General features: G+C 35.9%; 50 protein-coding genes, 2 pseudogenes and 1 other annotated feature (2 of these 53 cut by a window edge). Of the genes and pseudogenes, 12 read left to right on the top strand and 40 right to left on the bottom strand.

Features of this window, described 5'->3' with window-relative positions:
- The 3 genes in view from FOT98_RS05455 to FOT98_RS05465 are tightly spaced (at most 7 nt apart) and all read left to right on the top strand, a layout consistent with a single transcriptional unit that may run on beyond the window.
- Positions 1 to 793 carry the 3' end of a hypothetical protein gene (locus tag FOT98_RS05455; protein WP_063260753.1) on the top strand. Its footprint begins 2,009 nt before the window's first position, so only the last 793 of its 2,802 coding nucleotides appear in the window; the start codon falls outside the window, past its left edge; it ends in the stop codon at positions 791 to 793.
- On the top strand, positions 794 to 2,485 hold the full coding sequence (locus FOT98_RS05460; RefSeq protein ID WP_063260752.1) for a site-specific integrase: 1,692 nt from the start codon (positions 794 to 796) through the stop codon (positions 2,483 to 2,485). It begins immediately after the preceding gene.
- A gap of 7 nt (positions 2,486 to 2,492) precedes the next feature.
- Positions 2,493 to 3,236, top strand: coding sequence for a hypothetical protein (locus FOT98_RS05465; RefSeq protein WP_063260751.1), 744 nt, complete (start codon positions 2,493 to 2,495; stop codon positions 3,234 to 3,236).
- 42 nt (positions 3,237 to 3,278) lie between these two features.
- On the opposite strand, the gene FOT98_RS05470 is transcribed toward FOT98_RS05465, so the two are convergent.
- From FOT98_RS05470 to FOT98_RS05500, 7 genes are all read right to left on the bottom strand, one after another.
- Positions 3,279 to 4,577: a replication-associated recombination protein A gene (locus FOT98_RS05470; protein WP_063260750.1), complete on the bottom strand. Its 1,299-nt coding sequence runs from the start codon at positions 4,575 to 4,577 to the stop codon at positions 3,279 to 3,281.
- A 242-nt stretch (positions 4,578 to 4,819) separates the two neighbouring features.
- The gene (locus tag FOT98_RS05475) at positions 4,820 to 5,335 is read right to left on the bottom strand and encodes a hypothetical protein (protein WP_063260749.1); all 516 of its coding nucleotides are present in this window, start codon (positions 5,333 to 5,335) and stop codon (positions 4,820 to 4,822) included.
- A 381-nt stretch (positions 5,336 to 5,716) separates the two neighbouring features.
- On the bottom strand, positions 5,717 to 6,907 hold the full coding sequence (locus FOT98_RS05480) for an AAA family ATPase (RefSeq protein ID WP_080467565.1): 1,191 nt from the start codon (positions 6,905 to 6,907) through the stop codon (positions 5,717 to 5,719).
- 35 nt (positions 6,908 to 6,942) lie between these two features.
- Positions 6,943 to 7,818 carry a hypothetical protein gene (locus FOT98_RS05485; RefSeq protein WP_063260747.1) on the bottom strand — a complete coding sequence of 292 codons (876 nt, stop codon included), beginning with the start codon at positions 7,816 to 7,818 and terminating at the stop codon, positions 6,943 to 6,945.
- A gap of 135 nt (positions 7,819 to 7,953) precedes the next feature.
- Positions 7,954 to 8,679, bottom strand: coding sequence for a HEAT repeat domain-containing protein (locus FOT98_RS05490; protein ID WP_063260746.1), 726 nt, complete (start codon positions 8,677 to 8,679; stop codon positions 7,954 to 7,956).
- A gap of 1 nt (position 8,680) precedes the next feature.
- Positions 8,681 to 9,739, bottom strand: coding sequence for an IS1595-like element ISBce20 family transposase (locus FOT98_RS05495; protein WP_063260745.1), 1,059 nt, complete (start codon positions 9,737 to 9,739; stop codon positions 8,681 to 8,683).
- Positions 9,740 to 10,158: 419 nt separating this feature from the next.
- A complete protein-coding gene (locus tag FOT98_RS05500) occupies positions 10,159 to 11,061 on the bottom strand; it encodes a hypothetical protein (RefSeq protein ID WP_063260744.1) in 903 nt (300 codons plus the stop codon).
- Positions 11,062 to 11,437: 376 nt separating this feature from the next.
- Here FOT98_RS05500 and FOT98_RS05505 point away from each other — a divergent pair.
- Positions 11,438 to 12,430, top strand: a pseudogene (locus tag FOT98_RS05505) (replication-associated recombination protein A); the annotation flags it as partial.
- A 37-nt stretch (positions 12,431 to 12,467) separates the two neighbouring features.
- A complete protein-coding gene (locus FOT98_RS05510) occupies positions 12,468 to 13,109 on the top strand; it encodes an RsfA family transcriptional regulator (protein WP_063260742.1) in 642 nt (213 codons plus the stop codon).
- A gap of 475 nt (positions 13,110 to 13,584) precedes the next feature.
- On the opposite strand, the gene FOT98_RS05520 is transcribed toward FOT98_RS05510, so the two are convergent.
- From FOT98_RS05520 to FOT98_RS05565, 11 genes are all read right to left on the bottom strand, one after another.
- Entirely contained in the window at positions 13,585 to 14,352 is a 768-nt protein-coding gene (locus tag FOT98_RS05520) for a tRNA threonylcarbamoyladenosine dehydratase (RefSeq protein WP_000903182.1), read from the bottom strand.
- A gap of 477 nt (positions 14,353 to 14,829) precedes the next feature.
- Positions 14,830 to 16,605, bottom strand: a complete 1,776-nt coding sequence (aspS, locus tag FOT98_RS05525; RefSeq protein ID WP_000840887.1) for an aspartate--tRNA ligase — start codon at positions 16,603 to 16,605, stop codon at positions 14,830 to 14,832.
- A gap of 12 nt (positions 16,606 to 16,617) precedes the next feature.
- Entirely contained in the window at positions 16,618 to 17,889 is a 1,272-nt protein-coding gene (gene hisS, locus FOT98_RS05530) for a histidine--tRNA ligase (protein ID WP_033656406.1), read from the bottom strand.
- Between the two features lie 69 nt (positions 17,890 to 17,958).
- Positions 17,959 to 18,189 (bottom strand) — a binding site (T-box leader).
- Positions 18,190 to 18,243: 54 nt separating this feature from the next.
- The gene (locus FOT98_RS32245) at positions 18,244 to 18,420 is read right to left on the bottom strand and encodes a hypothetical protein (RefSeq protein WP_001242605.1); all 177 of its coding nucleotides are present in this window, start codon (positions 18,418 to 18,420) and stop codon (positions 18,244 to 18,246) included.
- 214 nt (positions 18,421 to 18,634) lie between these two features.
- The gene (locus tag FOT98_RS05535) at positions 18,635 to 19,075 is read right to left on the bottom strand and encodes a D-tyrosyl-tRNA(Tyr) deacylase (RefSeq protein ID WP_063260741.1); all 441 of its coding nucleotides are present in this window, start codon (positions 19,073 to 19,075) and stop codon (positions 18,635 to 18,637) included.
- Between the two features lie 17 nt (positions 19,076 to 19,092).
- Positions 19,093 to 21,276, bottom strand: a complete 2,184-nt coding sequence (gene relA / locus FOT98_RS05540) for a GTP diphosphokinase (protein ID WP_001262800.1) — start codon at positions 21,274 to 21,276, stop codon at positions 19,093 to 19,095.
- 210 nt (positions 21,277 to 21,486) lie between these two features.
- Positions 21,487 to 21,999: an adenine phosphoribosyltransferase gene (locus tag FOT98_RS05545; protein ID WP_000346221.1), complete on the bottom strand. Its 513-nt coding sequence runs from the start codon at positions 21,997 to 21,999 to the stop codon at positions 21,487 to 21,489.
- A 47-nt stretch (positions 22,000 to 22,046) separates the two neighbouring features.
- On the bottom strand, positions 22,047 to 24,386 hold the full coding sequence (gene recJ, locus FOT98_RS05550) for a single-stranded-DNA-specific exonuclease RecJ (RefSeq protein WP_063260740.1): 2,340 nt from the start codon (positions 24,384 to 24,386) through the stop codon (positions 22,047 to 22,049).
- Between the two features lie 101 nt (positions 24,387 to 24,487).
- The gene (locus FOT98_RS05555; RefSeq protein WP_061677200.1) at positions 24,488 to 25,381 is read right to left on the bottom strand and encodes a cation diffusion facilitator family transporter; all 894 of its coding nucleotides are present in this window, start codon (positions 25,379 to 25,381) and stop codon (positions 24,488 to 24,490) included.
- 306 nt (positions 25,382 to 25,687) lie between these two features.
- Entirely contained in the window at positions 25,688 to 27,952 is a 2,265-nt protein-coding gene (secDF, locus tag FOT98_RS05560; RefSeq protein WP_063260738.1) for a protein translocase subunit SecDF, read from the bottom strand.
- Between the two features lie 270 nt (positions 27,953 to 28,222).
- Positions 28,223 to 28,507 carry a post-transcriptional regulator gene (locus FOT98_RS05565; protein ID WP_000890213.1) on the bottom strand — a complete coding sequence of 95 codons (285 nt, stop codon included), beginning with the start codon at positions 28,505 to 28,507 and terminating at the stop codon, positions 28,223 to 28,225.
- Between the two features lie 185 nt (positions 28,508 to 28,692).
- On the opposite strand from FOT98_RS05565, the gene spoVB reads away from it, so the two are divergent.
- Positions 28,693 to 30,252 (top strand): stage V sporulation protein B, encoded by a 1,560-nt coding sequence (spoVB, locus tag FOT98_RS05570; protein ID WP_063260737.1) that lies wholly within the window; start codon positions 28,693 to 28,695, stop codon positions 30,250 to 30,252.
- 29 nt (positions 30,253 to 30,281) lie between these two features.
- Here the strand turns inward: spoVB and FOT98_RS05575 are convergent, their stop codons facing one another.
- Positions 30,282 to 30,938 carry a DUF421 domain-containing protein gene (locus tag FOT98_RS05575; protein WP_061677196.1) on the bottom strand — a complete coding sequence of 219 codons (657 nt, stop codon included), beginning with the start codon at positions 30,936 to 30,938 and terminating at the stop codon, positions 30,282 to 30,284.
- A 103-nt stretch (positions 30,939 to 31,041) separates the two neighbouring features.
- Between FOT98_RS05575 and FOT98_RS05580 the strand changes: the two genes are divergently transcribed.
- A complete protein-coding gene (locus FOT98_RS05580) occupies positions 31,042 to 31,425 on the top strand; it encodes a TIGR04086 family membrane protein (protein WP_000349143.1) in 384 nt (127 codons plus the stop codon).
- Positions 31,426 to 31,461: 36 nt separating this feature from the next.
- Here the strand turns inward: FOT98_RS05580 and yajC are convergent, their stop codons facing one another.
- The 6 genes from yajC to ruvA are packed head-to-tail and all read right to left on the bottom strand — an operon-like array spanning position 31,462 to position 35,795.
- Positions 31,462 to 31,722, bottom strand: coding sequence for a preprotein translocase subunit YajC (gene yajC, locus FOT98_RS05585; protein ID WP_001068068.1), 261 nt, complete (start codon positions 31,720 to 31,722; stop codon positions 31,462 to 31,464).
- A gap of 27 nt (positions 31,723 to 31,749) precedes the next feature.
- Complete coding sequence (gene tgt, locus FOT98_RS05590; protein ID WP_000125362.1) at positions 31,750 to 32,889, bottom strand: tRNA guanosine(34) transglycosylase Tgt; 1,140 nt, start codon at positions 32,887 to 32,889, stop codon at positions 31,750 to 31,752.
- Positions 32,890 to 32,901: 12 nt separating this feature from the next.
- Entirely contained in the window at positions 32,902 to 33,954 is a 1,053-nt protein-coding gene (gene queA, locus FOT98_RS05595; protein WP_000354021.1) for a tRNA preQ1(34) S-adenosylmethionine ribosyltransferase-isomerase QueA, read from the bottom strand.
- A gap of 19 nt (positions 33,955 to 33,973) precedes the next feature.
- A complete protein-coding gene (locus FOT98_RS05600) occupies positions 33,974 to 34,174 on the bottom strand; it encodes a DUF2905 domain-containing protein (protein WP_000138162.1) in 201 nt (66 codons plus the stop codon).
- On the bottom strand, positions 34,171 to 35,172 hold the full coding sequence (gene ruvB / locus FOT98_RS05605) for a Holliday junction branch migration DNA helicase RuvB (RefSeq protein ID WP_000344467.1): 1,002 nt from the start codon (positions 35,170 to 35,172) through the stop codon (positions 34,171 to 34,173). Before ruvB ends, FOT98_RS05600 begins: the two co-directional genes overlap by 4 nt.
- Positions 35,173 to 35,177: 5 nt before the next feature.
- A complete protein-coding gene (gene ruvA / locus FOT98_RS05610; protein ID WP_061677193.1) occupies positions 35,178 to 35,795 on the bottom strand; it encodes a Holliday junction DNA helicase RuvA in 618 nt (205 codons plus the stop codon).
- A 188-nt stretch (positions 35,796 to 35,983) separates the two neighbouring features.
- Here ruvA and FOT98_RS05615 point away from each other — a divergent pair, with 188 nt between their 5' ends.
- A complete protein-coding gene (locus FOT98_RS05615; RefSeq protein ID WP_063260736.1) occupies positions 35,984 to 36,928 on the top strand; it encodes an iron-hydroxamate ABC transporter substrate-binding protein in 945 nt (314 codons plus the stop codon).
- 12 nt (positions 36,929 to 36,940) lie between these two features.
- On the opposite strand, the gene FOT98_RS05620 is transcribed toward FOT98_RS05615, so the two are convergent.
- The 3 genes from FOT98_RS05620 to FOT98_RS05630 all read right to left on the bottom strand — a co-directional run bounded on the left by FOT98_RS05620 (position 36,941) and on the right by FOT98_RS05630 (position 38,908).
- A complete protein-coding gene (locus tag FOT98_RS05620; protein ID WP_063260735.1) occupies positions 36,941 to 37,471 on the bottom strand; it encodes a BofC C-terminal domain-containing protein in 531 nt (176 codons plus the stop codon).
- 120 nt (positions 37,472 to 37,591) lie between these two features.
- Positions 37,592 to 38,521: a DMT family transporter gene (locus FOT98_RS05625; RefSeq protein WP_063260734.1), complete on the bottom strand. Its 930-nt coding sequence runs from the start codon at positions 38,519 to 38,521 to the stop codon at positions 37,592 to 37,594.
- Between the two features lie 66 nt (positions 38,522 to 38,587).
- The gene (locus FOT98_RS05630; RefSeq protein WP_061677185.1) at positions 38,588 to 38,908 is read right to left on the bottom strand and encodes an ArsR/SmtB family transcription factor; all 321 of its coding nucleotides are present in this window, start codon (positions 38,906 to 38,908) and stop codon (positions 38,588 to 38,590) included.
- A gap of 447 nt (positions 38,909 to 39,355) precedes the next feature.
- On the opposite strand from FOT98_RS05630, the gene FOT98_RS05635 reads away from it, so the two are divergent.
- Positions 39,356 to 39,790: a hypothetical protein gene (locus tag FOT98_RS05635; RefSeq protein ID WP_063260733.1), complete on the top strand. Its 435-nt coding sequence runs from the start codon at positions 39,356 to 39,358 to the stop codon at positions 39,788 to 39,790.
- Positions 39,791 to 39,823: 33 nt separating this feature from the next.
- On the opposite strand, the gene FOT98_RS05640 is transcribed toward FOT98_RS05635, so the two are convergent.
- The 5 genes and pseudogenes from FOT98_RS05640 to nadB form a co-directional block, all read right to left on the bottom strand.
- A complete protein-coding gene (locus FOT98_RS05640) occupies positions 39,824 to 40,471 on the bottom strand; it encodes a YhcN/YlaJ family sporulation lipoprotein (RefSeq protein ID WP_063260732.1) in 648 nt (215 codons plus the stop codon).
- A gap of 1,933 nt (positions 40,472 to 42,404) precedes the next feature.
- A pseudogene (gene safA / locus FOT98_RS33395) lies at positions 42,405 to 42,561 on the bottom strand (SafA/ExsA family spore coat assembly protein); the annotation flags it as partial.
- A 226-nt stretch (positions 42,562 to 42,787) separates the two neighbouring features.
- Entirely contained in the window at positions 42,788 to 43,894 is a 1,107-nt protein-coding gene (gene nadA / locus FOT98_RS05650; protein ID WP_061677180.1) for a quinolinate synthase NadA, read from the bottom strand.
- Between the two features lie 30 nt (positions 43,895 to 43,924).
- Positions 43,925 to 44,758 carry a carboxylating nicotinate-nucleotide diphosphorylase gene (gene nadC, locus FOT98_RS05655; protein ID WP_001092213.1) on the bottom strand — a complete coding sequence of 278 codons (834 nt, stop codon included), beginning with the start codon at positions 44,756 to 44,758 and terminating at the stop codon, positions 43,925 to 43,927.
- 19 nt (positions 44,759 to 44,777) lie between these two features.
- Entirely contained in the window at positions 44,778 to 46,307 is a 1,530-nt protein-coding gene (gene nadB, locus FOT98_RS05660) for an L-aspartate oxidase (protein WP_061677179.1), read from the bottom strand.
- A 151-nt stretch (positions 46,308 to 46,458) separates the two neighbouring features.
- Here nadB and FOT98_RS05665 point away from each other — a divergent pair, with 151 nt between their 5' ends.
- The 3 genes from FOT98_RS05665 (at position 46,459) to FOT98_RS05675 (ending at position 48,874) form a co-directional block, all read left to right on the top strand.
- On the top strand, positions 46,459 to 47,601 hold the full coding sequence (locus FOT98_RS05665; protein WP_063261266.1) for an IscS subfamily cysteine desulfurase: 1,143 nt from the start codon (positions 46,459 to 46,461) through the stop codon (positions 47,599 to 47,601).
- A complete protein-coding gene (locus FOT98_RS05670; protein ID WP_000812272.1) occupies positions 47,601 to 48,143 on the top strand; it encodes a transcription repressor NadR in 543 nt (180 codons plus the stop codon). The genes FOT98_RS05665 and FOT98_RS05670 overlap by 1 nt, the downstream gene beginning before the upstream one ends.
- 83 nt (positions 48,144 to 48,226) lie before the next feature.
- Positions 48,227 to 48,874: an MOSC domain-containing protein gene (locus FOT98_RS05675; RefSeq protein WP_063261267.1), complete on the top strand. Its 648-nt coding sequence runs from the start codon at positions 48,227 to 48,229 to the stop codon at positions 48,872 to 48,874.
- A 63-nt stretch (positions 48,875 to 48,937) separates the two neighbouring features.
- Here the strand turns inward: FOT98_RS05675 and pheA are convergent, their stop codons facing one another.
- From pheA to obgE, 7 genes are all read right to left on the bottom strand, one after another.
- Positions 48,938 to 49,789: a prephenate dehydratase gene (pheA, locus tag FOT98_RS05680; protein WP_063261268.1), complete on the bottom strand. Its 852-nt coding sequence runs from the start codon at positions 49,787 to 49,789 to the stop codon at positions 48,938 to 48,940.
- A gap of 96 nt (positions 49,790 to 49,885) precedes the next feature.
- Positions 49,886 to 51,799 carry an ABC transporter permease gene (locus tag FOT98_RS05685; RefSeq protein ID WP_063261269.1) on the bottom strand — a complete coding sequence of 638 codons (1,914 nt, stop codon included), beginning with the start codon at positions 51,797 to 51,799 and terminating at the stop codon, positions 49,886 to 49,888.
- 49 nt (positions 51,800 to 51,848) lie between these two features.
- Positions 51,849 to 53,771, bottom strand: a complete 1,923-nt coding sequence (locus FOT98_RS05690) for an ABC transporter permease (protein ID WP_063261270.1) — start codon at positions 53,769 to 53,771, stop codon at positions 51,849 to 51,851.
- Positions 53,746 to 54,522 carry an ABC transporter ATP-binding protein gene (locus FOT98_RS05695; protein ID WP_000114530.1) on the bottom strand — a complete coding sequence of 259 codons (777 nt, stop codon included), beginning with the start codon at positions 54,520 to 54,522 and terminating at the stop codon, positions 53,746 to 53,748. The genes FOT98_RS05690 and FOT98_RS05695 overlap by 26 nt, the downstream gene beginning before the upstream one ends.
- Positions 54,523 to 54,615: 93 nt before the next feature.
- A complete protein-coding gene (locus tag FOT98_RS05700; RefSeq protein WP_063261271.1) occupies positions 54,616 to 55,698 on the bottom strand; it encodes a HAMP domain-containing histidine kinase in 1,083 nt (360 codons plus the stop codon).
- Entirely contained in the window at positions 55,688 to 56,395 is a 708-nt protein-coding gene (locus FOT98_RS05705; protein ID WP_063261314.1) for a response regulator transcription factor, read from the bottom strand. Before FOT98_RS05705 ends, FOT98_RS05700 begins: the two co-directional genes overlap by 11 nt.
- A 139-nt stretch (positions 56,396 to 56,534) precedes the next feature.
- A protein-coding gene (obgE, locus tag FOT98_RS05710) for a GTPase ObgE (protein WP_000497121.1) crosses the window boundary here: on the bottom strand, positions 56,535 to 57,671 show its 3' portion. The gene runs 150 nt beyond the window's last position; only the last 1,137 of its 1,287 coding nucleotides appear in the window; the start codon falls outside the window, past its right edge; it ends in the stop codon at positions 56,535 to 56,537.

The raw sequence follows: 57,671 nt of genomic DNA on the forward strand, positions 1-57,671 counted from the left end.
AATGAATCGAACTCTTATTAGTTATATTTACAGTGTTATCAAAAAAATGACCAACCGAAATCCACTAGAAGTTACAAAATATATAAGAGGTCATATTAATGAAGAAACAACTCATATATACGTCGACATTCCTCAGGAACAAATGGACTTTATCACACATCAACTCTTTAATATGGGACATTTCGGCTATGCATACGACGCCTTAAATCAACTCCTTACTAACAATTCTTCTGATACCAGAGAAGAAAGAACTGCCCAAGCTATGATGGTTAAAGAAGTTTTTGGAGATATTCATCAAATCGAGCAACTTGCTACATATTTAACAAACTTGATAGAAGATCAAAAATCTGTAAGAAAAGTGCTAATGGGATACTCTCTAAAAGAAAAAGAAGAACTTTTTAACCTTATAAGATATAATCAACAACCAGCAAAAAAAGAGGGGTTTCAATGTATCTATAATGAATGTCCTTTCCCATCTAAAGACTGCGAAAGATGTCCATTTGCTATTATACATTTCTATGCACTCTCTCAATTAAGTGAAGATTTATTTGTTCACTTAAACGAATTTAAAATAAAGTTCCCCGTAACAAAGAAAAAGGGGGAAAAAATACGTTTAGCAAACAACTTATACACTTATTTACATTTGGTTTCTTCTGCTATAAAGCAATTTGGGGCGCCTACCGTTGCTACGTTTCTCAATAAAAGTCTTGATGATGTAAAAATAGAATTGGCTAGTATCCCTAGCGCAAAGGAATTAGTAACCATACCATACTTAAAAGGAGGTAATAGTTAATTGACATCCACATTCAATTATACATTGGAAGCACTCGATGAATTTAATGATTATACTTTTAACCTTGAAAATATAGTTGAGCAAGCCAAAGTTATTATTTCTGAAGAAGTCCGAGCGGGTAGAATGATTGAAGGTGAATTCAATAGTGATAAATGGAGATTTATCTCTATCACTCGCCATAATACCCTTCATATAAATTTTGGAGAATCCCCCAAAATTCCCTCTTTACAGAATGGGATCACAAAAAAAATTACTGCTATAAAATGTTGGATCGCAACCTTAATTCCTAATTATTCTATCGAAACAATAAAAAGTTATTATGAATACCTTAAAGAATTTTTACTTTTATCTCATAATCTCGATGAAACGTTTCAAGAACAAGTTCAACTCTATTTACTCCATAAATGTGATGACAGAAAAAGGTGGAATCTTTGTATACCAACTCTAAATTTTTTGGATTTTTACGAGGAGTTCGATAAAAATCAATTATATACGAACTTGCTATTAAGTATAAAAAAAGATATCAATATAAATAACGTTATGGGACTAGTGAGAAGTTTACCTTCTGCCCAAGATATCTTGGCTTTTTCTTGGGTGCTTGAAGATTTTTTCTTAAGTATTCAAAAAGAGGACAAGAATTACTTAAGATACGCTCCCATAGCTATCTGGTGGGAAATAAGTAACTTAATTCCAATGAGGCCCTCGGAATTCTGCGGAATTGAAAGAAATTGTTTGGTTGAAGAAAACAATAGGTTCTATATCCGATTACCTAGACTTAAGCAAAAAGAAAACACTCGTAAAATTCAAGTTATAGACAAAATTTCTATCCCCTTTTCCGTTTTTTCTAAGTTGAAAAATTATATTTCTTTAACCGATCCCTTTGGAGAGTCAGAAACATTAATTTCCTCATCCTCTATTAGATTACGTAAACTCGGTTCTAGAATAAATTATTTTGAAAACCGATTTACTTATAATAACCTTTGCGTACTACTTGATGAGTTTTACAAGAATATAGTGGAAGAAATTTATAAAATATCTTATAAAAACAGAATTCGACTAGGTGACACTAGACATTTTGCATTTTTAAATCTTATGCGACAAGGTTATCACCCAGTTGAAATCGCTAGATTGGGTGGACATACCTCGCTACAAGCTCAATATCACTATCAACAGCATTTAACATACTGGGTAGACGTAGAAATCGTCCAATTAATGCAACGTTTCAATTTTTTCCGTGAAAATGATGCTCGTCCCCCAAAAAATATCAACAACTATTCTAAGAATCACTCATTTTATTACTTAGATGATGAATTTATCCAAGAAAAAGTATTAAAGAGAAATAGCACTGGATTTAAGACTGAAGTTGAAATCGGATTTTGTACAGATCCAAATATGTATTGTCAAGTTGATAAGTGTTTTTACTGTGAGCATTGGCAAATTGATTCAGACGAATATTTACAAAAACAGAAAGAAATCGAAGCTGAATTGCAATCTTGTAAAAATGAAATCCAAAGATTAATAAAAACTATGAATGATTTATATCGTATTGCCTTAAATGAAAGCTTTGAAAATGACTTGTCTGAATTCAGCCAGGAATATAACAAAGACCTTTTTTATACCAAAAGTCAATTAGATCATATAGTAAATAAAACAATTCATTTTTCAAATAGGTTAGTACAGAAAGGAAAATAAATATACTATGACAAAAAAAAGAGGTAGACCAAAAAAAGAAATTCCTGCCGAGCTTATTCAAGATATAATATATAATTATTCAAAGAGCCAAAAAACATCTGGAAAAATATCTTATATGGATATTTTCCGCTATTCACAAGAATTATTTGTAAAAGGGGAAATTCCGTATTCACTCGGTGAGTTCTTCTGGCGAAAAGGAGAAGGAAGGAACGCAGTAGATACAGCCAACCAGGTTATTTTACATTCTTTTACTGACCCCTTTGATCAAGATGAAGTATATGTAGATACAGAAGATGCAATAAATAAGTTTTTTCCTAACAATGAAAAAAACAAACAAAAACTTATCCAAACTCTAAAAATGAACGAAATAAAATTAAAAAAATATATACATATTACCCAAAGACTTAATAAGGAATTATATCAAACTAAGAAACAACTATCTGATATCAAAAAAGAAACTCAATCGTGGAAAGAAACTGCTACAAAATATCAAGAAACAATGTTCCAATGGATGGAACTTAGTATAAACAATGATGTACCATTATCAAATTTAATAACAACTGGAACGACAAGAACAAAAGAAACCACTGAATTATTAAAATCAGCCTTATCTAACGATCCTTTAGAAATATTTCATAAAATGTATCAAACACGCCTGGATTTACTTAATAAAGTTACTTCAAACAAAGATATACCACCATCGCCAGTAAAGCATACTCGTAAAAGCATATTAGATGACATCGATTTCTAAAATAGAAACCACCTTTACTATATAGTAAAGGTGGTTTCTATTTTAATTATTACTACTATGTTTATTATTAATCCTTAGAAGTTCTAATTTCTCGTGTATTCTAGCATACCGTTTTTCTTCTCCAGATTCTTTTGGCTTATAATAGGTTGTTTCACGTAACTCTTTAGGCAAGTACTCCTGATAAACCCAACTATTAGGATAGTTATGTGGATATTTGTACTCTGTACCGTGTCCCAACTTTATAGCTCCTTGGTAATGACTATCACGCAAATGTATAGGTATCTCAAAAGTCTTTCCATTTCTAACGTCTTCAATTGCTTTATCTAATGATTTATATGCAGAATTTGATTTCGCCGACAAACATAACTCAATCGTTATAACCGACAAAGGTATCCTTCCCTCTGGCAATCCTAGTTTATTTACTGCCTCTATTGCCGGTAGTACCCTTGCACATAATTCAGGATTAGCTAATCCAATATCTTCGTAGGCTATGACAAGAAGCCTCCTACTGATTGATACTAAATCCCCTCCCTCAATCAACCTCGCTAGATAATACAGCGCCGCATCCACATCACTTCCTCGGATACTCTTCTGAAGGCTAGACAGCAGATCGTAATAGATATCCCCTTTTTTATCGTGAATAAAACCTTTATTCTGAACACACTGTTTAACAGTATCTTCTGTTACTATAATATTGTTTTTTTCATCTTTTTCTGAGGCCCAAACTATATCTTCAAGTAAGTTAAGAGCAGTTCTTCCATCACCAGTAACCTGAGCAATGGTTGTTAATAATTCATCGTTCATCATAATGTTCATCTTCCCAAGACCGTTCACTTTATCTTCTAATGCGTTTTTCAACAAAGTAGTAATTGCTGAAGGAGATAAAGGTTTTAAGCGCTTGATTTGCCCACATCTTGAAAGTATAGCATTATTAACACTATGGTATGGATTTTCTGTTGTTGCACCAATAAATGTAAATACCCCTTCCTCCATTGCTTTAAGAAGAGAATCCTGCTGACTACGATTAAACCTATGGATCTCATCAATAAAAATAAGAGCATTTCTTGTCAACCTTGCCTCTTCTATTATTGATTCAATATCTTTCTTTCCTGCAACTGTTGCATTTAAAGCATAAAAATCTTTTTTCATTGTGCCCGCAATAGCAAACGCAAGAGACGTCTTACCTGTACCAGGTGGGCCATATAAAATTAAAGAAGGTAAATGTCCATTTTTTATCATCTTATATAAAGCTGTATCTGATCCAATAATCTCCTCTTGTCCTACTATTTGTTCAATAGTAGTAGGCCTCATTTGATATGACAAAGGTTCAGAATTTAACATACTACACGCCCTTTCCCCAAAACACTGCCATAATCTATTTATAATTCGTCTTGATTATAGCTCAAAGAAATTCTTCACAACACCAAAAACGTTTCCTCAAAATTTAGGAACATCGCTAATAGGTTATAATGTATTCAATTTATTATTTAGTTAACTTTTCAATGTTGCATTGTTTTTTCACTTTAATTAATATTGTTCTGCCATCACTCTTTACTGACTAGATTGAATACAATTCAAAACTTTTAAATCCTATTCTTTATAAAAACAGTTATCTCTTCCAGGATAGAATCAAACCGCTTAAAAGGAACCAAATACTCATTACCAGAAACTTCTGTTAAAAAAGTTATCATAAATTTTTTAATTCTTGTGATTCCATCATTTAAACTATGTGCGGCTTGCAAAACGGTAATAGAATCTTTTGTTTGACCAGTTTGATCATTACTTTGAATAATATCTTGTATATGCGCTATAAAAATAGACGGCTTCATTTCTTGGTATGCATATTGATAAACTATATCGGTTTGGTGTAAGGTATTATAATGTCCTTTATGTCCACCTAATTCACATACCACTGCAAATAACATTTTTTCATATGCAGCCTCAAAAGGCTTATTAAATTCAAAAATGTCTATACCTAACATTTCTTCGAATTGTCTTTTTAATGATTCTTCTATTACAGAGCATCTTTTGTAAATATCCAAGCACCACATCGAATTTTCGCCAAAGATTATTTGATGATTCATTTCACTGGATTTCATATGAATATACACCTCAAGCTAATATAAAGTAAATTCAAAAGTATGCCAAATCAACATAATATCATTATGAATTATAAATTAAAACAATCTCTCCTGTGTTACTTTCCAAAGCATTACAAATAACTCCACCAAAATCTTTCTAATACAATTTATCATTTAAATTGAAAACATATTCAAAATTGTTTCACTCGTAAACAATCCTATTGTATGTTATATTCAATGCTATTTTTTGTATTATATAAGAGTTTTATTTATGGAAAAATATCTTTGTGCACCACAAGGAGAAAAAATTATTTAGAAATCCATATAACCATCCAGTTTTCTAAATCAATCAGTATAATACTTTATCGTTTAAAACCAAGGGGAATTCACCAAATAGTATTAAGGCAACCAGCTAAACATCCTTCGAGTAATTGCATCGCGTAATATCCTATTAATTTCTCTAAGATTATTTTGCGTATATACTATATCTTTTATTTCTTGCTCGATTTCTTCTCTGAATGCTTCTTTATCCTCTATATTTAATTTCGAAATTAACTTTTCAAGCTTCAAGCTCAAATATGTGTTTTTATCCTCTACACTTAGTGGAAAGAACTCACTCTTAATATCAAAACGGGATCTTAATTCAGGTGGTAATTTTGTAGTAAACGACTTCTTATCTAGATTAGAAGTAAAAATAATTACATATCCATTTAAATCAAAGACTTCCCCCAAAGAATTAGTAAAACTCCCCTCTTCCAATAGTTCTAGAAAAAAGTTAAACACTTTCTTATCTGCTTTCTCAAATTCATCTATTAGTATAATACCTACATCACTCTTTAAAAGCTTTCTTGGCAATTCACCATCATCACTACCAATAAACCCCCTAGGACTCCCTATTAAACTATTCAGTGAATCCTGACTACTATAATTACCAAAATTTATCTTTATTAATGAGGTATCAACATTAAAAAAGTTATGAATCTCTTTTGCAAACTCTGTTTTCCCGATTCCTGAAGGGCCCAGCAAAAATACTGATAAGACTTTATGTTCACCTATACTATTAAAAACACTAAAACTTTTTAGCTTTTCTATAAATGCATTCTTAAAATCATTATGCCCAATGATATTGGTGTTTAAATGATTATCTAAACGATCAATTCCATCATTTTTTAGATTGGTCACCTTTTTTATTAAAGCCTCTTCAACAGTTTCGCCGTTGAGATTTCCATCTTCTTTTTCACTTTTATTTATAGTATATAGAGGAAGTTTTTCAGATTCATCAAAAATAAATTTAAAAAGATCTAATGCCTTTTCTGCATACTTTTCTTCAATAATAAATCTTATTTCTACCTCTACAATTGTATTTAAATAGAGTTCAAATTGATATAATGATTCCTGATTTATCATTAGTAAAGAAATTGCGGATGTAAGATCAACTTCTACATCCAATCCTCTGTCTATATAATTATCAAGATGAGTTTTATTAGGAACTTGCGATATACTAAGAACAATGGCTCCCTGCTCATCCCTATCTTCATACAACTTATTAAAATACTCTTTTGAATACGTATAAATAGTATGTCGCATCATATTTCCACCTCAAATACTTTTCTTAGTATATATATCTACTTCCAAAACTGCATTCTCTGTATCCATTTTTTTATCCTACCCTCTTCTTGAACCACTTGCACTTCTTCATTAAAGTTGATTTCTTGAACAATAGCGATAATATCTATAAAGTACAATTTTCTTCCTTCCTCTGCCGTGTCAGCTTGCTCGGTTGGAATTTGACTTTGATCAGAGGGAATAAACTCTTCTTCCTCCGTATCTTGTTGCTCAGTCGCTTGATTAGTTAAATAATTGAATGTATTTTTTATAGATTCTAAACCAACTTCACCTTTATATATCCCTACTATACTAACATCTCCAATAAGGATATCATCAATGTTATATTCATTTTCAAATTCATTATCTACATTCATTGGTATTTTTAAGACAATCTCTTTATCCTCTACCTGTCCTCGTAATAAGTACGCATAATCTTTTAATACCGAATCAATTAGATTATTAACATCATACTCATCAACTGTTACTCCTTTTAACAGACCATTATTTAAGATTTTCAACTGCCTGATTTCTTCCTCATTATGTAAAGATAATTTTGATTTATTTAATTTGACTAAATCTCCCTCTTTAAGCTCTTCTATGGCATTTACTTGTTTACTTTTTTCGATTACTTTAGATAAATATAAGGATTTAGTTGTCTTAACTTCAATTATCTCTCTAAGGATATCACTATTAATATCTTTACCAGCTAAATTCGTTTTCAAAGCCGCTTTATTCTTCCAAGGAAGTGATAATGATACCTCTGCATTTCCCCCTCTATTCTTCTCTCTACTGTGTGTTTTTTCACGTTCTATTTTGGTTGTTATCGTATTATCAATCATCATTGAAATTTCATATGCCTTAGACAAGTTTAAGTAATAAATATTAAATTTCATACAGTTACTTCACTCCATTATACAGATTATTATTCAGCAGAATTTATTGCTCCTTCATTTTTAACATTTAGGCTTTGTTAAATTATAATGTTGATATTTTCGATAAAAATGACTTATTCTCTTAATAAGTCATTTTTAACTATTAGTACGGTTATTAATAATTTTCAGTGACCTCTTGGCTTCATTTCTTATAACCAATTGACTATCGTTTTGTTCTATTTCCACAAGAGTTTTAATGACATTGATGTCGTTAAAACTTTCAAATGCTCTGACCAATTTCCATCGGATAATGTTATCGTTGAAATTGTTCCCTAAACACAGAATAAGTGCATCAATAATTTGAGTATTAGAATGTATTTTGTTATAGAAACAAATGAAACCTATTGCATCAATAGCTTCCCTAATTGCAGGAATGTTATTTGTCTTTAGTACATCCATTAAAACTGGTATAATCTCTTCTTTCATATGAGCTAAAGTTCGAGCAATAATATCCCTCGGTAGAGGATAACTTTTCTTATTGAAACCATTAGTAGGTAATACTATATGTTGATTATTGCCTATCTGTCCTAAATATTCGACCATAATCTTTGCAGACTGGACATTGCCTTTTGAAAGTGCGTCACATAATTCAATCTTTGTATAGAGTTTTTTCTCTTGTTTAAGAGTATGAAGAAACAAACGAATCAAGTCATCGGTCAAATCATATTTCTCTGATAATATATTCACAGCGATAGTTCTTTTAAATGCTTCTTTGGATTTAAGCATTTCAAATAGTTCAATTTGTGTATGATTGCTATATTGTTGTAAATCTTTGCTTGTAATCTTCCCACGACTTTTTAACTGAGAATCAGAACTTTTCATTTTATTCCCCCTCATAACAATCGGTATAAAGTGATGTTCTAAGACTATCGTAGGTTGTATTAATTGAGAATAAGCAACTTTCGACAATCATTTTGCTAATAGATACATTGTCACTTTGGTGTTTAACAATATCTAAGAATTGAAACCAACTCAAATAATGGTCGAGGTATTTTGTAGCCACGCCATTAAATCGTTGCATCCAGCCTTTTAGACGGCTGTGATAGTTATTTACATTTTGGATATGATAAAGCCCTTTTACTCGTTCTGTTCCATCTGACTTAAAACGGTAATGCTCCAATCCTTTGCTTTTTGCATACGTAGAAAAAGCCCTCCAAGCATCGGTACATAGGATATTACCTAATGATAATTTAGAACCGATAGCCTTATCTAATTGAGTTTTCACAATTCGACCTCTACCAAGTACACCTGAAAACGTTGCTTTTTGGCGATCTCTTGCGATTAAAACACAAATTTGTTCGTGACTAATGCCCCGAAACTTTGAAGAACCCCCACGTTTTCGAGGTTTACGACCTTCAATGTTTCTTTTCCCCTTTTCAGAGTACAAAAAATATGTTTCATCCATCTCTACAATCCCTGAAATTGCGTTGAAATCCATTTGTTTTAGGGCGGACAATACTTTGTGTCTCCAATAGAACAAAGTAACATAATGAACTTCACCAATAAGGTCTGCTGATTTACGAAGAGAATAGCCTTCCAACATACATTTAATAAAATCCAACCATTTATCAGGTTTATGAGTACGGTAAAGGGGTGTCGAGGTTACATCTGTAAAAGTTTTTCGGCAATATTTACAGCGGTATCGTTGGCGTTCAATCTCCTTAAGACCGAGTTTTACCATATACTTACCGAAACGCACAACTTGTTTAGAGCCACAACTCACACAAGTATAGCCATCTTTATTTTTTCGTTCAGTTACTTCTTGAAATACAGGTTCACTTGCTGAAAATGACGCAAGTGAACTGATAAAAAATTCTTTTAATCTATGTTGTTCTGCTGAATTTAATTTTTTTATCTCTGCTATTAATTCCCTTAACGTCATTTAAAGCCCTCAAAACTAATGTTCGTCCATTTATTGTAGAACATTAGTTTGGTTTAATCAAATATCAACAGAGTTATTTAACATAGCCAACATTTAAAATAACATAGTCCTTTTCATTTATGTTATAAAATCAAATTCTGATAAAAAAACACTTCTAATTAATAAGGACTTCCAACATAAAGTCCTTATATATAAATATTAAAATAAAAAAAGCTATTTCATTACGCCAATAAGTCACTATTTCTACCTTATTTTCTTTCTTTTTAACTTTTAATAAGCTGTTTCCCCTTTATCCCTTACGGATACAAAATAACCCCTATTTTTATCATTTTTTGCAATCATAGTTAAAACTCATATTCCCCATAAATTCTCTAACTTCATAAAAATCACTTAATACTTAAACACATTAAATCTCACACTTATAAAGGCGATAATAATAATCCCCAATTATCATCTGGATCGAAGTAATCTTCAGCTCTATCTTCTTCATCTAAGGACCAGGCTCCAAAGAAATCCTCAACTAGCCCTTCCCTTGCAATCCAATATATATTAACTGGATCTAATTTTTTACGAATAAAATAGCCTAATCTGTAATAATCCTCTTGATCAAATACACAATCAGCCTCTTCTTTATGTTCGGATTTCATATATCCTTTATAAACATAACCATCATTTAAATCAGATGTTACTATCTCAATCATTTCTGTAATGTTTTTCTCCCTAGAAACCTGAAAAATTTCACTATTAAATTGAGCAACTTCAGTTAATAAACGACATACCTTGATTACTTCCGCATATTCTATATTTGTACTTTGATTTGTAACTTCTGAGATTCCCCTTGCAGGAAATCTATAAGAAAATAATTCTCGTAATCCCTTAGCTTCCTCAAGAATAAATTTCACCTTATCTGCTTCTTCTGAAGAAATAGCCCTTAATGATTCATAAGTTTGAGCAATTATTCTGTGATGAGTAAGCCTTATTAATTTACCGTCCCTCCATTCTATCGATGGATCAGCGAAAAGCAGCGCCCTACTAGTATTTAATACCGAATAATATAATAGGTACGGTTCAACTATTCTTAAATTTCTTTCTGCGGCAAATTCTAGTGAATTTAATAATAAAGTAGAAGATAAAATCATCTTCGTTGATAGATAATTTCGTAAAATCCATTCCGTTTTATATTCTTTTGACCAAGATTTTGTGTATTTAGCCGCAAATTTCTTTTGTCTTTCAGCATATTTTTTTAACTTTTCGACTGAAAAACAATTAATTTCTTCATATTCTACACCTGACTCTAAATTTGTTATATCACTAATTCTCATTTTTAACCCCTCGTTTTATTTTTTGTAATTCTATAACAATAAATAGGGATATTTTCCATATTCATCACTTTTCTCCCGATAATTTCTTAACTAAATTTTAATATGTAAACAACAACCTCAACATTATAATTAATTGAATTAAGTTCCCCTTTTATTTTATAACACTTTTGGTTAATAGCATAAAAATTTTAATAAAAAATTAAAATTCTGTCGCCTCTAAAAATAATCCTCCAATTTTTAAAAATCATTATATAAATATGTTTTTGTATTAAGATTAAGTTGTATGATTTTTATCCATTTTATAATGGATAAAAATCATACAACCCTTATAAATACAGAGCATAATAATTATAACCACTAGTTTAATACTTATACAAAAATTCACCGTCTAGATAAAGCAAAACAGGATTTTCTATTACCTCATTTAGAAAGTGGACTCCTTACCTTAATTGGTGCAACGACGAGTAATCCGTTCCATGCTATTAATTCTGCTATTCGAAGTCGTTGTCAAATCTTCGAATTACACGCATTAACAGAAGATGATCTTTTAATTGGCTTAAAACGAGCACTTGAAGATACAGAAAAAGGTCTTGGAGAATATGATGTAACTGTTACGCCTGAAGCATTACATCACTTTGCAAATGCATCAGGCGGAGATATGCGTTCCGCTTATAATGCACTTGAACTAGCTGTTTTATCTAGCTTTACAACAGATGACAAAGCTGCGGAAATTACGCTAGAAGTCGCAGAAGAATGCTTACAAAAAAAGAGCTTCGTTCACGACAAAGGTGGAGATGCTCATTATGACGTATTATCGGCATTTCAAAAATCGGTGCGCGGAAGTGATGTAAATGCAGCACTTCATTATTTAGCACGCCTTATTGAAGCTGGTGATTTACAGAGCATTGGTAGACGGCTTCTTATTATGGCATATGAAGATATCGGACTTGCTAGCCCACAAGCCGGACCGCGTACACTAGCAGCCATAGAATCGGCTGAACGAGTTGGGTTCCCAGAGGCACGTATACCACTTGCAAATGCTGTTATCGAGCTTTGCCTATCACCAAAATCAAACTCAGCTTATAAAGCACTTGATGCTGCACTACACGATTTACGTAACGGTCAAACAGGCGACATCCCAAGTCATTTAAAAGATAGTCATTACAAAGGCGCAGAATCACTTGGCAGAGGCATTGGATACTTATATCCACACGACAATCCAAATGGCTGGGTACAACAACAATACTTACCTGATAAAATTAAAAACAAACAATATTATAAACCGAAAACGACAGGGAAATTTGAGCAAGCACTTTCTACTGTATATGAAAGATTACAAAGTTCGAATAAAACGAAAAATAAAGGGTAACATAAGCGAAAACGTCACCATTATGGAGGCTTCGCTTATGAAAACACGTCAAGATGCATGGACAAAAGAAGACGATCTCCTTTTAGCAGAAACTGTTTTACGACACATTCGTAGCGGCAGTACACAAATAAAAGCATTCGATGAAGTCGGCGATACATTGAACCGCACTTCAGCAGCTTGCGGCTTTAGATGGAATGCTGAAGTACGACCGCATTACGAAGATGCGGTGCAACTTGCAAAAAAACAACGTAAAGAATTAAAACGCTCTGAAGCTAAAATAGAAAAAGAGCATTTCACGCAAACGAAACAACTCGTAATCGATGCCGAGTTTTCAGAAGATATTACGCCAAATAAACAAGAACTTACAATGCAAAGTGTCATTTCATTTTTGCAAAACTTAGAGCACAATAACCCTTCACTCGCAAAGTTACAAACTGAAAATGAAGTATTACAAGCTCAGCTCACGACTTTGAAAAAAACGAATCATGAACTGGAAGCAAAATTAGCGGTACTCTCAAAAAAACAACAAGCAATCGAAGAAGATTATGCAATGCTTGTTAGAATTATGGACCGTGCTCGAAAACTCGTTTCAGTTGAAGAACAAGAAGAACAGATCGCTCCAATTTTCAAGACAGATCAAAATGGAAATTTAGATATTATATATTCTGCTGAGAATTAGAAAAAGGATGTCACTTTTTTGACTAAGTGACATCCCTTTTTTTGGTGGAGAGTATATATGTATGTGTGTGTCGGTAAATGAAATTATATCAACGATTTTTCAAATATATCGACGATTCGACAAAGAATATCGACTTACCGACAAAAGTTGACAATAAAAACCCTTAAGTTCACACAAGGAAACACCAGGAAATAATTGGATATTTTCCACTTAAATGTTATTATAAACATATACTTTTAAAGGGAGCTGGTTACTATTTCTTTAATAGTTTTCAAAATAACACTCGGTGTTCTCGTCCTAACTTTGGCTCTTTTCACCATTAACAGTTTAAAAAAGACGTCCGCCTATACATCAGATAAATATGATCATTACTTACTAGCCTTACTTACATTTGAACTAGTAATAATGCAAATATCCCTATTTCTTTAATACATACAAAAAAAGCATATATCCGAAATGGATATATGCTTTTACTTTATTCTTGCCCTACACGTTTCACTTCTACGTTTTTAATGCGTTCACGTACAACGTGACTTGCCATAATTAAGCCTGCCACAGATGGTACGAATGCATTTGATGAAGGTGGTAATTTCGCTTTACGAATTTTTGCATTTTCGTCTGGTACGATTTCTTTACGTACTTCTTCACGAATTACGATTGGGTTTTCGTCAGAGAAGACAACTTTTACACCTTTTTTAATACCCTCTTTACGAAGTTTCGTACGAATTACTTTCGCAATTGGATCTGTATGTGTTTTAGAGATGTCTGCAATACGGAAACGAGTTGGGTCCATTTTATTTGCTGCACCCATACATGAGATAATTTTAATTTTACGACGTAAACATTGTTTAATTAAATGAATTTTGAACGTGATCGTGTCCGATGCATCCACTACGAAGTCTAAACCGTGTTTAAAGAACTCTTCATATGTTTCATCAGTATAAAACATTTCTAGTCCAATTACTTCGCACTCTGGGTTAATGTCTGCGATACGCTCTTTCATTAACTCTACTTTTGAACGTCCTACAGTAGATACTAAAGCGTGAATTTGACGGTTTACGTTTGTAATATCTACAACGTCTTTATCAACTAATACAAGACGTCCTACGCCAGAACGCGCTAACGCTTCAGCCGAAAAAGAACCTACGCCGCCAATTCCTAAAATACCGACTGTACTATTTTTTAATATTTCAAGTCCTTCTTTACCGAAGGCTAATTCATTACGTGAAAATTGATGTAACATTCAGCTCTACACTCCTATTACAAAAATGGTCTACCATGTATTCTAGCGTTTTTCCGACTATTTGTATAGAAAAAGTTATAGAATTCCTAAAAATACATATTTCAAGCATAAAAACATAGTATAAACCGGATTTTATTCCTTCCTAAATACACGTTTTAAAAAGAGAATCCAGAGAACTGAGCAGATCGAGGTAGAAGTACTACTCGAGCACCGGACTAGCATACGTAACGATGAGATGCGACAGTTATCTAAACCGGACTTTTTAAACTTCCCTTCCAATATACGTTTAAAAAGGAGGATTCAGAGGGCCAAGCTGCTCGAGGCGCTGAAGCCAGGAGGAGCACAGTGTAGCGTTACTACTCGAGCACCGGACTGGCGAAGCAACGACGAGATGCGACTGCCATCTAAACCGGACTTTTTAAACAACCTCTCAAAAAAAGTCTAGATGGCTATAGTATAACCATCTAGACTTTATTCTTACTTCTCTTCTTTTAAGCTTAATTTTAAGTTCAACTCTTCAAGCTGTGCTTCTGCAACTGGGCTTGGAGCTTCTGTTAATAAGCAGCTTGCGCTTGCTGTTTTCGGGAATGCAATTGTATCACGAAGGTTCGTACGGCCTGCAAGTAACATAACAAGACGGTCTAAACCTAATGCGATACCGCCGTGTGGTGGCGTACCGTATTCAAATGCTTCTAATAAGAATCCGAATTGCTCTTGTGCTTCTTCTTGTGAGAATCCAAGTGCTTTGAACATTTTTTCTTGTACGTCACGCTCGTAAATACGAAGTGATCCACCACCAAGCTCATAACCGTTTAATACAAGGTCATATGCTTGTGCACGCGCTTTTTCTGGTGCTGTTTCTAATAGCTCAACATCTTCACGGAATGGCATTGTGAATGGGTGGTGAGCTGCGAAGTAACGATCTGCATCTTCATCGTACTCAAGAAGTGGCCAATCAGTTACCCATAGGAAGTTAAATTTACTTTCGTCAATTAACTCAAGCTCTTTACCTAGACGTAAACGAAGTGCACCTAAGCTATCTGCAACAACGCTTTTCTTATCTGCTACGAATAGTAATAAATCGCCAGCAGTAGCTTCTAATGTAGCCATTAACGCGTTTGCTTCTTCTTCACCGAAGAATTTCGCAATCGGTCCTTTTAAGCCGTCTTCTTCAACTTTAAGCCAAGCTAGACCTTTTGCACCGTATACTTTTACGAATTCAGTTAATGCATCAATATCTTTACGAGAGTATTTGCTCGCAGCACCTTTTGCATTAATTGCTTTTACTTGTCCGCCGCTTTCTACAGCACTTGTAAATACTTTAAAGCCACAACCTGCTGCAAATTCAGATAGGTCTGTTAGTTCCATCTCAAAGCGTGTATCTGGCTTATCAGAACCGTAACGAGCCATTGCATCAGCGTATTTCATACGAGGGAATGGTGCACTCACTTCTACACCTTTTGCATCCTTCATAACTTTCGTCATCATGCGCTCCATCATATCTAAAATTTCATCTTGTGTTAAGAATGAAGCTTCGATATCGATTTGCGTGAATTCTGGTTGACGGTCTGCACGTAAATCTTCGTCACGGAAACAACGTGCTACTTGATAGTAACGCTCAAATCCGCCGACCATAAGAAGCTGTTTAAATAACTGTGGAGACTGTGGTAATGCATAGAATTCACCATCATGTACACGACTTGGTACTAAATAGTCACGTGCTCCTTCTGGTGTGCTCTTCGTTAAAATTGGTGTTTCCACTTCTAAGAAATCTTCTGTGTCTAAGAAGTTACGAATTGTTTTCGTTACGTCGTGACGCATTTTGAATGTGTTGAACATTACAGGACGGCGTAAGTCTAAATAACGATATTTTAAACGCACATCTTCTGATGCATCTGTATCATCCGCAATAATGATTGGCGTTGTTTTCGCTGCATTTAATACGTTTACTTTCGTTGCTTGTACTTCAATACGACCAGTTGCCATATTGTCATTAATTGCGCCTTCACCACGCTCAACAACTGTACCTTCTACGTGTAATACGTACTCGCTACGAATTGTTTCTGCTACTTCTAGCGCTTCTTTTGATGTTTCTGGGTTAAATACAACTTGTACGATACCTGTACGGTCACGTAAGTCGATAAAGATTAATCCACCTAAATCACGGCGTTTTTGTACCCAACCTTTTAATTGAACTGTTTGTCCAACTGCTTCTACTGTTACTTTTCCACATGCATGTGTTCTTTCAGCCACTGTAAGTTCCCCCTATATTAATTTCTCTGCTACGTATGAAGCAAATACATCTAATGCTACTTCTTCTTGTTCGCCTGTTGCCATATCTTTTAAGTTAATGATGCCTTTATCTAGCTCATCTTCCCCTAATACAGCTACAAATTTCGCTTTTAGACGATCTGCTGATTTAAATTGTGCTTTCATTTTGCGATCTAAATAATCTTTTTCAACTGATAACCCAGCTTTACGAAGATCAAACGCAACTTTCGCAGCATGGTCTTTTGCTTTTTCACCAAGAGCTACAACGTAACAATCGATACTATGTTCAATTGGTAATTCGATGTTTTCAGCTTTTAGTGCCATAATTAAACGTTCAATACTCATTGCAAAACCGATACCTGGCATTTCTGGTCCACCGATTTCTTGTACAAGTCCGTTATAACGTCCACCACCGCTTAATGTAGTGATAGCACCGAATCCTTCTGCTTCACTCATAATTTCAAAAACAGTATGTTGGTAGTAGTCTAAACCACGTACTAAGTTCGGATCTTTTTCAAATGGAACATCCATCATCGTTAATAGCTCTTGAACTTTGTCGTAGTATACTGCTGAATCTTCGTTTAAGTATTCTGTAATAGATGGTGCTGTTCCCATTAATTCATGGTTACGGTCCTTCTTACAATCTAAAATACGAAGAGGGTTCTTTTCTAAACGAGATTGACAGTCAGAACAGAACTCGCCAATACGTGGCTCGAAGTGTGCGATTAACGCATCACGGTGCGCTTGACGGCTCGCCGCATCACCTAAGCTGTTTAATACAACTTTAATATTTTTTAAGCCCATGCCGCGGTAAAACTCTACAGCAAGTGCAATTACTTCTGCATCAATTGCAGGATCGTTACTACCGATTGCTTCAATACCGAATTGTACGAATTGACGATAGCGACCTGCTTGTGGTCTTTCGTAACGGAACATTTGGCCGATATAGTATAATTTCGTTGGTTGTGTTGCGTCACCGAACATTTTGTTTTCAACGTAAGAACGTACAACAGGTGCAGTACCTTCTGGACGTAATGTTAAACTACGCTCTCCACGATCTTGGAATGAGTACATTTCTTTTTGTACGATATCTGTCGTATCACCAACACCACGTAAAAATAGCTCAGTGTGTTCAAAAATTGGTGTACGAATTTCTTTATAATTGTAACGACGGCAAATTTCGCGTGCTTGCCCTTCGATATACTGCCATAACTCAACAGTGCCTGGAAGAATATCTTGCGTTCCGCGTGGGATTTGAATAGACATATTCAGTTCCTCCTCAAATTGTTTTAATCTTAATAAAAATAAAAAAACTCCCGCCTCTACTGTTTGAACAGTAGGGACGAGAGTATTATACCCGTGGTGCCACCCTAATTGAAGCACGTATGCTTCCACTTTTTTAATAACGCTTAAATGTGCGTTCATCTCTACTAAGCATATACGCCGTTCAAGTTGAAACCTCTAGAGTGTCATTCAATCAGTCATCATGTAGAAATGTTTTCAGCCTAAGACATTTCTTCTCTTGCCATGTGTGTCTCATTTACTCTTCTCTATCAACGGTTATATTCATATGTAAATATAAAATTACTATACGTTTGTTGAGTAGGATTGTCAAGTACTCTAAGAGCGTTCAATCTGCTTCTTTAGACGCTTTACATCTTGAAGAGAAATTCCAAACTCAGAAGCGAGCTCCATTGAAGTATTGTTTTGCTCTTTTGAAATAAAATCATGAAAATTCACGTTAAACAATTGATTTGCACCATTTGTAACAGAATGCCCTTTTTCATTCATACGCATACGTATATCCCTCACATTCAATATGGATGTTTTACTCTTTATTGTTCCATATTGATTAGAGAGTTATACATAAACGAAAACGCTATTAATTCCAAAGTAAGTGAACCTTTCATCCGTGGGAGTTCACTTTCCACAAATAGCGTGATAAATGAACAAAACATACAACAATGTATAAAAAAGAGAGGATGATACCACCCTCTCTTCTTAAATAACACTATTTACTATCCACAATTAAGGTCACCGGACCATCATTGATTAAAGAAACATCCATCATTGCTCCGAACGTCCCTGTTTCTACATGCAATCCTTGTTTACGAACTTCCTCATTAAAGAAATCGTATAAATGCTCTGCATAGTCAGGTTTTGCAGCATCCATAAAGTTTGGACGTCTTCCCTTGCGGCAATCTCCGTATAATGTGAACTGCGAAATTGATAGAACTTGTCCTTCTACATCAAGTACAGAATGGTTCATCTTTCCGCTCTCATCTTCAAAAATACGTAAGTTCGCAATTTTTTCTGCAATGTAAGTTGCATCTTTTTCTGTATCTTCATGCGTAATGCCAACTAGTAATGTTAAACCGAACGGAATTTGTCCTACGATCTCACCGTCTACTGTGACAGACGCTTCTTTTGATCGTTGTAAAACAACTCTCATCTTTTCTACACTCCCTATTAATGCATCATGCGTCGTACTGCATAAATTTCTGGAACACGTTTAATGCGTTCTACTACTTTTTTCAAATGCTGTAAGTTACGAATAGAGATTGACATATTAATTGTCGCCATCTTATTACGGTCACTTCTACCAGAAACTGCCGAAATGTACGTTTTCGTCTCTGTAACAGCTTGTAATACTTCATTTAATAAGCCACGGCGATCGTAACCTGAAATTTCGATATCAACGTTATACTCAATTTCTTTTTCAGGGCTACCTTCCCACTCTACTTCTAATAAACGTTCTATAGCTTCTTCTGTATGAACATTTACACAATCACGGCGGTGAATCGATACACCTCGGCCTTTCGTAATATACCCAACGATATCATCACCTGGAACCGGGTTACAGCATTTTGATAAACGAATTAATAAATTATCCGCACCACTTACTTTAACGCCAGAATCCCATTTTCGAATTTTCATCGGTTTACGAACTTCTTTAACTTCAACAATCTCTTCTTCTTCACGTTGCTTACGGAATTTGTCCGTTAGTCGCGTAACAATTTGCGACGCTGTAATCCCGCTATATCCAACTGCTGCAAACATATCTTCTTCATTTGCAAAATTGAACTTCTCAGCAACACGTTTTAAATTGTCAGGAGCTAGCACTTCTTTCATCTCATACTCTAAGCCACGTACTTCTTTTTCAACAAGTTCACGGCCTTTTTCAATATTTTCATCTCTACGTTGCTTCTTAAAGAATTGACGTATTTTGTTTTTCGCATGAGATGTTTGGGCAAGTTTCACCCAATCTTGACTTGGTCCATACGAATGTTTCGATGTTAAAATTTCAATGATGTCACCAGTTTTTAATTTATAATCAAGTGTCACCATTTTCCCATTTACTTTTGCACCAATTGTTTTATTTCCAATCTCTGAATGCACGCGATACGAAAAGTCAATCGGAACAGATCCAAGTGGCAATTCCATTACATCGCCTTTCGGTGTAAAGACGAATACCATGTCAGAGAATAAATCAATTTTTAATGACTCCATAAACTCTTCTGCATTAGAAGCTTCATTTTGCCATTCTAATATTTGACGGAACCAAGTAAGTTTCTTCTCTAATGTACCTGTTGTTTCTGCTGTTTTTCCTTCTTTATACGCCCAGTGCGCCGCGATCCCGAATTCTGCAATCTCATGCATTTCTTTCGTACGAATTTGCACTTCAAGCGGATCACCTTTCGGCCCAATTACAGTCGTATGAAGAGATTGATATAGATTTGCTTTCGGCATCGCAATATAATCTTTAAAACGACCTGGCATCGGCTTCCAGCACGTATGAATAATTCCAAGCACTGCATAACAATCTTTAATACTATTGACAACGACACGTACAGCTAATAAATCGTAAATTTCATTGAACTGTTTATTTTGCAGTGCCATCTTACGATAAATGCTGTAAATATGCTTTGGTCTTCCAGAAATCTCAGGTTGAATTGAAACCTCTTTTAATTTCTCACGAATACCAGTCATTACTTCGTCTAAATATTCTTCACGCTCTGCACGTTTACGCTTCATTAAATTTACAATACGATAGTATTGCTGTGGATTTAAATAGCGAAGTGACGTATCCTCTAACTCCCATTTAATAGTACTAATTCCGAGTCTATGTGCTAAAGGTGCAAAGATTTCTAACGTTTCATTCGCAATGCGACGCTGCTTCTCTTGAGGCAAATGTTTCAATGTACGCATATTATGAAGACGATCAGCTAGTTTAATTAAAATAACTCGAATATCTTGAGCCATTGCAATAAACATTTTGCGATGGTTTTCTGCTTGTTGTTGCTCATGAGATTTATATTTAATCTTTCCGAGCTTTGTTACACCATCGACAAGCATAGCAATTTCTTTATTAAATTCCCGTTCAATATCTTCTAATGTAATTTCTGTATCTTCCACTACATCATGTAAGAAACCTGCTGATACTGTAGCTGGATCCATGTGTAAATCAACTAAAATACCTGCAACTTGAATTGGATGAATAATGTACGGTTCACCCGATTTTCTGTATTGTTCGCTATGCGCATCACGTGCATATTCATAGGCACGTGCCACTAGCTCAATATCTTCATCTGCTAAATATTGACTTGCTTTCTCGAGTACCTGTTCAGCTGTTAGTACCTGCTCATTTGCCATCGAATCACCTTTTATTGAAAATTGACTTTATCTTAATTAAGTAGAATAAATTATATTCTATCATTATAACCTAATGATTGTGAATTGTGAAAAGGAAAAGATTTTACTGACATTTCACCTTATTTTTTTGTGCAATTATACAAAAGTACCCGCTCCTCTCCAAGAGATTCACGGGTACTTCTTATCACCGTAGTTTTACCTATATAGTGATTAGTATTTTTCTAATACTAATACATCGTAACCATCTAACATTTTACGACCATCTAAGTAAGTAAGCTCTACTAAGAATGCAATTCCAGCTACAACTCCGCCAAGTTCTTCAACTAGCTTAATTGTCGCTTCAATTGTTCCACCTGTAGCTAATAGATCATCTGTAATCAATACGCGTTGACCTGGCTTAATTGCATCTTTATGGATTGTTAAAACATCTTTACCATATTCTTTACCGTAGTCAACTGTAATTACTTCACGTGGTAATTTTCCTAATTTACGAACTGGTGCAAAACCTACTTCTAACGCATAAGAAACTGGGCAACCAATAATAAAGCCACGTGCTTCTGGCCCTACTACAACGTCAATGTCTCTTTTCTTTGCATACTCAACGATTGCATCTGTTGCTGCTTTGTATGCTTTACCGTCGTTCATTAACGGTGTAATGTCTTTAAATACAATACCTTCTTTTGGATAATCCGGTACAATTGCGATATGTTGCTTGAAATCCATATTTCTGAATCCTCCTCAGATCTAAAAGGTTTGTAAATACAAATCCTTTACCCTAGCTGTTCTACTTCTTTATGATTACGAATCGTTTCAAACCATGTATATAGTTGCTGATATGTGCTATAAACCAATTCTTTTTCTAATTGTAAGTGGTTCATTTTCTCACGATATGTGTTCGATTCAATTAAATCACGCTTTTGTTTTTTGTCTGCCATAAAAATGACGCCATCTTTTATTGTAACAAATTCTAACTCAAAAAACACCTGTGTCATGAAATTTACTGTATCTTTTGACCAACCTTTATGTTGACAGAGTTGTGCTCCGTATTGTCTTAAAGAAAATGGTGCTTTTTGGCTCAAGAACGAATAGTACCATTTAAAGTGTTCTCTCGTTGGAACAGTACTAAATAAATGATTATTCTCTTGATAAAATAGCGTATAAATTCGTGACGGGAACCCCACTTTAAATAAATCTCGTAATTCATCTGTTCCTTTTGGTAAATCAAGTAACACGATGTATTGATCATCTAATTGGGTGACTTCGGATGCATGCATCATATGCTCTTTATAGTCTTCTAAAGAAAATTTATTCAATACTTCTTCAGAAAAATACACCATCGTTATTTTTTCTTTCGGAAGTTCTGCTACATTCGCTTCTACGTTACGCATACTACGCCAATCAAATAATTGCCACGCCTCTACAGCAATATCTTGTACCATTAATTGCGGCTTCTTAAAATTATTCCATTCATTGATAGATGCTTCCCCTATTACAGATACCTTTGCAACTGGAGAAATTTCTTTCGCATACGCACCAAAACCAAATCCGATTGTATCCAGTGTCGCTTGTCCATCGCGAAGAGCCATTTTCAAATGTGAACCATCTGATCCGATTGCACGAATACTTTCTAGCTCTGCGTCCTTCACTGCAATACGTGGTTTTGGATTTCCAACACCAAATGGCGCCAACTTTTGCATATCTTCAATTGCTGCAAGTGTTACATCCTCCACTTTACAAAAGACATCAACAGCTGTAATTGGAATAAAATCTTCTTCCGTTAAAATTACCTCTGCTTGTTCATTTAAGCGGCGGCGCAATTCATCTACATCATTCATATGTAGCGTCATTCCCGCTGCCATTGGATGTCCTCCGAAGTGTGGCAATAACTCTCTACAATCTGACAAGTTTGCAAATAAATCAAATCCTGCAATACTACGTGCTGAACCTTTTGCTGTTTCTTTTACAGGATCAATGCATAATACAATCGTTGGACGATAAAAACGTTCAACTAATTTAGATGCGACAATTCCAATTACACCTGGATTCCAGCCTTCTTTTGCCAGTACTAGTACTTTATTGTCTTCTGGCGGGAAATTATTTTCCACTTCAGCGATAGCTTCTTCTGTAATTTGCTTTACAATATCTTTTCGCAGTTTGTTCAGCTCATCAATTTCTTCAGCTAGCTCTTTCGCTTCTTCTGGATCATCTGATAATAAGAGATGTACAGCCGGCGTAGCATCTTCTAAACGTCCAACTGCATTAATACGCGGTGCGATCGCGAAGCCAATGCTCTCTTCTGTAATTTCACTTTGCGAAACGTTAGCAACTTTAAACAGCGCCTTTAGTCCGATATTTTTCGTCATGCGCATATGTTTTAAACCGCGCTTCACTAACAATCTATTCTCACCATGAAGTGATACTAAATCGGCTACTGTACCAATCACTGCAATTTCTAATAAATGTTCTGGTACACGGCCTAATAGTGCATGCGCAACTTTAAACGCAACACCTACACCAGCTAAATAGTGGAACGGATACACACCGCCATCTAATTTCGGATGAATAATCGCAAGTGCTTCTGGCAATTCCGGTGGTGGCTCATGGTGATCTGTAATAATCAGATCTACTCCAAGCTCCTTCGCTACCTTCGCTTCATGCACTGCTGCGATACCAGTATCAACAGTAATAATTAACGAGAACCCTGCGCTATGTGCCCAACGAAACGCTTCTTCGTTTGGTCCATACCCTTCTGTAAAACGGTTTGGGATATAAAATTCTACGTCTGCACCTAATTCTTGCAAGGCAAGATATAACACAGTCGTACTACTTACTCCGTCCGCATCGTAGTCACCAAATATTAATATTTGCTCTCCATTTTGAACCGCCTTATTTACACGTTCTACCGTTCTATCCATTCCTTCTAATAAAAATGGATCATGAAATTCTTGATTTTCTGTATTTAAAAAATCTAAAATCTTATCTTCTGTATCTAGTCCTCTACCGAGGAATAACGAAACGACAAGTGGTGATAATTGTAATTTACTTGCTAATTCACTCACTCGCTCATTATTATATTCTTTTTCTTTCCAACGCGTCTTCGGTTGTAACACGAAATCACCCCTTAACCTGTTTATTATACAAGACAGATTAAGGGGTGACAATATAATGCAAACTAGGATGCAATATCTATATACTAAAATGTTAATGATGTTTAATTTGGAGAATACGGATTTATATGTACAAACACATTTTGTACGTTATCTTGTTCCATCAGCGTTTCTTTCACATGCTTTCCAATGCGGTGCCCTTCTTCTACAGTAATGTATGGGTCTACAGAAACTTTAATATCAACAATAACGTAATGGCCATGCTCCCTTGCATATAAAGAACCGATTTTTTTCACACCATCTATTTGAAGTACTGCTTCTCTAAGCGGAACAACATCTTCCTCATGCAGAACATGATCAAGCGTTGCATGAATTGCTTCTGCCCCAATACTCCATGCCATTTTAGCAACAAGAAGTGAAACAAATAATCCTGCAATTGGATCGGCATATACAAGCCAATCTATCCCAAACTTACCACCAATAATCGCTGCACAAATACCGATTAAAGCTGCAATTGAAGAAAATACATCCGAACGGTGCTCATATGCATTTGCAATAATTGCATCACTATTTACTCTCTTCCCTAATCGGAATTTATATTGAAACATTCCTTCTTTCACGACAATCGAAAGAACAACAGCAAAAATCGTAATTCCTTTCGGTGGTTCTAGTTCTTGCGAAAAAGCTTTTATAGACGAAATTGCTATCTCGATTCCCACAATAAATAATAATACTGCAACAATAATAGCTGAAATCGATTCCGCTTTACCATGACCATACGGATGATCTTCATCAGGCGGCTGCTTTGCTGCTCGCAATCCAAACAGTACAGCTAGCGAACCAATTACATCTGATGCAGAATGCACGGCATCCGCTAATAGCGCTTTACTGTTCCCAATATAACCAATTACCGCCTTTACAATCGCTAATATAATATTACCAACGATCCCGACAATAGCACCAAACTCGGCCTGTTTAAAACGTTCATCTTTTTCCATAATTAAAATCCCTTCTTTTCTTAACCTATCTTTTTATCCCACTTTAATGGGCAGTAAGACCCCCACCTCAAAATTCAGCGCAAGCGAAGAAGTTAGGTGGGGGATCAACTGCCCCTAAAAGTCCGATTGGTTCAACTAATAATCAGTGGGGGATGCAGAAAACCCCCACTGATTAAAGTTTCACTTTATTGTAGCAAAAATAGCGATAACATCACCAGTTTCTTCCATTTTCCCATTTCAAAGTTGCTATCTTATTGTATCCACAAACGAAAAAAGAGATGCCTCATAAAGAGACATCATCTTTTTTTATACTTGCGGTTCAGATTCTACTTTCTCAACCTTTTTCTTGTTTTTGCCCTTTTTCAAACGACGGTTTTCAAGCATTAACCAAATTTGAGAAGCGACGAAAACAGAAGAGTACGTACCTACAACTAATCCGACAAGTAAAGCAAACGAGAAGTTACGTAATGACTCACTACCGAAGATAAGTAACGCAATTACCGGGAATAACACTGTTAATACGGTGTTAATCGAACGACCAAGCGTTTGGCGAATACTTGCATTTACGATTTCTTCTAAGTCTTTTATATCGCGAACTCGTTTTTTCTGTTTGTATAACTCACGGTTTCTATCAAATGTAACAATCGAGTCATTAATAGAATAACCGATGATCGTTAACACTGCAGCGATAAACGTTAAGTCTACCTCTAATTGGAAAATACTAAACATAACAATCATAACGAACGCATCATGTAATAATGCAAGTACTGCAGATAATGCATACGTAAATCTAAATCGAATACTTACGTATAGGATGATAACCGCAGAAGCAATCAGTACAGCGATAAATGCATTTCGTGCAATCTCTTTACCAATTGTCGGTGAAACTGTACTTACGTTTGGCTCTGTACCATATTTATCATGGAAGAATGTTTTTGTTTTCGCAATTTCATCTTTTGATAGAACACCTAATGTACGAACTGCGAACCCTTTATTGTCATCCCCAGTCGGTACAATATTTTCTTCCTTCACATCTATGTTCAATTCTTTAAAATCTTTATGAACATCAGACACGGTAACTGCTTGTTTTGATTGCAAGTCCATACGTGTACCACTCGCAAAGTCAATACCAAGATTCAGTTTGAAAATTGGTAAAATGATTGCACCCGCAATTACAACTACCATTGAGAAGATAAGGAATTTATGACCGACATTTACAAAGTTAATACGATCAAATTTCGTTGGTGGATGTACTACACCTTTTGTTAATGGAATAATATCCTTTTGTTTCACACCGAAATATCCTGGTTTTTTATCGAAGTAACGACTCTTTACAAGTAATCCTAGTAAGAAACGAGTACCGAATACGTTTGTAACGAAACCGACTAAAATACTTACAATTAAACTTGTCGCAAACCCTTGTACTGAGCTTGTACCATATACGAATAACACACCTGCAGCTGCCAGAGTCGTAACGTTTGCATCTAAAATTGTCGCTAATGAACGATGGTTACCAGCACGGAATGCTGACATCATTGACTTACCAATTTTCAGCTCTTCCTTCAGTCTCTCGTACGTAATAATATTCGCATCAACCGCGATACCTACCCCGAGCACTAATGCCGCAATACCTGGTAATGTAAGAACCGCATGCATCCAGTTAAATACGAGTAGCGTAACAAAAATGTATAGACCTAACATAATAACCGCTACAAGCCCTGGTAAACGGTAATATACAAGCATAAATAAGAAAATAAGAGCGATACCGATCGCACTAGCGAAAATCGTTTGGTCTAATGCTTGTTGACCAAATTTCGCTCCAACTGATGTTGAATACATTTCTTTTAAATCAACAGGAAGTGCACCTGCATTTAATAAAGATGAAAGTTGTTTCGCACTTTCAACTGTGAAGTTTCCACCTACGATAGATACTTCAGCTTGGTTAAATACTTGGCTTACTGTTGCTGCTGATAAGAACTTCGGATTCGGTTTTGCAGATTCTGCTTTATACGAATCTTTTCCTTCTTCAAAGTCTAGCCAGATTACCATTAAATTCGTTGGTGGTGGCATTTTTGAAATTTTTTCAGTTACTTCACGGAATTTTTCAGCGCTTTTTAGTGTAAGACCTACGCTCGCACGACCTTGCTCATCAAATGTTTGCTTCGCTCCGCCGCCTTTTAAATCCGTTCCGTCCATAAGAAGGTTGTCATCTACATCACGGAATGTTAATTTCGCTTGCGTTGATAACATTTCACGTGCTTTTTGCTGATCTTGTACACCAGCAAGCTGTACACGAATTCGATCTTGCCCCTCGATTTGAATGTTCGGCTCGCTTACACCAAGAACATTGACACGATTTTCCAGAGCACCTACTGTACTTACAAGTACGTCTCGATCGATTTTATCACCTTTTTTGGCTGGTTTTACTTCATACAGAATTTCAAAACCACCGCGAAGGTCTAGTCCTAGACTAATTCCTTTTGCTATGTCTTTTCCTGCCGCACCAATTACTCCACCGATTAATAAAACGATGAGGAAAAAGGCGGCAATTCTCGTACCACGCTTTGCCATATGTACCCTCTTTCTGCTACTAACACTTTAAATAAATCTCTTACGATTCACTTTTACACGTGTGCATACGCCTAGTTAGTAGACTTCCTTTCTATAATTTTGCTAGTTCATCACTAGCTGTGTCGGTAAGTTTTTCACAATACCTACACTTTCATTATTTATTTTTTCTCTTCACTACCCCCTTTATATATAATCTTAGACATAATTATTTCCTCATTATCAATACCTATCATTATACTGCAAAAGGAAGAACAAACCAATTGCAGTCGGTTATTTATTTTCATATTCATCAAATGACCAAAGTGGCGCTTGATATGCTTCAACAGTTAAATAAGTCATATATTCATTAGCACTTACTCTTAATACATCATTTACTAATTCATATAACCTCACATCGCTGTCTATCTTCTTCCACTTTTTCACTTTAAGAAACTTCCAAATGTCATCATCTGTTACTCGGTCATAACCGAACATGTGGAACTCTTCTACTTTGCTTTCTAAAACGACTTGTAACTGTCCGCGGTATGATTCTACCAAAGCCTCTTTTTCTAACATACATAACATCTCCTTCTTATTTCAGCACGAAAAGTCGCTTTTAATCCCGCTCTAATGGACAGCAATAACTACTTTCAAGAGCACAATCATACTTCACTCTCTCAAATGCTTGTCATTCTTGTCTCGTACGTGCATATAAATTATTGTAAATCATTCCACTGATTTTGAGAAGGTAGGAGAAGACCATGACGAGACAAAGCTTTTTAAAAGGCGCATTTATTTTAATGATTGCCGGCTTTATTACCAAAATCCTTGGATTTATTAACCGGATTGTAATGGCACGTATTTTAGGAGAAGAAGGCGTTGGTCTTTATATGATGGCCGTTCCTACATTCATTCTAGCAATTACATTAACACAAATCGGCCTTCCTGTCGCAATCGCAAAATTTGTAGCAGAAGCAGAAGCTGTGAATGATAAACAAAGAGTTAAAAAAATATTAACAGTATCATTAGCAGTTACATCCGTTATTAGTATCATTTTAACAATTGGAATTATGCTCCTCACACCTATTTTAGCAAAAACATTATTAACTGATGAAAGAACGTACTATCCATTAATGGCCATTTTACCTGTCGTTCCTGTTATTGCCGTTTCTTCTGTTTTACGCGGCTATTTCCAAGGGAAACAAAACATGAAACCTAGTGCTTACGCCCAAGTTATAGAACAAGTTGTCCGCATTACAATTATCGCCATATGCATTCAGTTATTTTTACCTTACGGTGTAGAATACGCTGCAGCTGGTGCTATGTTATCAGCCGTTCTCGGTGAAGTTGCATCGTTATTATTTTTACTCACTTTATTTCAGCGCGAAAAACATTTATCTATACGCTCTGGATTTTTCACTACTGTAAAAGAAAGCAAAGGGACATTTTATTCGCTTATGGATATCGCTCTTCCAACTACAGGAAGTCGTTTAATCGGTTCCGTTTCATATTTCTTTGAGCCTATCGTCGTTATGCAAAGCTTAGCGATTGCCGGCGTTGCTGCCTCTGTCGCAACCCAGCAATACGGTATATTAAACGGTTATGCCTTCCCACTTCTTTCACTGCCAGCCTTTATTACATACGCCCTTTCTACAGCACTCGTTCCATCTATTAGTGAAGCGATGGCGAAAAGACAGCATAAATTAGTGGAACACCGCCTACAACAAGCTCTTCGGATCTCATTAATTACTGGCGGGTGGTCAGTTGTTATATTATACGTATTCGCTTCTCCTATTTTAACTCTTATGTATGGATCGGATAGTGCAACAGCATTCATCCAGCTTCTTGCACCTTGCTTTTTATTTCATTACTTTCAAAGTCCACTTACATCTGTTTTACAAGCTTTAAACTTAGCACGGGCTGCGATGATGAATACATTTATTGGCGCAATCGTGAAATTAATCGTTATTTTTGTACTAGCTTCAAGGCCAGAATTTCAAATGATGGGGGTTGCACTTGCAATTGCAGCAAATATAGTAACCGTAACATTCCTTCATTACGCTACTGTTTTAAAGAAAATTACATTTACCATTTACGCGAAAGATTACATTTTCGGCGGACTTGCCATCGGTATTGCAGGCTCCTTCGGTTTTCACCTTCATAAGTACATTATTTTTTCTCATTCACTTGGCGTACAAACCTTATGGGAAATCACTTTAACAACACTCGTGTATATCGTTCTCCTCTTCACTTTCAAACTCATTCGAAAAGAAGAGTTAAGTAGGCTCCCTATCATTCGAAAACTTTCATTTTTGAAATAAACAGGCTTACTATTTCATATAGTAAGCCTCTAGTTTTCTTTCACATCAACAAAAAATTGTCCATTTTGAAAGCTGCAGTATAAAATTTGTTTGATATCGTTATAACCTAAGTTTTTTAATTTCTCAATCAGCCATTCATCTGTATGTTCAATCATTTGTAAATGATTCGATTGGATTTCTCCATCAATAATTAACGGGAGTGTAAAAACCGGCGTATCATTTTTACTCTTTTTACTTTTTTGTTTTTGAAAGACAGATAACTTTCCTGAAGGTTCTAAAATGGCGTATTCTACATCCCTTACATCTCCGACTCCCTGCTCCCTTAATTGCATCATTAAATCATCTATATTATAACGTTGCTTTCTCATCTTCTTTTCATCAATCTTTCCCGCATTTACAAGAATAGCCGGCTCACCTTCTATTAAATGTCGAAAACGTTGATACTTTAACGAAATAACTGACAAAATGATTTGTATACACATAAGAAAAGTCATCGGAACTAATTGGTGCCAAAGTGATTTATCGGTATTTTCAATTGCAACTACAGCCATTTCACCAAGCATAATGAATACGACTAAATCTAATACACTTAGCTCTCCAATTTCACGTTTACCCATAAGACGAAAAATAATTAATATGATGATATACAAAAGCATCGTCCGACCAATGATTGATACCCATTCCATTTCTACATCTCCTTTTTTACATATAGACTCCCCTATAAAAAATAAACTAGTCTAACTTCAGCAAAAAGAAAATATGCTTGTATTAAAAAGGGGGAATGTATAAATGGATGGAACGAAAAAATTATCAACTGCAATCGGCTTTGGTATCATTACCTTATTAATTCTGGCAACAATTATTAGCATGGTTATGGCTCTTTTATTAAAATTTACAGATATGAATGAAGGAACATTAGCCGTCACTATTTTTATACTTGCTCTTTTATCTATGCTTATATCCGGATTTACTGCCGGCAAAAAGGCACAAGGGAAAGGTTGGCTAGTAGGTTTCACAACAGGTCTTACATTCGCTATACTTGTTTTTCTAGTTAACTATTTAGGCTTCTCTCAAACTTTATCGAACTCACAGTTACTTTATCAATTAGCATTAATGGGGGCGAGTACACTCGGTGGTATTTTCGGGGTAAATATGTCAAAACAAAATAACTAAAAAAAGCCCTGCACATTTCATGCAGGGCCTTCCTCATTAGTTTTTCACAACTTCACGAATCGCATTGCGATCGAAAGTTAAGTGTGAACCACCAGATTTAATAACGATTTTCGTATCATCTACTGATTCGATTGTACCGTGTAAACCACCGATTGTTACGATAGCATCACCTTTTGATAACTCACTTTGCATTTGAGCAACTGCTTTTTGACGCTTTTGTTGCGGGCGAATTAATAAGAAATAGAAAATCGCAAACATCGCAACGATCATAACGATATTCATCATACCTGGATTCATCTTTGTTTCCTCCTTTTAAATTATGTATTAGAAGTTTTTAGCATTCGGTTTATTAAAGCCATACTGTTCAAAGAATTCTTCGCGGAAATCGCCAAGACGGTCTTCACGAATAGCTTGTCTCACCTGCTCCATTAAGTTTAACAGAAAATGAAGGTTGTGATAAGACGTTAAACGAATTCCGAACGTTTCATCACATTTCATTAAGTGACGAATGTACGCACGAGAGTAATTTTTACATGTATAGCAATCGCAATTTGGATCAAGCGGACCGAAGTCTCTTGCAAATTTCGCATTTTTTACAACTAGACGACCTTCACTTGTCATACATGTACCATTTCGAGCGATACGAGTTGGAAGTACACAGTCAAACATATCAATACCACGAATTGCACCGTCGATTAATGAGTCAGGAGAACCTACTCCCATTAAGTAACGTGGCTTATTATCTGGAAGAAGTGGTGTTGTAAACTCAAGTACACGGTTCATAATATCTTTTGGTTCCCCAACAGATAAACCACCTACAGCGTAACCAGGGAAGTCCATTGAAACAAGGTCTTTTGCACTTTGACGACGAAGCTCTTCGAACTCTCCACCTTGTACGATACCGAATAAACCTTGATCTTGTGGACGTTCATGCGCTTTTAAACAACGTTCTGCCCAGCGGCTTGTACGCTCTACAGACTTCTTCATATATTCAAAAGTAGCTGGGAATGGTGGACACTCATCAAATGCCATCATAATATCTGATCCTAATGCATTTTGAATTTCCATCGCTTTTTCTGGTGATAAGAATAATTTATCTCCATTCAAGTGATTACGGAAGTGAACACCTTCCTCTTCAATACGACGGAAGTCACTTAAACTGAATACTTGGAAACCACCCGAATCCGTTAAGATTGCACGATCCCAGTTCATAAATTTATGCAACCCGCCTGCTTCACGAATAATTTCGTGACCTGGGCGCAGCCATAAATGATACGTATTACTTAAAATAATGCCAGAATCCATTGCTTTTAATTCTTCTGGTGACATTGTTTTAACTGTTGCAAGTGTACCAACTGGCATGAATGTTGGTGTATCAAATGAACCGTGCGGCGTATGTACACGTCCTAAACGGGCACCTGTTTGTTTACAAGTTTTAATAAATTCATAACGAATTGCTGTCATAATTTACTCCTTTTATTTGTTTCCCATTTTAGCGTGAGATGCAACGAACATTGCATCACCAAAGCTAAAGAAACGATATTTTTCTTTTACTGCTTCATTATAAGCATGAAGTACATTATCTCTGTTTGCAAATGCACTTACAAGCATAATTAATGTCGATTTCGGTAAATGGAAGTTTGTAATTAAGCCATCAATTGCTTTAAATTCATAACCTGGGTACATGAAAATGTCTGTCCAGCCAGAAGCAGCACAAAGCTTGCCGTCATGATCTGTCGCAATTGTTTCTAACGTACGAGTTGAAGTCGTACCTACCGTAATAATACGTCCACCACTCTCTTTCACACGATTTAATAATGCCGCTGTCTCTTCAGACATATGGTAATACTCTGCGTGCATATGGTGTTCTTCAATCGTATCGGCAGAAACTGGTCTAAATGTTCCAAGTCCTACGTGAAGTGTAATGAAAGCTAACCCGACGCCTTTTTGTTTTAACTTCTCCAGTAACTCTTCTGTAAAGTGAAGTCCTGCAGTTGGCGCTGCTGCTGAGCCGATTTCTTTCGCATATACTGTTTGATAGCGATCGCGATCTTCTAGCGTCTCTTTAATATATGGAGGAAGTGGCATTTCCCCAAGTTCATCTAAAATTTCATAGAAGATGCCGTCATATGAAAATTCAAGCTGACGTCCCCCTTGATCTGCAGTCCCTGTACAAGTTGCTTTTAATTTCCCTTCGCCAAAAGAGATAACAGTTCCTTCTTTTACACGTTTCGCTGGCTTAACAAGCGTTTCCCACGTATCGCCTTCTTCTTGTTTTAAAAGAAGTACTTCAATGTGCGCGCCTGTATCTTCTTTCACACCATGCAAACGAGCAGGCATTACTTTCGTTTCATTTAAAACTAAGCAATCCCCCTCATGTAAGTAAGAAAGAATGTCCGTAAAATGTTTATGCTCAATATCGCCTGTTTCACGGTCTAACACCATTAATCTTGATGTTTCACGATCTTCTAACGGGACTTGCGCAATAAGTTCTTCTGGTAAATGAAAATCAAACAGATTTATATCCATAACTATATCCACCTATTTCTTATTTGAATCGATTTATTATATACATAATAAAAGATAATACAATACTTAACACAATACATGTAATGATAGGAAAATAAAAGGTAACGTTTCCTTTTTTCACAAAAATATCGCCTGGAAGTCTTCCAATGAACTTCCAAGCTAATCCGACAACAATGAGTAAGATACCTGCTGTAATAAGCAATTTTGGCATCTCCGTCATACTTTTGGCATCTCCATTCCGAAATGCTCATATGCAAGCGGCGTTACAATTCGGCCCCTTGGCGTTCGTTGTAAAAAGCCAATTTGTAATAAATACGGCTCATACACATCTTCAATCGTATGCGATTCTTCTCCGATCGTTGCCGAAACCGTTTCTAACCCGACTGGGCCACCACGGAATTTCTCAATAATACCAAGCAATAATTTATGATCGATATGATCTAGACCTAATTTATCTACTTGCAGTAGTTCTAACGCCATTTGTGTAATTTCCATTGTAACTGTTCCGTTACCACGAACTTGTGCGAAATCTCGTACACGTCGTAATAAACGATTCGCAATACGAGGTGTACCACGAGCACGTCTTGCAATTTCTAGTGCAGCTAACGAATCAATTTCAACTTCAAATACTTCTGCTGTACGTTCTACAATCTCAGACAACTGATCTACTGTATAGTACTCTAATCTTGAAAGTACACCGAAACGGTCACGAAGTGGTGCTGATAATGCCCCTGCACGTGTCGTCGCTCCAACTAATGTAAATGGAGGTAAATCTAAACGTACAGATCGTGCTGACGGTCCTTTCCCAATTACAATATCAAGGCAAAAATCTTCCATCGCAGGATAGAGCACTTCTTCAATCGATCTATGCAAACGATGAATTTCATCAATAAATAATACATCCCCCGGCTGAAGCGCTGTTAATACAGCTGCTAAATCTCCTGGTCTTTCAATTGCTGGACCTGAAGTTGTTCTAACATTAACGCCCATTTCATTTGCTATAATATTTGCAAGCGTCGTTTTACCAAGTCCTGGTGGTCCATATAGAAGCACATGATCTAACGTTTCTTCACGCATTTTCGCCGCTTCAATAAACACCTCTAAATTATGTTTCGCTTTATCTTGGCCAATATACTGACGGAGCGTCTGTGGCCGTAATGAATATTCTAAATCCGAATCTTCATATGCAGATTCCCCTGAAAGGAGACGTTCGTCCATTATACTCACCTCTTACCATTTAGTAAAAGACTAAGTGCCTTTTTAATATACTGATCCGTCGTTAATGATTCTTTTAATAACTCTGGTACAACGCGAGAAACTTCTCGTTCTGCGTATCCAAGTGCGCGCAGAGCTTCCAGTGCCTCATCAAGCTCAGCTGATGAACCTTTCTTCTCATCAAAACGTTCTGTATCTGAGAATAAATCAACAAATGCATCTGGTACGACGTCAGCTAGTTTTCCTTTTAAATCTAAAATCATTTGGCGTGCTGTTTTCTTTCCGACGCCCGGGAATTTCACTAAAAACTTCTCGTCTTCATGTTCAATCGCTTGAACGACCTGTCCTGTTTGACCAGAAGCTAAAATTGCAAGAGCGCCTTTTGGTCCAATGCCAGATACACCTAACAACTTTGTAAATAATAAACGCTCTTCACGTGTTTTAAACCCGTAAAGTGCCATAATATCTTCTCTCACATAATGATATGTAAAGACACGGATTTCTTGCTTACTTCTTTGAAATACATACGGATTTGGTGTGAAAATTTGATACCCAATTCCATTATGGTCAATTACGACATATTCCGGTCCTACATAGTCCACGTAACCTGTAACATATTCAAACAAAATGCGATCTCTCCCTCTTAAATCATGTATTCCATTTTAACATATTTAATGATAGAAAAGCGAGACTACCCCAACAAATGTTCTCTATTAGAAACTTCTGTTATTTTCCATTGACAGAAAGAGCGAAGCACCTTAATATACAGAAGTCGATAATGATTATCAATATTAATTAAAGGGGTTACATCAGGATGAAACAGAAGTTATTTATTTTATTTACTATTATGCTAGTCGTTCTTTCTATCGTTGGCTGTTCTTCTCAAAAAGAAGAAGCAAAAGCGAAAGAACAACCGAAAACAAAAGTTGTAAAACACGCTAAAGGCGAAGCTACAATTCCAGTAAATCCAAAGCGAATTGTTGACTTATCTGGATCAACAGAAGAATTATTACTTCTTGGACACAAACCTGTTGGTACGGCGAATACATATAAAGATAAAATCCAAAATCACTTAACAGAGAAATTAGATGGTGTAAAAGCAGTAGGTTGGTACTGGGCACCTAAAGTTGATTTAGAAGCTGTTACAGCTTTAAAACCAGACTTAATTATTTTAAATAATCGTCAATTGAAGATTTATGATCAATTAGAAAAAGTTGCACCGACAGTTGTTCTAGAAACAAACTTAGAAGACTGGCGTGGTAAGTTTAAAGAAGTAGGTAAACTATTTGACGAAGAAAAGAAAGCAGACAAATGGATTGCAGACTACGATAAAAAAGCAGACTCTTTATCTAAAAAGATTAAAGAAAAAACAAAAGATGAGAACTTTATGTTCGTCGCAGTTACACCACAAAACTTCCGTGTATACGGTAGCTTCGGATACGGTGACATCATCTTTAACGACTTAAAACTTCCAGCAACAAAAGGTACAGATTTAAAACAAACGATGGCACAAGTATCGCTAGAAGGTCTTGTTGCATTCCAACCTGATCAAATGTTCGTTGTAAACTTCGGCGGCGAAGCTGATAAAGTTTACGAAGACTACAAAAACAGTGCTGTTTGGAAAGACAACAAAGCAGTTAAAAATAATCACGTATACGAAGTATCGAATGAAATCTTCAATACGAAAGCATTCAATCCAATCGGAAAAGACATGCTAATCGATGAAATCGCAAAACAAATTTTAGATAAAAATAAATAAGAAAAAAGCAGCTCACCATGAGCTGCTTTTTTTCTTATTTTGCACTGCGTATTGCTTCATTTTTTCAATCGTCTTCACAAAACCTTCTTTTGATTTAATACGAATACCACGCTTTAATTTCGCACGCTCATAACTCTCCAGTTTTCTCATATCAATTTGAAAAAAGGAATGAATCGCATTATCACTTTTCGGTACACCATTGAAAATTTGTAATATCCCTTCCTCTGACACACCAAAATAACCGCTCGTCTTTAATAACGGAGAAATATCATCAACTTTCTTTTGTAATACAATTTGTACATCATCACGATCAACGAGCTGCCATTCTTTATATTGCTGTAAAAACTTTTCTAAGTCCGCTACTTTTTCTGTAAATATTTCCTCACTTACTTCTCCATCAACATACATTCGCTCTAATAAAATTGTAACTTCAGGCTCTTTTTCTGTTACTTCTGGTACTGGACCTTCCGCCTTCACATTCGTTTCATAAACGAAACAAAACATCATAACGAAAGCTTGCATCGCAATCAGTATCCATCTCATTTCCGTTCACCTCTTTTAGGAAAGATCAAACTTTCATTAGTAGTTTTTCCGGAAATGGGGGTTTTATCCCTAACTCATAGATTACTCTCATTAAGACTTATAGAGTGCAATGATTTCTACCTATTTCGAAACGTATTGATTACGTGAAAACTTTTTTATACCTTTATTTGATTGTACCGTTGCTATATAAACCCCAATTAATACGATTATCATCCCAACTATTTGTTGCCACGTAACAGCTGCTCCATACAATACAACTGATATACCAGTAGCCACAATAGGAGTTAGATTTAAATACATACTAGCTTTGCTTGCACCTAGTTCTTCAACCCCTTTATTAAACACGATATATCCAACTAACGTCCCGCATACGACCATATACAACATTTCTATCCATCCCTGTAAAGAGAGCGTTGCAACCTTTCCCCACCCATCTTCATATAGAGAAAGGCCTGCTAAAAACACAGTACCCAATACCGTCATACTCATTGTTGTTAACAAAGGGGAGACACCACTCATAACCTTTTTTCCTGTTAAGCTATATAAAACCCCACAGGTTAAAGCAGCTATAAATAAAAGATCTCCCTTATTAAATGACAAAGACATAAGTATATTCATTGAACCACCCGTAATAACCACTATTACACCGACAAGGGACAAAGTTAAACTTATTCCGACTTTTATACTCCAAGACTCTTTAAAAAACAATATTGCTCCCAATGTTACAAAAACGGGCATTGTAGCAATAATAAGTGAGCCGTTCAGAGTGGAAGTATAGTGAAGTCCCATAAAGAAAAAAACATTGTAGCCAAAAATACCTGTTAACGATACAAATAACAGCCCTTTCCAATTCTTTAATAACAAACTTGTATTCCACTCAGATTTCATAAACACGATGCCTATTAAAATACAACCTGCTAAACCAAAACGAATTGTTGCCGCAGTAATAGGTGGAATTTCAGTAATAACATGCTCTGCTGTTGCAAAAGATCCACCCCAAAATAACGGAACAAGCAACATAATGAAATACATACTATTTATTCTGTTCATTTTTATTACCCCTTTCACGTAAACAGGTTTAAAAGTTTAAACTCATTTACGTGTTAGTTAAAAAAATTAATAATTTGATTCTATTGCTTGAAGTAAATCCTTCACCTGTTTTAAAAATTCTCCAGCTATTATAGAATAAAAAATTTCTTTTCCATTGCGATCCGCTACAATTAGTTCTGCTTGTTTTAAAATTTTCAAATGATGCGAAACAGCTGGTCTAGAAATCCCCATTTTATCTGTTATTTCTGTTACATTCATCCGTTTGTTTTCTAATAACAGCATAATAATTTGCTGACGATTCTCATCTCCTAACGCCTGAAATATAGGTGTTACAACCTGAAATTTCTCTAATACAACTTCTGTATTTCTACATTCAAAGTTCTCCATATACTATTCATCCCAACCTTTTATATCTAAAAAACTTGTAATATATTACCATTAAATAGTAACTCTTTCACATACACTTGTAAATAACTTTATTTTCCGACTTTTATTCCAATAAAAAAGGGAAGCTTGGATTCCTCCATTCTTCCCATTACATTCATATAAAAATGAAAGACGCCTGCAAAGCAGGCGTCTTGATGCGTTTACGGCGAGAGACCAGGCGACCACATTCGCGTGTTTAGCACTTAAGCATATCTCTCGTCTTACGTAAATTAGCTCATCGCTTTGCTAATATAACATTAATAAAGTATAAGTGCAACATGTTTATAAAAATATTTTATTTCCTCTTCCATCAAAAAAAATTATATGTAAATTATAAATTGATAAATGTAATATATATGTTACAATTAATATAACAGCGAAATCATAATAAAACAGGAGATAGATATTATGAAAAAAATTAAGGATGAACGTCTCATTCTGCAAACGTTAAAAAACATTCGAATTGCTTTTCTTTTTCAATCACTTGGTATAATTGGCATTTTAGGCTATATCGGATTCACTGAAGGAATAGATCAAATTACGAAATCTCCATTATGGCTATTATTTATCCTTACAAGTATCGTACTTAGTTATTTACAGTTAAGCGTTTCTATCGATGTAGAAGAAAGTGAAAAGGAGATAAAGTTAACTCCTTATTACAAAATTATTTTACGCTCTCTTATTATAGGAATCGTTATGGCTATTATTTATATCATTTTTAGTCCAGAAAGACCTTTATTTGAAGCCATTTTAACAGGTGGTATTCTCTTCATTTGCTTTTTAGGTTCTTATTCCATTAGTTATTTTATTAAAAAGCGTCGTTTACACGATAACGATGAATAAAGAGGAAGGGCTCCCCCTTCCTCTTTTGTTTTGCTATCGCACAGTACCTGTCAAACCGTAACGAATATCTCGGAACATATTTGTTATGTCACGATTAAAATCGTTTGTAACTGTACCGTTACGTAGTCGTGTACTCATTGCATCAACACGAGTAAACATGTCATTTCTTACAGAAACATATACGTTTCTGTTTCCAACTTCATTTACAACCGCTTGACGAACTTCATTTGCAAGCGCTGTTTCATTCGATACTGGATTACGTGGTTTCACCGCAATCGCTACATCGTTTCCATATACAACTGTAGACACACGGTCTACGTTATTCATACGTTTCACACGATTTGTAATTCTTTCTGCTGTTTTACCATCATTGTTAATGTATGAATTGTTCATTGTAATATTACGTGTTGGATGCGGATTTGCAATTTGACCGTTGTAATTTACATCACGGTAATAATTGTTATATCCTGTATCGTTACGACCATTTCTATATGTTACATAATCTGTATAACGATCATTACGCGTTACATTATCACGATACTGATGTGTATCATTATAAGATGTACGCTCGTAATTGTAGTTACGTCCATCCATTGCATTGTTATCTTTTGGTGTACCACATGCAGCTAACGCACTGGTAACTAACAAAGAAGCAGCAATCACTTTTACTTTCGTATTCAATACAAAAACCCCCTCTGTTAGAATGAACTTCTCTTCTGAAAAGCTCCCTCTTATGATGAGTAAAGGAGAAGGTTTTTACACTGTTAATATTTCACTGGGGATTTTCTAACATTTGATGTAAATCTTCCATTTTCAGAACGACTCTACATACAAAAAAGGTGGGAATTATCCCACCTTTTTTAAACTTCTTCTTCATCCTCTTCTTCTGGAACCGGCTCACCAAATACATTTGGTGGATCTGGTTGATAATACATCGTTCCTGGCTGTGGTGCATATGCCGATTGAGTTGGTTGATAATATAAAGGGTTCGCATATTGCGGACCGCCTGGTTGCGGACTATATAACCTACTCTCTCCTCCGCATCCACAATCTTCCTCACCTTGCACGAGCGGCGGCATATTATTATCCATTGGCATCATATTTGGATTTGGCATAGACGTATATTGCGGTCCAAACGGTGCTCCTTGCTGATATGGCATTTGATATGGATTTGGTGGCATCATAGGCTGTTGGTATGGCATTTGATATGGCATCATATTCGGTGGTTGATTGTTATCCATGATTGGCATCATGTTCGGCATTTGATTATTATCCATGATTGGCATCATATTTGGCATTTGATTGTTATCCATGATTGGCATCATATTTGGCATTTGATTGTTATCCATGATTGGCATCATATTTGGCATTTGATTGTTATCCATGATCGGCATCATATTTGGCATTTGATTGTTATCCATGATTGGCATCATATTCGGCATTTGATTATTATCCATTATCGGCATCATATTCGGCATTTGATTATTATCCATTATCGGCATCATATTCGGCATTTGATTATTATCCATTATCGGCATCATATTTGGCATTTGGTTGTTATCCATGATTGGCATCATGTTTGGTATTGGGTTATTATCCATAATTGGCATGATGTTTGGTGGTTGATTGTTATCCATGATTGGCATGATATTTGGTGGTTGATTGTTATCCATGATTGGCATAATATTCGGTGGTTGGATATTGTCCATGATTGGCATGATATTTGGTACTTGAATATTTGGCGGTATGACTTGTGGAATAACTACATTTTCTTTCGATACATTTGGTGACACTATGTTTCCTACATTTTCTTTCTTCACTTGTGGTGACACGATATTCCCTACATTTTCTTTCTTCACTTGTGGTGACACGATATTCCCTACATTTTCTTTCTTCACTTGCGGCGATACGATATTCCCTACATTTTCTTTCTTTACTTGCGGTGACACGATATTTCCTACGTTCTCTTTCTTTACTTGCGGTGACACGATATTTCCTACATTTTCTTTCTTCACTTGCGGTGACACGATATTTCCTACGTTTTCTTTCTTCACTTGTGGCGACACGATATTATCTTTTTTCGTTTTCGGAGAAATGATGTTATTAGGTTTCATTTTAGTAATTTGAGGAGCAATTAACTCGCTTCCTTTTTTAATTACATCTGAAATTTTATACTCTTTTTTCGCTTTGATTGGTGGTTGCGGAGGCTGTGGTAACACATTTACCGAAAACTTTGTGTTTTCTTTTTCTGCTGGTTTTTGTTTTTCTATAACAGGTGGTTTTTGAATAACAGACGGTTTTTCAACTGGTTTTTCTATTTGAATTGGCTTTTCTTTTTGCACTTCTTTTTGTGGCTTTACCTGTACCTCTTTTTGCGGTTTCACTTGCATTTCCTTCTGTGGTTTTACTTGAACTTCTTTTTGTGGTTTCACTTGCACTTCTTTTTGTGTTTGTTGCATAGCAGGTTGCTGTGTAATTGGCGCTGATTGATACGTAACTTCTTCCTCATCTTCTATTCCAAGCGGAGTTGGCGTTGATGCAAACTCTTTTTGTTGCACTTCTTTTACGTATTGCTTCGGAGGCGCTGAACCTGCCCCAGCATGTTGTTTTACGTGAACGCTGTTTGATGGTACTTTAATTTTCATACCTGGCATGATTAAATCGGGATTACTAAGTTGTGTATTTGTATTTTTCAACGTATCAAAATCCACTCCGTACTTTTTCGCAATTTTCCAAAGGGTATCCCCTTTTTGCACGATATGAATTTTCAAATTTTCCCCCTCCTGTACAACTTATCTATAAGTAACAAATCTCATGAAGTAACCCTTTCTAAATAACGTTAACTTCTTTTCACTTGTATCACTTCTTCGATTTTCAATATCATTAGAAGTGGAATAAGCATAAGAAAATCGCAATGATTTCTTCACAACAATGTATGCCCATTTCATTCTCGTTATGATTATATGTACGAAAAAAAGCAACGGAAACCCCGCTGCTTTATACACGCTCTAACATACGATTTAATGCAAGAACCGCTTCTTCGGTCACTTGTTTATCTACGCTAATAACGTTAATCCCTTCTCCTCTTTCTACCGTTTCAAGCACCCATAATAAGTGCGGCAGATCAATTCGGTTCATCGTTAAACACGGACACATAAATGGATTAAGTGAAACAATTTCTTTATCTGGATGTTGCTGAATAATTCGATTCACTAAATTCATCTCTGTACCAATTGCCCATTTACTTCCAGGTGGCGCTGCTTCAATCATATCAATAATATATTTCGTTGATCCTGCGTAATCCGAAGCATCAACAACCTCATAACAGCATTCTGGATGTACAATAATATTCATATCCGGATGATTCTTCCGTACATTCTCAATGTTTTTCACCGTAAAGTTTTGATGAACCGAACAATGCCCTTTCCATAAAATCACTTGAATTTCTTCTATATCTCCATCGTACTCTAATGAATCTGTATGCGGGTCCCATACTGCCATTTTATCTAACGGGATACCTAAATCGTATGCTGTATTTCTTCCTAAATGTTGATCCGGTAAAAAGACAAGACGCTCTTTTTGTGTAAACGCCCAAGATACCATTTGTTTTGCATTAGAAGAAGTTACTGTCGCTCCGCCATTACGACCGCAAAACGCTTTAATTGCAGCTGTAGAGTTAACATACGTTAACGGAATCATCGTATCTCCAAATAACTTCGTGAGCCCTTTCCACGCTCTTTCTGTCTGTTCAATATCTGCCATATCTGCCATCGAACAGCCTGCACGCATATCTGGCAAAATAACGATTTGATCGTCTGTCGTTAACATATCTGCTGTTTCTGCCATAAAGTGTACGCCGCAAAATACAATATATTTCGCTTCTTTATTGCTCGCTGCAACTTGCGCAAGCTGAAGTGAATCTCCTGCTGCATCAGAAAATTGTACCACTTCATCTTTTTGGTAATGATGTCCTGGAATAAATAGTGTTTTCCCCATTTTTTCTTTAATTTCACGAACACGCTTTTCCATATCTTCTGTTGACATCGTGTAATAACGCTCTGGTAACATCGTTTCAATCGGTTGTACTTTTTCTAAAATACTCATATCCCTTTCTCCCCCTCTAAGCCACTTTCCTTACGCCTCAATATTGAAACTAATATCAAGTGCTTTCACTGAATGTGTTAACGCTCCAAGTGAAATATAATCTACCCCTGTTTTTCCGTATTTCGATAAATCTTCAATTGTAATGCCTCCTGATGCTTCCGTAACGATGGCACTTGGTACAATCTTTGAAAACTCCCGAATCTCATCTGGCGTACGATTATCAAACATAATGATATCCGCACCAGCAGCTACAGCTTCTCTCACTTGTTCCTCTGTTTCTGTTTCCACTTCTACTTTCACCATATGTCCTAATTTTTCTTTCACCGATGTAACAGCTTTCGTAATAGAACCAGCAAAAGCAATATGATTGTCTTTAATCATGACACCATCATATAAACCGAAACGGTGATTAAATCCGCCTCCGCACACGACTGCATACTTATCAAACATACGTAGCCCTGGCATCGTTTTTCGCGTATCACAAATACGTGTATGGCCGCTATCTAAAGCAAGCACAGCTTTATGTGTCATCGTAGCTATCCCGCTCATACGCTGGATAACGTTTAATATAACGCGCTCTGCCGTTAATAAAGAAGCAATTGGTCCTTGCGCAGTTGCTATTATTTCGCCCTTTTCTACAAGATCTCCATCTTTTTTATGAAGCTCCACTTCAATTCTTTCATCAATTAGTTTAAATCCTTCTTCAATTACTAAACGCCCTGCAAAGACCCCTGTATCCTTCGCAAGAAACGTTCCTTTTGAAAGTAAATTGTCTGGAAAAATAAGCTGAGATGTTACATCTCGTTCTCCTATATCTTCTAGAAAAAATCGATTTAATGCTTCTTTAACCTTTATCGTGTTCATAAAGCCCCTCTTCCCTTCATCACACAAGTTGTAGTTTTCTTTTCACTCGAACAATCTCTTTTTTTACTCTATTTCTATCCGGATAATCACTTCGATAATGACCACCAATGCTTTCTTCTCTTTGCAAAGCTGATACGACTATAAGCTCACAGACTGTTAACATATTAATGAGCGTTATCTCTTCATTTGTAAGTGCCTCATGTTGTAAGATCATATTTCGAACACCGTACTTACTAAGCCATCTCTTTGCAGAAGATAAACTTTGCTCTGTTCGCACAATCCCAACATATTTCATCATGCATTCTTTTATTTCTTCCTTCGCCGGCAAATGATTCAAAACGATAAACTTCTTTTCCTTCTCAGCTAGGGTGTTCAATCTGTCTTTTGCCGCTTTCGTTAAAATATGTTGTCCTATTCTTTTTCCAAACACAAGACCTTCTAATAATGAATTACTTGCTAACCTATTTGCACCGTGAACGCCATTACAAGCTACTTCACCGACCGCATATAAATTTGGAATGGACGTCTCTCCATCACAGTTCGTTTTCACGCCACCCATATGAAAATGAGCACCGGGTACGACCGGAATGCGTTTTTCATTTATATCGACACCATTCTTTTTACACAATGATGCTACAGTCGGAAAACGTTCTTCGAAATTTTGGATAGACTCGATATTTACATACACCTTTTCACCCGCCAAAAGCTGCTCATGAATCGCTCTTGCTACTACATCGCGCGGCGCGAGATCGTGATCAGGGTGTATATCCATCATAAAACGCTGCCCTTTTCCATTTATAAGGACAGCTCCTTCACCACGGACAGCTTCAGAGACGAGGCCGCAGCATCTCCCGTTTGCATATAACATTGTTGGATGAAATTGTACAAACTCTAAATCCACGAGCTCCCCGCCTGCGCGGTATACCATCGCAAGTCCATCACCCGTAATTGTCTTATCGTTAGAAGTAAAGGCGTATAAACCGCCAATCCCACCTGTTGCTAACACCGTATAATCTGCAACGTAACGCTTCAACTTCCCTTCACTAGTTCTTGTTAAAACTCCAACACATTTATCATTTTCTATAATAAAATCGAGCACCATTTCCTGTTCCACTACCGTAACGTGCGGAGCTACTTCTTGAATGAAATGCTCTAATAAATTCTTTCCTGTTGCATCGCCACCTGCATGTAAAATACGGCGCTTTCGATGTGCGCCTTCTTTTCCAAGATGAGGACCCGTTTCATCTCCATCAAATTCCATTCCACTTTCGATGAGATGATTCATTTCTTTCGGCCCTTCCTCGACTAAATAACGGACCACATCTTCATTGTTATAATGACATCCTGCTACTAACGTATCTTCAAAATGATCATTTGGATTGTCATATGTAGCAACCGCTGCTGCAATTCCACCTTGCGCTAAATATGTATTATTATTACGATTCGTTCCCTTTGTGATAATAATCACATTCTTTTCGTGACAAATCTCTTTCGCAACACGAAGTGCCGCAACGCCACTTCCAATAATTAAGACATCTGCACTTGGCATAATTGTTGCCTCCTACTTTACACTTTTCAACTGTCTTGACACCTATATTTACATAGTTTTAAAATAATGACAAGAGTTTTTTTATAATTCTTATTTTCACTACCATTAAAAAATACAAGAAATGTAACTCTTACTAGGGAGAGGAACTTACATGATGATATATCTTGACTATGCAGCTACTACACCTATGAGTGAAGAGGCGTTACAAACATATATGAAAGCAGCATCGCAATACTTCGGAAATGAACAAAGTTTACATGATATTGGAGGAACAGCTTCTTCTTTACTACAAGTTTGCAGAAAAACATTTGCTGACATGATTGGCGGAAAGGAACAAGGGGTATTCTTCACGAGCGGTGGTTCGGAATCCAACTACCTTGCGATTCAATCCCTTTTAAAGGCTAGAAGCGAGAAACATATTATTACAACACCTATGGAGCACGCATCCATTCGAAGTTATTTTCAATCCTTACAATCAGAAGGGTATACAATTACTGAAATTCCTGTTGATGAAGGCGGGCTCATTCATTTAGATGATTTAGAAACAGCTATTACAGAAAATACTGTTCTAGCAAGCATACAGCACGGAAATTCTGAAATTGGAACCGTTCAAAACATCGCAGAAATCGGAGCACTTTTAAAAAAATATAACGTTTTATTTCATTCAGATTGTGTGCAAACATTTGGTAAACTTCCTATCAATGTTTTTGAGATGGGAATTGATAGTCTTTCTGTTTCAGCACATAAAATATACGGACCAAAGGGTGTTGGTGCTTGCTATATAAATCCGCAAGTTCGCTGGACACAAATATTTCCGGGAACTTCTCACGAAAAAGGGTTTCGCCCAGGTACAGTAAACGTTCCTGGCATCGCATCTTTTTTAACAGCTTCTGAGAATATATTAAAAAATCAACAGGAAGAAAACTTACGTTTTAAAGAGTTACGATCCTACTTTTTAGAGCGATTACAAACACTTCCTCTAGAAATTCAAGTGGAAGGTCATTCTACTTCTTGTTTACCACATATTATTGGGGTTACAATAAAAGAAATAGAAGGTCAATATACAATGCTAGAATGTAATCGCCATGGTATTGCCATTTCCACCGGAAGTGCTTGCCAAGTCGGTAAACAAGAACCTTCGAAAACAATGCTTGCAATTGGAAAAACGTATGAAGAGGCGAAACAATATGTCCGCTTCTCTTTCGGGCAACAAACAACGAAAGATCAAATTGATACTACTATTCATGCACTACACACAATTGGAAATCAATTTTATAGAGGTGTTAAATCATAATGAAACAAAATGAACAAAAAAAGATTTTAGGCGAAGAAAGACGACAGCTTATCCTTCAGTGGCTTCTTGCTGCAAATGAACCGTTATCTGGGAATGAACTATCGAAAAAAACAAACGTAAGTCGACAAGTGATCGTGCAAGATATTTCCTTACTCAAAGCACGAAACGAACCGATTATTGCAACTGCTCAAGGATATTTATATTTAAAACCACAAGAGAAACAACAAGCTTTCGAACGCGTAATCGTATGCCAACATAAACCAGCGGAAGTACGTCAGGAACTTACAATGCTTGTTGACCACGGCGTTACGATTAAAGATGTAAAAGTTGAGCATCCTGTATACGGTGACTTAACAGCATCCATCATGGTAAGTAATCGCTTTGATGTAGAGCAATATTTACAAAAAATCGAAAACACAAATGCTTCCTATCTTTCGCAACTAACAGATGGTATTCACTTACATACAATTGAAGCAGATTCTAAAGAAAAGCTAGACGCTGCTTGTGAGGCGCTAGATAAAGCAGGATTTCTCGTTTATTAATTCATGCAAAGCACAGAGTTTTTATCATTCTCTGTGCTTTTTTAGTGCTATAATATTGTAATCAATCGTAAAGGAGATCACATATGGGAATTGAACTCGTTCACTTTAGCATTGGCAAACCGAAACAAATGAAATATGGCGAAGATAAAGAAATGATAACAGGTATATGTAAAGATTCTACAGAAGAAGCTTTTCTCTCAAAAGATGGCTTCCTTGGTGATGACGTAGCAGATTTAAAACATCACGGTGGGCCTGATCGCGCCGTTTGTGTATACCCACATGAGCATTACGCACTATGGGAAGAGGAATTTCAAACAACGCTTCCAGCTTCCACATTTGGCGAAAACATTACCGTAACAAATATGTTAGAGCGTGATGTTTGCATCGGAGATACATATCAACTAGGTGAAGCAATCATTCAAGTGACGCAAGCCCGCGTACCTTGTAGCACAATTTCAAAACGTCTTGGCATCCCTGGCATTTTGCCGCGCATCGTAGCAACTGGATTTACTGGCTACTTATGCCGTGTTCTTCAAGAAGGTACTGTACGTAAAGATTCAAAAATTACATTACTAGAACGTCAACCGAGCAATGTATCTGTTTTATTCTCTAACGAAATTTATTTTCATAATAGAAAAGATAAAGATGGCATTGAAAGGATTCTTGCTGTTCCAGAACTAGCTGATATTTGGCGTGGTCAGTTAGAAGATCGTCTTGCGAAGTTAAAATAAAGAATCCCACCATTTATAGGTGGGATTTTATTTATCTATCAGACGGTATAACCTAACTCCCCCTTACAACCAATAAGAAGAATAACTCCCCAGCACAGTAACAGAAAAACCGAGTGCTTCAAGTTCCATCGTTACGCCTGGCAATAATACATCATCGTATGCTTTATCGACATCGATTAAGAAAAAGTAATTTCCAAGACCTGTTTTCATCGGGCGAGATTCAATTTTTGATAGATTTAATTTTCTCCATGCGAAAGCTGATAACACTTGGTATAGTGCCCCTGCATAATCAGCAGGTAACGTTATCATAAGCGTCGTTTTCTCTCCGCGGTTTTCTCCGTTATTTGGGAGTACCGCTTTCTTTTTCTTATGGAGCACGAGGAAGCGTGTATGATTATTTTTATGTGTATGAATACTACGTCTTACAATCGTTAATCCGTATTTTTCTGCAGCTGCTTCATTTGCAATAGCAGCGATTTTTTCTTCAGGATGTTCTTTCACATATTGCGCAGCAGCACTTGTTGATGTCATATCTCGGACAGTGACCCCTTTTAATTCTTCATTTAAGAACTTATGACATTGCGCAATAGCGTGCGGATGAGAATGCACTGCATATACTTCTTCCCACACTTTTGCATACTGCGGATGTACAAGTAAATGTTGCTGAATAGGTACTGTAATTTCTCCTACAATAGAAAGTGGTTGCTCATGCACAAGATAATCAACCGTTATATTCACTGAACCTTCTATAGCATTTTCTAACGGTACAACTGCGAAGTCTACATTTTCATCTGCAGCTGCATCTATACAATCTGGAATCGTGCGATACGGTACATGCTCTGCTTCCGGAAAAAAACGACTCACCGCCATATTTGTAAATGTTGCTTCTGGTCCTAAATATCCTACTCGAATCATCGTCTTTTCCCCTCTTTTTCGTTTTCTTACTGTTATACCATACTTTTTTATATTCTTCTATGTAAATTTCGAATATTAAAAAAAGACTAGCATTTGCTAGTCTAAATGTTTCCTATATTCTCTTTGAGCGAAAAAGAAATACATGATGCATGCAGCGATATAAAATAGAATAAACAAGCCTACTTTTCTTAATGAGCCATCCATAAAGAGCGTATTATGAAACGTATATAACGCAACTGCACTATGCATACTCCCTACTATAATTGGCGCAAAAAATAGCATACACAATTGCCAGCGAGAAATCTTCCATACTTCTTCCTTCGTCATTCCCAGTTTAGAGAGTGCCCCGTACTGCTTTCTATCCGATGAAATATTATGAAACCATTTAAAATATACGATACTACATGATGTAAGGAAAAATAATATACTAATGAATGAGCCTATAAATAGAGTAATATTGCCGAACTCTTTCATATTCACATATAACTCCATATTACTTCGAAATGCGTTATTATCATCTTGTTTCATATGTTTCCGTAAATCTTCATTTAATTTTTTCGTATTTTCGATATTTGATAATGTGTATCCTCGATACATCATTTTTTCAGAATCAGGAATCTTATTTGCTATACTGTCAAAATCTTCATCATTCATAACGAAAAACAAACCGTTAATGTGCGCGAGATGATAATTAAATTGCGCCCCTTCTTTCTGACCGTTAAATACGAATTGATACGTTTGATTCATTACTTGTAATTGAATCTCTGTTTGATTATATACATTCGGATACTTACTTTTATTATAATAAACAAGTGTAACTGTTCCTTTTTTCGGATGATACGTTTTCTGTTTTTGTTTTCTTGCCTCCTGATTGTATTCACTTTCTTTAATGAGTGGCGCTACTTCTGTTTCTCCTTTATTGGACTGAAAAGATGCATACACTCCAACAAAACTCATAGTTTGAAAATCATCATACCCATATTGGTGCAATAATTTTTCAACCGTACCTTCCTCAAAGACTTCATGGGTAGAAATACCTTTTTCTATGTATGAAAATGAGTGTGCGCCCCCATCCCGCCACATATCTTGCATGCTAGAAAAATATAAGAACACCGTACCTGTTGCCGTAACTACAAATGTCGTTGCCATAGAAAGCATAAAGAAAAAGCGACCATTTTCCTTCATTCGATGTGACAATTGATTCACTATAAATAAATACGGATATGTATACATAATCTTTTTATTTCGTTTTATCATTTCTAATATTTGAGCAGTTCCGTGTGTAAAAGAAAAATACGTTCCGAAAAAGACAAGTATAGACACAGGGAAAAAATAGAATGCTATCGTTGGCATCGTCGCCTGTAACGCTAACGTATACCCTATCCCTAAACAAATAAAACCGAATATACAAAGCCACATTGATGGTTTCTTCTCTTTTTTATCAGTTCGAAATTCTTTCAATAACCGAATGATTTTTATATTCCATATACGTAAAGCACTGATAAAAGATAACAGAATAAAAACAACCATATATGTAATAAACGTTACCCCAATCGCTTTCACGTCAAATATGACAGGGAGTTCTTTTGGAAGACGCATTAGCATGCTAAACACCATAAAAAAGAGTTTCAAAAAGATCATGCCAATCCCTATACCGAAAATATTAGCAAATACCCCGATCAATATTTGCTCGGTCATAATCACTCCTATTACGTTAGATTTCGTTGCTCCCATTAACATATATAATCCTAATTCTTTCTTACGTGCCTCTATGAAAATAGAAGTAGCATACAAAATAAATATGACGAAAAAAGAAATGATTATAACATTACATATGATAAGTCCCCAGCGTACGTTTTGATACCACATCGTCTCCTGCATATACGGATGTACAATGACAGACATATATGCAAAAGACGCAAATATTGCGAAACAACTACTTAAGAAAAACACTTTATAATTACGCCAATTTCCTTTTATATTTTGTAGCGCTAGTTGCCGAATGTTCATCTATCGTCCTCCTATAACTTACTACATAGGCAAAAAGCTAGAGGTTTCTCTAGCTTTGCACGTGTTTCAAATATCCTCTTTGTGCAATCATAAAGTAAATCGCAGAAGCTACAATGTATGCCCCAATTACAATCGCACCTGATTTCCATAAATCGAGATAAAGCATTTTCCCTAACGTATGAAGAGCAAATCCACTATGAATGGCACCGATTAAAATTGGGATAAAGAAGATAACACCCATTTGTCGAATTGCAATTTTACGTATTTCTTTATCTGTCATACCGATTCTCTTTAACGACTTAAATTGAATACGATCTTGTTCTTTATCGTTAAACCATTTAAAGTATGTCATACTACAAGCGAAGAAGAAGAACAGTACAGCTACAAAGAAACCGATGAACATTGTAATTGCTCCACCTTCTCTTATATCTTTATAAGCAAACACTGAGTTTCTCAATTCACCTTGCTTTTCTGGTGCAATTTCCTTTTTCAAATCTAACACAAGATCTTCGGTACTTTTCCAATCTTCTATATAATAACCGTAATATTTCGTCTTTTCTTCATCTGGTACGAGCTTTGCGTATTTCTCAAAATCTTGATCATTCACAATGAGATATTCACTATCATTAAAAACAGAAAATGAAGTTGGCTCATTTAATTGAACAGACTGCATTTGCCCATTCACTTTAAATTCATATGGTTTCGCAAGATCTATCTTCATCATATCTTTCGCCATATCCATTATGACCATCGTTGCACTACCTGGTGCATTATGAACTTCTCTAACTTGCTCTCTCTTTTGTTTACGTACTTCAGCGTTATATTCTTTTTCTGAAACAATCGCCATTGGTACTTCATGTTCACCGTTAAACATCGTGATTTTTTGAGTTCCAGGGAGTTTTACGTACGTTACTTCTCGCGCTTCTTCAAATCCGTGTTTTTTTATTAATTCTTTTGTTTTTCCTTCTTTTATGACATTATGCGTATTTATTCCTTTTTCCTCATACGAAATAGCATGCGGGGTACTAGTTACTGCCTTATAACTCATATCCTCAAAGAATACGTATAGTGTACCAACTGCTGAAGATACAACGGCCGTAATGATAGAAATTACAAATAGAAAACGAGCATTATCTTTCATTTTATAAATAAGATTGCTAAGTACGAACATATTTGGGTATGTATAAAAAGATTTTTTTCGTTTTTGTAACGCCTTCAATACGACTGTACTACCTTGCGTAAACAGTAAATAAGTTCCTCCTATCGTCAGCCCTACAATCGGTAAAAACAGCATGATAAAATTCATAAATGTCACTTGGAAGCTAAGTACATATGCAACAATAATACATCCTATCCCCGCTACACATAACGATGTAAATGCAAAAGGTTCTACTTTTTGTTTTCTTGCTTCTCTTAATAAATCAATAATTTGCAAGCGTCCTACTGTCCAAACGCTAAACAATGATAAGATTAAAAATAGAATAAAGTATACACCCGCTGTAATCAAAACTGCTTTACTATTCCATACGAGTGGAAGTGTTTTATCTATTTTCAATATTACACTTAATGCTTGGAAAAATAATTTCGAACAAAGCATACCAAGCCCAATACCTACTACAATTGCAATACTACCTAACATAAGCTGTTCTAATATAATCATTCGGCCAAGTTGAGACTTCGTTCCGCCTATTAATGTTAGTAGACCAAACTCTTTTTTCCTTGCTCGTAAAAATGTCGAATTTGCATATAAAATAAAGAGTGCTGAGAAGATAACTACAATATAATTCATTGATTCTAGCCCTTTTGAGATCATATCCCTCATACTAATATTACCGCTTACGACATCTGGATGATAAATGAAGGAAGCATACATGAAAAATACTACGATTGATAAACAACTACTAATAAGAAAGGCTTTATAATTACGCCAATTTCCTTTTACGTTATTAAGCGCGAGCTGGCGAAAGTTCATGATATTCTCCTCCTAGCATCGCAAGTACGTCCAGAATTTCTTGGAAAAAGGCTTGTTTCGTTCTTCCTTTATGTATTTCTGAGAAAATTTCTCCGTCGCGAATGAATAGAATACGTTCGCAATAACTCGCCGCTACCGGATCATGCGTAACCATTGCAATTGTTACTTTCTTTTGTTCATGTAAGTCTTGCAACGCGCTCATTAATGATTTTGCTGACTTCGAATCTAAGTTTCCAGTTGGTTCATCCGCTAAAATTAACGTAGGCTCATGAATAATTGCTCTCGCTGCTGCTGCACGTTGTTGTTGTCCGCCTGATACTTCATATACTTTTTTATTTAAAATTTCTTCGATATTTAAAAACTTTGCAATCTCAAGCACCTTTGCATCGATTTCATTTACAGATTTCTTCGCCATGACAAGTGGTAAAATGATATTTTCTTTAATCGATAACGTATCAAGTAAGTTAAAATCTTGGAAAATGAACCCTAAATGTGTACGGCGAAACTCCGCTAATTTTGCAGCACGCATTTGATTAATTTCTTCGCCATTTACAAGCACATGACCTGAAGTTTGCTTATCGATTGTTGCTAATAAATTTAAAAGCGTTGTTTTCCCGCTTCCTGAAGGACCCATAATCCCTACAAATTCACCTTCTTCTATTTTAAAATTTATATCATTTAAAGCAGTCGTCGCTACTGAACCTTTTGATTGGTACACCTTCGTTAATCCTTTTACTTCAAGAACACTCATTTCTAATCCCCCTATGTGTTTTCTTCTTACATTTACTATAAGAAAAATAAGAAATAGAAACGAGTGATTTCCCTTACAAAACGTTTTGTTATCTTACAGTTTTGTCATTTTTCTCATTAATGTATGATATTCTTCATCTTTTGCAAATTGGAACGTGAATGTTGTCCCTTCCCCTTCAATCGATTGTGCATAAATACCGTGATGTAAATTATCACAAATTTCCTTTGTAATATGTAGACCCATCCCAGTCGCTTCTCTCGTTTTACGGCCATTTATTCCTGTAAAGAACGGATCAAATACTCGCTTTATATCTTGCTCTGGAATACCAATTCCATTGTCTTTAATATGTAGTAACACCTTTTGATCTTTCTCTTCAATTTGAAATTGAATTTCCTTTTTCTCTACTTCTGAAATTTTCGTATACTTAATTGCATTTACAACAATTTGCCCTATAGCAATACTCAGCCATTTTCTATCAGATGCAACCATACAAGTATCTTCATCAAACATTACTTTCGGAAATACAGACGATTGAATGAACGACTTTCTATTTTCATTAATAATACCTCGAATAATATCTACTACATTTACTACTTCTACTTTATAATCTTTCGCAAATTGCTCTAACCTTGCCATATGTAACGCTAAATCTAAACCATTTAGTATGCGGTTATTTTCTTCACGAATACTTTCAACTGTTGCCCTTGCTTCACGATGCTCTTTACCAAACTTCTGTAATAGTAATTCTATAACCGATACTGGTGTTTTCATTTGATGAATCCACTGGTTCATAAATATCATTTGCTGTTGTTCTTTCGCATGTTGTTTATGAATTTCATTCATGTATTGCTGTCTTAATAGCGTAAACGATTCAACGACCATCTCTTGCTCTGACGTATAAGAAGTATCAATAAGTAAAGAATCGTGTAATGTATTTCCGCCAGTAACATACTTTTCAATCCTATTTAAAAACACACTCCGTTTTCGATAATCGTAAATGAGGTATATTGTAAATACAACTGTCCCTAATAAAAGTCCATATAACCATGTACTCCAATCAATGGATCGTTTTTCTAAAAGACTTTGCAACTGCATTACAAGCCCAAATAAACAAAGGCTAACAATATAAGAAAGAAGTAAAGAAAAGCGGTCCATGAGGTAATTTTTAACCTTCATGCCCTTCGCCCCACTCTGTAAGAAGCGCATAACCATATCCACGTTTCGTTACAATTGCATTCTTAATGCCTAGCTCCTCTAGTTTCTTCCTTACGCGTTTTACATTAACGGTTAATGTATTATCATCAACAAAAGCTACCTCATCCCACAGGGCTTCTAACAGTTCTTCGCGCGTTACATATTGATTTGCTTGTTTCATTAAACACTCTAATAAGTAAAATTCATTTTTTGTCAGCTCCGTTTGTTGCCCCTGCCACTCAACAATGTGTTGTGACGGGAATAACAACAGTCCATTTACACCTAAACAATCACTCTCCGCAACAGAGGCATACTCACCATACCCACGGCGAAGTGCACTTTTCACCTTTGCCATTACGATATCTAAATGGAAAGGCTTCGTAATGTAATCATCACCGCCATTTTCAATTGCCATTACTTGATCCATTTCCCCTGTTCTTGCAGAAACAAAAATAATCGGCGCATTCGATACAGTACGAATTTGACGACACCAATAAAACCCATCAAAGTATGGTAAATTAATATCCAGTAATACGAGATGCGGATTTATTTTGACGAACTCATCTTTTATATGACGTAAATCACTTGCTCTAAATGATTGATACCCATACCTTTCTAAATGCTCCTCTAATATTCCCGCTATTTTTTCATCGTCTTCTACAATTAATATTTTATACATGTTCGTTTTCTCCCCATAAAAAAATTCTTCCAACACCACTCCTTGTTCTATTATAAATTGAAAATTTAATTAGTGGGTATTTTTTCCTATACGAATCAGACATTTACATAAAAAAAAAGACTGCCATATTTCGGCAGTCTTAGTCGATAAATTCAAATTCATATTCAAGAATTTTTACAATATCTCCATCTTTTGCACCGCGTGCACGAAGCGCTTCATCAATACCCATTCCGCGCATTTGGCGAGCGAAACGACGTATAGATTCATCACGTGAGAAGTCTGTCATTTTGAATGTCTTCTCAATATCGTAACCAGAAATAACAAATGTGCCGTCACTTTCACGTGTAATTTCAAATTTAAGGCTTTCAGCATCAAATTTGTACATTACACTTGCTTCAGACTCTTCGACAACATCGTACATTGGGAATTCTGGTGTTGTTTCTAATAAGTTCGCTACTTCAAATAATAAGTCACGAACACCTTGTTTTGTTACAGCTGAGATTGGGAAGATTTTTACTTCGTCTCCCACTTTCTCTTTAAATGCTTGTAAGTTTTCTTCTGCATCTGGCATATCCATTTTGTTTGCAACAACAACTTGTGGACGCTCTGTTAAACGCATATTGTATTCTTTTAATTCATTATTGATTGTTACGTAATCTTCATATGGTTCACGGCCTTCTAAACCAGACATATCAATAACGTGTACGATTACACGTGTACGCTCAATATGACGTAAGAATTGGTGTCCAAGTCCGACGCCGGCATGTGCGCCTTCAATTAGTCCAGGAAGGTCAGCCATAACGAAGCTGCGGTTATCACCCGTTTCAACAACACCAAGATTTGGAACGATTGTTGTAAAGTGATACTCTGCAATTTTCGGACGCGCTGATGATACAACAGATAATAATGTAGATTTACCTACACTTGGGAATCCAACAAGTCCAACATCTGCTAGCACTTTAAGTTCTAGAATGACATCACGTTCTTGACCTGGTTCCCCGTTCTCAGCGATTTCAGGCGCTGGATTCGTTGCTGTTGCGAAACGTGAGTTACCACGGCCACCACGACCACCTCTTGCGATTACAGCTGTTTGCTCATGCGTTACTAAATCGGCAAGAATTTGTCCTGTTTTTTCATCTTTTACTATTGTTCCTGGTGGAACCTTTACGATTAAATCTTCAGATTTACGGCCGTGCTGACCTTTACTCATTCCGTGCTGACCACGATCAGCTTTGAAATGACGTTGGTAGCGGAAGTCCATTAATGTACGTAAGCC

Origin of the sequence: Bacillus sp. HY001, assembly GCF_007558965.1 — a bacterium.
Classification (GTDB): Bacteria; Bacillota; Bacilli; order Bacillales; family Bacillaceae_G; genus Bacillus_A; species Bacillus_A mobilis.

Bases quoted from the DNA above. Each gene is read 5' to 3' on its own strand.
- pheA (WP_063261268.1), bottom strand. From the start codon at position 49,789: ATGATTCGAGTAGGATATTTAGGACCAGAAGCAACATTTACAAATATG.
- FOT98_RS05630 (WP_061677185.1), bottom strand. From the start codon at position 38,908: ATGGAGAACTTTGAATGTAGAAATACAGAAGTTGTATTAGAGAAATTT.
- tgt (WP_000125362.1), bottom strand. From the start codon at position 32,889: ATGACAGCAATTCGTTATGAATTTATTAAAACTTGTAAACAAACAGGT.
- FOT98_RS05670 (WP_000812272.1), top strand. From the start codon at position 47,601: ATGAAACAAAATGAACAAAAAAAGATTTTAGGCGAAGAAAGACGACAG.
- FOT98_RS05495 (WP_063260745.1), bottom strand. From the start codon at position 9,739: ATGACGTTAAGGGAATTAATAGCAGAGATAAAAAAATTAAATTCAGCA.
- yajC (WP_001068068.1), bottom strand. From the start codon at position 31,722: ATGAATCCAGGTATGATGAATATCGTTATGATCGTTGCGATGTTTGCG.
- FOT98_RS05470 (WP_063260750.1), bottom strand. From the start codon at position 4,577: ATGTTAAATTCTGAACCTTTGTCATATCAAATGAGGCCTACTACTATT.
- queA (WP_000354021.1), bottom strand. From the start codon at position 33,954: ATGGATATAAATCTGTTTGATTTTCATTTACCAGAAGAACTTATTGCG.
- ruvB (WP_000344467.1), bottom strand. From the start codon at position 35,172: ATGGACGAACGTCTCCTTTCAGGGGAATCTGCATATGAAGATTCGGAT.
- spoVB (WP_063260737.1), top strand. From the start codon at position 28,693: ATGACGAGACAAAGCTTTTTAAAAGGCGCATTTATTTTAATGATTGCC.
- FOT98_RS05480 (WP_080467565.1), bottom strand. From the start codon at position 6,907: ATGATGCGACATACTATTTATACGTATTCAAAAGAGTATTTTAATAAG.
- relA (WP_001262800.1), bottom strand. From the start codon at position 21,276: ATGGCAAATGAGCAGGTACTAACAGCTGAACAGGTACTCGAGAAAGCA.
- FOT98_RS05690 (WP_063261270.1), bottom strand. From the start codon at position 53,771: ATGAACTTTCGCCAGCTCGCGCTTAATAACGTAAAAGGAAATTGGCGT.
- hisS (WP_033656406.1), bottom strand. From the start codon at position 17,889: ATGTCTATTCAAATCCCACGCGGAACGCAAGATATTCTTCCAGGCACT.
- FOT98_RS05475 (WP_063260749.1), bottom strand. From the start codon at position 5,335: ATGAAATCCAGTGAAATGAATCATCAAATAATCTTTGGCGAAAATTCG.
- FOT98_RS05490 (WP_063260746.1), bottom strand. From the start codon at position 8,679: ATGAAAAGTTCTGATTCTCAGTTAAAAAGTCGTGGGAAGATTACAAGC.
- FOT98_RS05700 (WP_063261271.1), bottom strand. From the start codon at position 55,698: ATGAAGGTTAAAAATTACCTCATGGACCGCTTTTCTTTACTTCTTTCT.
- FOT98_RS05620 (WP_063260735.1), bottom strand. From the start codon at position 37,471: ATGAGATGGATACTGATTGCGATGCAAGCTTTCGTTATGATGTTTTGT.
- secDF (WP_063260738.1), bottom strand. From the start codon at position 27,952: ATGGCAAAGCGTGGTACGAGAATTGCCGCCTTTTTCCTCATCGTTTTA.
- FOT98_RS05465 (WP_063260751.1), top strand. From the start codon at position 2,493: ATGACAAAAAAAAGAGGTAGACCAAAAAAAGAAATTCCTGCCGAGCTT.
- FOT98_RS05510 (WP_063260742.1), top strand. From the start codon at position 12,468: ATGAAAACACGTCAAGATGCATGGACAAAAGAAGACGATCTCCTTTTA.
- FOT98_RS05580 (WP_000349143.1), top strand. From the start codon at position 31,042: ATGGATGGAACGAAAAAATTATCAACTGCAATCGGCTTTGGTATCATT.
- FOT98_RS05485 (WP_063260747.1), bottom strand. From the start codon at position 7,818: ATGAAATTTAATATTTATTACTTAAACTTGTCTAAGGCATATGAAATT.
- FOT98_RS05545 (WP_000346221.1), bottom strand. From the start codon at position 21,999: ATGGATTTCAAGCAACATATCGCAATTGTACCGGATTATCCAAAAGAA.
- FOT98_RS05665 (WP_063261266.1), top strand. From the start codon at position 46,459: ATGATGATATATCTTGACTATGCAGCTACTACACCTATGAGTGAAGAG.
- FOT98_RS05500 (WP_063260744.1), bottom strand. From the start codon at position 11,061: ATGAGAATTAGTGATATAACAAATTTAGAGTCAGGTGTAGAATATGAA.
- FOT98_RS05675 (WP_063261267.1), top strand. From the start codon at position 48,227: ATGGGAATTGAACTCGTTCACTTTAGCATTGGCAAACCGAAACAAATG.
- FOT98_RS05615 (WP_063260736.1), top strand. From the start codon at position 35,984: ATGAAACAGAAGTTATTTATTTTATTTACTATTATGCTAGTCGTTCTT.
- FOT98_RS32245 (WP_001242605.1), bottom strand. From the start codon at position 18,420: ATGCGTATGAATGAAAAAGGGCATTCTGTTACAAATGGTGCAAATCAA.
- nadB (WP_061677179.1), bottom strand. From the start codon at position 46,307: ATGCCAAGTGCAGATGTCTTAATTATTGGAAGTGGCGTTGCGGCACTT.
- FOT98_RS05685 (WP_063261269.1), bottom strand. From the start codon at position 51,799: ATGAACATTCGGCAACTAGCGCTACAAAATATAAAAGGAAATTGGCGT.
- nadA (WP_061677180.1), bottom strand. From the start codon at position 43,894: ATGAGTATTTTAGAAAAAGTACAACCGATTGAAACGATGTTACCAGAG.
- FOT98_RS05520 (WP_000903182.1), bottom strand. From the start codon at position 14,352: ATGTTACATCAATTTTCACGTAATGAATTAGCCTTCGGTAAAGAAGGA.
- FOT98_RS05555 (WP_061677200.1), bottom strand. From the start codon at position 25,381: ATGGAAAAAGATGAACGTTTTAAACAGGCCGAGTTTGGTGCTATTGTC.
- FOT98_RS05625 (WP_063260734.1), bottom strand. From the start codon at position 38,521: ATGAACAGAATAAATAGTATGTATTTCATTATGTTGCTTGTTCCGTTA.
- FOT98_RS05695 (WP_000114530.1), bottom strand. From the start codon at position 54,522: ATGAGTGTTCTTGAAGTAAAAGGATTAACGAAGGTGTACCAATCAAAA.
- FOT98_RS05535 (WP_063260741.1), bottom strand. From the start codon at position 19,075: ATGAGAGTTGTTTTACAACGATCAAAAGAAGCGTCTGTCACAGTAGAC.
- FOT98_RS05565 (WP_000890213.1), bottom strand. From the start codon at position 28,507: ATGTTAGAAAAAGAGGCTTTGGTAGAATCATACCGCGGACAGTTACAA.
- FOT98_RS05600 (WP_000138162.1), bottom strand. From the start codon at position 34,174: ATGACGGAGATGCCAAAATTGCTTATTACAGCAGGTATCTTACTCATT.
- FOT98_RS05575 (WP_061677196.1), bottom strand. From the start codon at position 30,938: ATGGAATGGGTATCAATCATTGGTCGGACGATGCTTTTGTATATCATC.
- FOT98_RS05635 (WP_063260733.1), top strand. From the start codon at position 39,356: ATGAAAAAAATTAAGGATGAACGTCTCATTCTGCAAACGTTAAAAAAC.
- nadC (WP_001092213.1), bottom strand. From the start codon at position 44,758: ATGAACACGATAAAGGTTAAAGAAGCATTAAATCGATTTTTTCTAGAA.
- FOT98_RS05705 (WP_063261314.1), bottom strand. From the start codon at position 56,395: ATGTATAAAATATTAATTGTAGAAGACGATGAAAAAATAGCGGGAATA.